The sequence below is a fragment of the Oceanobacillus sp. FSL W7-1309 genome, from assembly GCF_038002145.1.
GTDB lineage: Bacteria > Bacillota > Bacilli > Bacillales > Amphibacillaceae > Oceanobacillus > Oceanobacillus profundus.
Genome location: NZ_JBBOBX010000001.1, coordinates 346,029 through 403,201 on the forward strand (window position 1 = coordinate 346,029; position 57,173 = coordinate 403,201).

Annotated in this window: 67 protein-coding genes (2 of these 67 cut by a window edge); 31 read left to right on the forward strand and 36 right to left on the reverse strand. The window is 37.8% G+C overall.

Annotation, left to right across the window (positions count from 1 at the left end; genetic code table 11):
• The 3 genes from tcuA to NST46_RS01490 all read right to left on the reverse strand — a co-directional run.
• A protein-coding gene (tcuA, locus tag NST46_RS01480; RefSeq protein ID WP_341136634.1) for an FAD-dependent tricarballylate dehydrogenase TcuA crosses the window boundary here: on the reverse strand, positions 1-848 show its 5' portion. Its footprint begins 667 nt before the window's first position; 848 of the gene's 1,515 nt are visible here — the first part of the coding sequence; its start codon is at positions 846-848; its stop codon lies off the left edge, out of view.
• A gap of 106 nt (positions 849-954) precedes the next feature.
• Entirely contained in the window at positions 955-2,019 is a 1,065-nt protein-coding gene (locus NST46_RS01485; protein WP_341136635.1) for an isocitrate/isopropylmalate dehydrogenase family protein, read from the reverse strand.
• A 98-nt stretch (positions 2,020-2,117) separates the two neighbouring features.
• A complete protein-coding gene (locus NST46_RS01490; protein ID WP_095313242.1) occupies positions 2,118-2,984 on the reverse strand; it encodes a LysR family transcriptional regulator in 867 nt (288 codons plus the stop codon).
• 148 nt (positions 2,985-3,132) lie between these two features.
• On the opposite strand from NST46_RS01490, the gene NST46_RS01495 reads away from it, so the two are divergent.
• Genes NST46_RS01495 through NST46_RS01510 form a run of 4 tightly spaced genes read left to right on the forward strand, consistent with a single transcriptional unit; the run spans position 3,133 to position 7,386 of the window.
• On the forward strand, positions 3,133-4,257 hold the full coding sequence (locus NST46_RS01495) for a hypothetical protein (protein WP_445321717.1): 1,125 nt from the start codon (positions 3,133-3,135) through the stop codon (positions 4,255-4,257).
• A gap of 15 nt (positions 4,258-4,272) precedes the next feature.
• The gene (locus NST46_RS01500) at positions 4,273-5,757 is read left to right on the forward strand and encodes a tripartite tricarboxylate transporter permease (RefSeq protein WP_095313244.1); all 1,485 of its coding nucleotides are present in this window, start codon (positions 4,273-4,275) and stop codon (positions 5,755-5,757) included.
• Between the two features lies 1 nt (position 5,758).
• Positions 5,759-6,202, forward strand: a complete 444-nt coding sequence (locus tag NST46_RS01505; protein WP_341136637.1) for a hypothetical protein — start codon at positions 5,759-5,761, stop codon at positions 6,200-6,202.
• 17 nt (positions 6,203-6,219) lie between these two features.
• Positions 6,220-7,386, forward strand: coding sequence for a 2-methylaconitate cis-trans isomerase PrpF family protein (locus tag NST46_RS01510; protein WP_340002204.1), 1,167 nt, complete (start codon positions 6,220-6,222; stop codon positions 7,384-7,386).
• A gap of 140 nt (positions 7,387-7,526) precedes the next feature.
• Here the strand turns inward: NST46_RS01510 and NST46_RS01515 are convergent, their stop codons facing one another.
• The 9 genes from NST46_RS01515 to NST46_RS01550 form a co-directional block, all read right to left on the reverse strand.
• The gene (locus NST46_RS01515; RefSeq protein ID WP_341136638.1) at positions 7,527-7,946 is read right to left on the reverse strand and encodes a DUF3139 domain-containing protein; all 420 of its coding nucleotides are present in this window, start codon (positions 7,944-7,946) and stop codon (positions 7,527-7,529) included.
• 501 nt (positions 7,947-8,447) lie between these two features.
• Positions 8,448-8,531: a putative holin-like toxin gene (locus NST46_RS21840; RefSeq protein WP_222863057.1), complete on the reverse strand. Its 84-nt coding sequence runs from the start codon at positions 8,529-8,531 to the stop codon at positions 8,448-8,450.
• Positions 8,532-8,688: 157 nt separating this feature from the next.
• Positions 8,689-9,090 carry a GyrI-like domain-containing protein gene (locus NST46_RS01520; RefSeq protein ID WP_341136639.1) on the reverse strand — a complete coding sequence of 134 codons (402 nt, stop codon included), beginning with the start codon at positions 9,088-9,090 and terminating at the stop codon, positions 8,689-8,691.
• A gap of 87 nt (positions 9,091-9,177) precedes the next feature.
• The gene (locus NST46_RS01525; RefSeq protein ID WP_341136640.1) at positions 9,178-9,537 is read right to left on the reverse strand and encodes a VOC family protein; all 360 of its coding nucleotides are present in this window, start codon (positions 9,535-9,537) and stop codon (positions 9,178-9,180) included.
• 164 nt (positions 9,538-9,701) lie between these two features.
• Complete coding sequence (locus NST46_RS01530) at positions 9,702-10,082, reverse strand: DUF6262 family protein (protein WP_341136641.1); 381 nt, start codon at positions 10,080-10,082, stop codon at positions 9,702-9,704.
• Positions 10,079-12,211, reverse strand: coding sequence for a tyrosine-type recombinase/integrase (locus NST46_RS01535; protein WP_341136642.1), 2,133 nt, complete (start codon positions 12,209-12,211; stop codon positions 10,079-10,081). Before NST46_RS01535 ends, NST46_RS01530 begins: the two co-directional genes overlap by 4 nt.
• A 4-nt stretch (positions 12,212-12,215) precedes the next feature.
• Positions 12,216-13,346, reverse strand: coding sequence for a tyrosine-type recombinase/integrase (locus NST46_RS01540; protein ID WP_341136643.1), 1,131 nt, complete (start codon positions 13,344-13,346; stop codon positions 12,216-12,218).
• 302 nt (positions 13,347-13,648) lie between these two features.
• Complete coding sequence (locus tag NST46_RS01545; RefSeq protein WP_095313252.1) at positions 13,649-13,969, reverse strand: YolD-like family protein; 321 nt, start codon at positions 13,967-13,969, stop codon at positions 13,649-13,651.
• Positions 13,966-14,181 carry a hypothetical protein gene (locus NST46_RS01550; protein WP_341136644.1) on the reverse strand — a complete coding sequence of 72 codons (216 nt, stop codon included), beginning with the start codon at positions 14,179-14,181 and terminating at the stop codon, positions 13,966-13,968. Before NST46_RS01550 ends, NST46_RS01545 begins: the two co-directional genes overlap by 4 nt.
• A 137-nt stretch (positions 14,182-14,318) precedes the next feature.
• Here NST46_RS01550 and NST46_RS01555 point away from each other — a divergent pair, with 137 nt between their 5' ends.
• From NST46_RS01555 to NST46_RS01605, 11 genes are all read left to right on the forward strand, one after another.
• A complete protein-coding gene (locus tag NST46_RS01555) occupies positions 14,319-15,569 on the forward strand; it encodes a DNA polymerase IV (RefSeq protein WP_341136645.1) in 1,251 nt (416 codons plus the stop codon).
• A 123-nt stretch (positions 15,570-15,692) separates the two neighbouring features.
• A complete protein-coding gene (locus NST46_RS01560; protein WP_303447485.1) occupies positions 15,693-16,280 on the forward strand; it encodes a hypothetical protein in 588 nt (195 codons plus the stop codon).
• A gap of 198 nt (positions 16,281-16,478) precedes the next feature.
• Positions 16,479-16,664, forward strand: a complete 186-nt coding sequence (locus NST46_RS01565; protein ID WP_095313259.1) for a hypothetical protein — start codon at positions 16,479-16,481, stop codon at positions 16,662-16,664.
• 12 nt (positions 16,665-16,676) lie between these two features.
• Complete coding sequence (locus NST46_RS01570) at positions 16,677-16,931, forward strand: spore coat protein (RefSeq protein ID WP_095313261.1); 255 nt, start codon at positions 16,677-16,679, stop codon at positions 16,929-16,931.
• A 187-nt stretch (positions 16,932-17,118) separates the two neighbouring features.
• The gene (locus NST46_RS01575) at positions 17,119-18,003 is read left to right on the forward strand and encodes a LysR family transcriptional regulator (RefSeq protein ID WP_341136646.1); all 885 of its coding nucleotides are present in this window, start codon (positions 17,119-17,121) and stop codon (positions 18,001-18,003) included.
• Positions 18,004-18,258: 255 nt separating this feature from the next.
• A complete protein-coding gene (locus NST46_RS01580; protein WP_095313265.1) occupies positions 18,259-19,047 on the forward strand; it encodes an amino acid ABC transporter ATP-binding protein in 789 nt (262 codons plus the stop codon).
• 26 nt (positions 19,048-19,073) lie between these two features.
• The gene (locus NST46_RS01585; RefSeq protein WP_340002207.1) at positions 19,074-19,751 is read left to right on the forward strand and encodes an amino acid ABC transporter permease; all 678 of its coding nucleotides are present in this window, start codon (positions 19,074-19,076) and stop codon (positions 19,749-19,751) included.
• Between the two features lie 21 nt (positions 19,752-19,772).
• Positions 19,773-20,564 carry a transporter substrate-binding domain-containing protein gene (locus NST46_RS01590; RefSeq protein ID WP_341136647.1) on the forward strand — a complete coding sequence of 264 codons (792 nt, stop codon included), beginning with the start codon at positions 19,773-19,775 and terminating at the stop codon, positions 20,562-20,564.
• Positions 20,565-20,582: 18 nt separating this feature from the next.
• Positions 20,583-21,314 (forward strand): glucose 1-dehydrogenase, encoded by a 732-nt coding sequence (locus NST46_RS01595; RefSeq protein WP_095313271.1) that lies wholly within the window; start codon positions 20,583-20,585, stop codon positions 21,312-21,314.
• Positions 21,315-21,333: 19 nt separating this feature from the next.
• Positions 21,334-22,176, forward strand: a complete 843-nt coding sequence (locus tag NST46_RS01600) for an amidohydrolase family protein (RefSeq protein WP_341136648.1) — start codon at positions 21,334-21,336, stop codon at positions 22,174-22,176.
• A 31-nt stretch (positions 22,177-22,207) separates the two neighbouring features.
• Complete coding sequence (locus NST46_RS01605) at positions 22,208-22,468, forward strand: glutaredoxin family protein (RefSeq protein ID WP_095313275.1); 261 nt, start codon at positions 22,208-22,210, stop codon at positions 22,466-22,468.
• A 139-nt stretch (positions 22,469-22,607) separates the two neighbouring features.
• Here NST46_RS01605 and ssuE read toward each other — a convergent pair whose 3' ends face one another.
• The 14 genes from ssuE to NST46_RS01675 all read right to left on the reverse strand — a co-directional run bounded on the left by ssuE (position 22,608) and on the right by NST46_RS01675 (position 38,328).
• Positions 22,608-23,141, reverse strand: a complete 534-nt coding sequence (ssuE, locus tag NST46_RS01610; RefSeq protein WP_251659421.1) for an NADPH-dependent FMN reductase — start codon at positions 23,139-23,141, stop codon at positions 22,608-22,610.
• A gap of 62 nt (positions 23,142-23,203) precedes the next feature.
• A complete protein-coding gene (locus NST46_RS01615; RefSeq protein ID WP_095313277.1) occupies positions 23,204-23,461 on the reverse strand; it encodes a glutaredoxin family protein in 258 nt (85 codons plus the stop codon).
• A 10-nt stretch (positions 23,462-23,471) separates the two neighbouring features.
• Complete coding sequence (locus NST46_RS01620) at positions 23,472-24,803, reverse strand: LLM class flavin-dependent oxidoreductase (RefSeq protein ID WP_341136649.1); 1,332 nt, start codon at positions 24,801-24,803, stop codon at positions 23,472-23,474.
• 17 nt (positions 24,804-24,820) lie between these two features.
• Entirely contained in the window at positions 24,821-25,600 is a 780-nt protein-coding gene (locus NST46_RS01625; protein ID WP_251659375.1) for a transporter substrate-binding domain-containing protein, read from the reverse strand.
• Positions 25,601-25,751: 151 nt separating this feature from the next.
• Positions 25,752-26,756, reverse strand: coding sequence for an LLM class flavin-dependent oxidoreductase (locus NST46_RS01630; protein ID WP_118890333.1), 1,005 nt, complete (start codon positions 26,754-26,756; stop codon positions 25,752-25,754).
• 549 nt (positions 26,757-27,305) lie between these two features.
• Positions 27,306-28,367 (reverse strand): tartrate dehydrogenase, encoded by a 1,062-nt coding sequence (locus NST46_RS01635; protein WP_251659379.1) that lies wholly within the window; start codon positions 28,365-28,367, stop codon positions 27,306-27,308.
• Positions 28,368-28,537: 170 nt separating this feature from the next.
• The gene (locus NST46_RS01640; protein ID WP_341136650.1) at positions 28,538-29,158 is read right to left on the reverse strand and encodes a GntR family transcriptional regulator; all 621 of its coding nucleotides are present in this window, start codon (positions 29,156-29,158) and stop codon (positions 28,538-28,540) included.
• 400 nt (positions 29,159-29,558) lie between these two features.
• Complete coding sequence (locus tag NST46_RS01645) at positions 29,559-30,203, reverse strand: SDR family oxidoreductase (RefSeq protein WP_341136651.1); 645 nt, start codon at positions 30,201-30,203, stop codon at positions 29,559-29,561.
• Positions 30,204-30,430: 227 nt separating this feature from the next.
• Complete coding sequence (locus NST46_RS01650; protein ID WP_341136652.1) at positions 30,431-31,858, reverse strand: MDR family MFS transporter; 1,428 nt, start codon at positions 31,856-31,858, stop codon at positions 30,431-30,433.
• A gap of 213 nt (positions 31,859-32,071) precedes the next feature.
• Positions 32,072-32,950: a TetR/AcrR family transcriptional regulator gene (locus tag NST46_RS01655; RefSeq protein ID WP_341136653.1), complete on the reverse strand. Its 879-nt coding sequence runs from the start codon at positions 32,948-32,950 to the stop codon at positions 32,072-32,074.
• A gap of 444 nt (positions 32,951-33,394) precedes the next feature.
• A complete protein-coding gene (gene aldA, locus NST46_RS01660) occupies positions 33,395-34,846 on the reverse strand; it encodes an aldehyde dehydrogenase (protein WP_118890332.1) in 1,452 nt (483 codons plus the stop codon).
• A 397-nt stretch (positions 34,847-35,243) separates the two neighbouring features.
• Positions 35,244-35,510 carry a hypothetical protein gene (locus NST46_RS01665; RefSeq protein ID WP_341136654.1) on the reverse strand — a complete coding sequence of 89 codons (267 nt, stop codon included), beginning with the start codon at positions 35,508-35,510 and terminating at the stop codon, positions 35,244-35,246.
• A 285-nt stretch (positions 35,511-35,795) separates the two neighbouring features.
• Entirely contained in the window at positions 35,796-37,511 is a 1,716-nt protein-coding gene (locus NST46_RS01670) for a GMC family oxidoreductase (protein WP_118890322.1), read from the reverse strand.
• A 37-nt stretch (positions 37,512-37,548) separates the two neighbouring features.
• Entirely contained in the window at positions 37,549-38,328 is a 780-nt protein-coding gene (locus NST46_RS01675; protein WP_341136655.1) for a gluconate 2-dehydrogenase subunit 3 family protein, read from the reverse strand.
• 384 nt (positions 38,329-38,712) lie between these two features.
• On the opposite strand from NST46_RS01675, the gene NST46_RS01680 reads away from it, so the two are divergent.
• On the forward strand, positions 38,713-39,030 hold the full coding sequence (locus tag NST46_RS01680; protein WP_336623543.1) for a hypothetical protein: 318 nt from the start codon (positions 38,713-38,715) through the stop codon (positions 39,028-39,030).
• Between the two features lie 72 nt (positions 39,031-39,102).
• On the opposite strand, the gene NST46_RS01685 is transcribed toward NST46_RS01680, so the two are convergent.
• From NST46_RS01685 to NST46_RS01695, 3 genes are all read right to left on the reverse strand, one after another.
• Positions 39,103-39,819, reverse strand: a complete 717-nt coding sequence (locus tag NST46_RS01685; RefSeq protein WP_303447475.1) for an RluA family pseudouridine synthase — start codon at positions 39,817-39,819, stop codon at positions 39,103-39,105.
• A 278-nt stretch (positions 39,820-40,097) separates the two neighbouring features.
• Complete coding sequence (locus tag NST46_RS01690; protein ID WP_303447474.1) at positions 40,098-41,240, reverse strand: glycosyltransferase family 4 protein; 1,143 nt, start codon at positions 41,238-41,240, stop codon at positions 40,098-40,100.
• A 59-nt stretch (positions 41,241-41,299) separates the two neighbouring features.
• Complete coding sequence (locus NST46_RS01695; protein WP_095313306.1) at positions 41,300-41,842, reverse strand: phosphatase PAP2 family protein; 543 nt, start codon at positions 41,840-41,842, stop codon at positions 41,300-41,302.
• Positions 41,843-42,157: 315 nt separating this feature from the next.
• On the opposite strand from NST46_RS01695, the gene gvpQ reads away from it, so the two are divergent.
• The 11 genes from gvpQ (at position 42,158) to NST46_RS01750 (ending at position 47,715) form a co-directional block, all read left to right on the forward strand.
• Positions 42,158-42,727, forward strand: coding sequence for a gas vesicle protein GvpQ (gene gvpQ, locus NST46_RS01700; RefSeq protein WP_095313308.1), 570 nt, complete (start codon positions 42,158-42,160; stop codon positions 42,725-42,727).
• Positions 42,728-42,779: 52 nt separating this feature from the next.
• Positions 42,780-43,055: a gas vesicle structural protein GvpA gene (gene gvpA / locus NST46_RS01705; protein WP_095313309.1), complete on the forward strand. Its 276-nt coding sequence runs from the start codon at positions 42,780-42,782 to the stop codon at positions 43,053-43,055.
• A 77-nt stretch (positions 43,056-43,132) separates the two neighbouring features.
• On the forward strand, positions 43,133-43,408 hold the full coding sequence (gene gvpO, locus NST46_RS01710; RefSeq protein WP_095313311.1) for a gas vesicle protein GvpO: 276 nt from the start codon (positions 43,133-43,135) through the stop codon (positions 43,406-43,408).
• 19 nt (positions 43,409-43,427) lie between these two features.
• Positions 43,428-44,342: a gas vesicle protein GvpN gene (gene gvpN / locus NST46_RS01715; RefSeq protein WP_251659394.1), complete on the forward strand. Its 915-nt coding sequence runs from the start codon at positions 43,428-43,430 to the stop codon at positions 44,340-44,342.
• A 5-nt stretch (positions 44,343-44,347) separates the two neighbouring features.
• Entirely contained in the window at positions 44,348-45,115 is a 768-nt protein-coding gene (locus NST46_RS01720; RefSeq protein ID WP_095313314.1) for a GvpL/GvpF family gas vesicle protein, read from the forward strand.
• Complete coding sequence (locus NST46_RS01725; protein ID WP_095313316.1) at positions 45,112-45,369, forward strand: gas vesicle protein GvpG; 258 nt, start codon at positions 45,112-45,114, stop codon at positions 45,367-45,369. Before NST46_RS01720 ends, NST46_RS01725 begins: the two co-directional genes overlap by 4 nt.
• 9 nt (positions 45,370-45,378) lie before the next feature.
• Positions 45,379-46,182, forward strand: a complete 804-nt coding sequence (locus NST46_RS01730; protein ID WP_303447473.1) for a GvpL/GvpF family gas vesicle protein — start codon at positions 45,379-45,381, stop codon at positions 46,180-46,182.
• A gap of 14 nt (positions 46,183-46,196) precedes the next feature.
• Entirely contained in the window at positions 46,197-46,445 is a 249-nt protein-coding gene (locus NST46_RS01735) for a gas vesicle protein (RefSeq protein ID WP_095313319.1), read from the forward strand.
• Positions 46,435-46,755, forward strand: a complete 321-nt coding sequence (locus NST46_RS01740) for a gas vesicle protein K (RefSeq protein WP_240033863.1) — start codon at positions 46,435-46,437, stop codon at positions 46,753-46,755. The genes NST46_RS01735 and NST46_RS01740 overlap by 11 nt, the downstream gene beginning before the upstream one ends.
• 43 nt (positions 46,756-46,798) lie before the next feature.
• A complete protein-coding gene (gvpJ, locus tag NST46_RS01745) occupies positions 46,799-47,119 on the forward strand; it encodes a gas vesicle protein (protein ID WP_095313321.1) in 321 nt (106 codons plus the stop codon).
• Positions 47,120-47,151: 32 nt separating this feature from the next.
• On the forward strand, positions 47,152-47,715 hold the full coding sequence (locus NST46_RS01750) for a YtxH domain-containing protein (protein WP_095313323.1): 564 nt from the start codon (positions 47,152-47,154) through the stop codon (positions 47,713-47,715).
• Between the two features lie 205 nt (positions 47,716-47,920).
• On the opposite strand, the gene NST46_RS01755 is transcribed toward NST46_RS01750, so the two are convergent.
• Positions 47,921-48,154 (reverse strand): KGG domain-containing protein, encoded by a 234-nt coding sequence (locus NST46_RS01755; RefSeq protein WP_095313325.1) that lies wholly within the window; start codon positions 48,152-48,154, stop codon positions 47,921-47,923.
• A 586-nt stretch (positions 48,155-48,740) separates the two neighbouring features.
• Here NST46_RS01755 and NST46_RS01760 point away from each other — a divergent pair.
• From NST46_RS01760 to NST46_RS01770, 3 genes are read left to right on the forward strand one after another with little or no spacing between them, the layout of a single operon-like run.
• The gene (locus NST46_RS01760) at positions 48,741-49,736 is read left to right on the forward strand and encodes a TAXI family TRAP transporter solute-binding subunit (protein ID WP_251659398.1); all 996 of its coding nucleotides are present in this window, start codon (positions 48,741-48,743) and stop codon (positions 49,734-49,736) included.
• Between the two features lie 19 nt (positions 49,737-49,755).
• On the forward strand, positions 49,756-50,265 hold the full coding sequence (locus NST46_RS01765; protein WP_341136656.1) for a DUF1850 domain-containing protein: 510 nt from the start codon (positions 49,756-49,758) through the stop codon (positions 50,263-50,265).
• The gene (locus NST46_RS01770; protein ID WP_303447470.1) at positions 50,262-52,268 is read left to right on the forward strand and encodes a TRAP transporter permease; all 2,007 of its coding nucleotides are present in this window, start codon (positions 50,262-50,264) and stop codon (positions 52,266-52,268) included. The genes NST46_RS01765 and NST46_RS01770 overlap by 4 nt, the downstream gene beginning before the upstream one ends.
• A gap of 186 nt (positions 52,269-52,454) precedes the next feature.
• On the opposite strand, the gene NST46_RS01775 is transcribed toward NST46_RS01770, so the two are convergent.
• From NST46_RS01775 to NST46_RS01785, 3 genes are all read right to left on the reverse strand, one after another.
• Complete coding sequence (locus NST46_RS01775; RefSeq protein WP_095313330.1) at positions 52,455-52,796, reverse strand: KGG domain-containing protein; 342 nt, start codon at positions 52,794-52,796, stop codon at positions 52,455-52,457.
• A gap of 156 nt (positions 52,797-52,952) precedes the next feature.
• Positions 52,953-53,111, reverse strand: coding sequence for a hypothetical protein (locus NST46_RS01780; RefSeq protein ID WP_158586302.1), 159 nt, complete (start codon positions 53,109-53,111; stop codon positions 52,953-52,955).
• 20 nt (positions 53,112-53,131) lie between these two features.
• Entirely contained in the window at positions 53,132-54,394 is a 1,263-nt protein-coding gene (locus NST46_RS01785; RefSeq protein ID WP_095313331.1) for a hypothetical protein, read from the reverse strand.
• A 184-nt stretch (positions 54,395-54,578) separates the two neighbouring features.
• Here NST46_RS01785 and NST46_RS01790 point away from each other — a divergent pair, with 184 nt between their 5' ends.
• Positions 54,579-55,253 (forward strand): DUF421 domain-containing protein, encoded by a 675-nt coding sequence (locus tag NST46_RS01790; protein ID WP_340003290.1) that lies wholly within the window; start codon positions 54,579-54,581, stop codon positions 55,251-55,253.
• A gap of 79 nt (positions 55,254-55,332) precedes the next feature.
• Here the strand turns inward: NST46_RS01790 and NST46_RS01795 are convergent, their stop codons facing one another.
• The 3 genes in view from NST46_RS01795 to NST46_RS01805 are tightly spaced (at most 17 nt apart) and all read right to left on the reverse strand, a layout consistent with a single transcriptional unit that may run on beyond the window.
• Positions 55,333-56,625, reverse strand: coding sequence for a YhfT family protein (locus tag NST46_RS01795; RefSeq protein ID WP_095313334.1), 1,293 nt, complete (start codon positions 56,623-56,625; stop codon positions 55,333-55,335).
• A 17-nt stretch (positions 56,626-56,642) separates the two neighbouring features.
• A complete protein-coding gene (locus NST46_RS01800) occupies positions 56,643-57,002 on the reverse strand; it encodes a DUF2620 domain-containing protein (RefSeq protein WP_095313335.1) in 360 nt (119 codons plus the stop codon).
• A protein-coding gene (locus tag NST46_RS01805) for a PRD domain-containing protein (protein WP_095313337.1) crosses the window boundary here: on the reverse strand, positions 56,999-57,173 show its end. 209 nt of this gene lie beyond the right edge of the window; 175 of the gene's 384 nt are visible here — the last part of the coding sequence; the start codon falls outside the window, past its right edge; the stop codon is at positions 56,999-57,001. Before NST46_RS01805 ends, NST46_RS01800 begins: the two co-directional genes overlap by 4 nt.

The following is a 57,173-nucleotide window of genomic DNA, read 5'->3' on the forward strand; positions in this document are numbered from 1 at the left end:
CCTGGTTTACCATAATCCCCGACTTGTGGAGCTTGAAAATCGGTCGTATGCGCATGGCAGCCTGACCAGTCTCCATATGGCTGCGCTCCAGCTTCTATCGCCATATCTAAACCATCACCTGTGTTGTATTCGCTCCCTCTTACCTTAGCCTTCTCCCATTCTCCCCCTAAATATTTGGCCCGTTTTTCTTTGTTTGCTTCAAAGCCTCCACATGCCAGCACAACTGATTTTGCAGGAATTTGCTTTTCCTCACCATTTTCCACCACGATGATACCGCTTACCTTTTGGTTAGTTGTCTGTAACCCGATAGCTCTCGTATTATAGCGAATTTCTATACTTAAATCTTCAGCCTTATTAATAAGTGCTTCAATAAGCCCGATACCTTTGCGATTTGTTTTTACTGGGAGACCTCCCCAAAATTGCTGCACTCCATTATTGTTAAAGGATTGATTCTCGTTTAACTCAAATTGCACACCTTGGCTCTTCATCCACTGAATCGTATCGTACGACTTGTCAACAAGCTGTCGCGCTAAGTTAGGGTCGCTCTTTCCTTCCGTCACATTCATAATATCATTATAGTAATCTTCCGTATCATAATCTGGCATAACCGTATTTTGAAAGTCTTTGGGGGATAGTTGATTCAATATGGGCTCTAGTTCACCTTTGTTTTGATAGGCAAAACGAATAGCCCCATCTGTGAAAAAAGAATTTCCACCACGTTTTTCTTTTGGTCCACGTTCTAAAATAAGTACATTGGCACCATTCTCTTTTGCTGCGATTGCTGAGCAAAGTGCTGCATTTCCCGTTCCCACAACAATTACATCGTAAGCTTTGTTTTGGTTACTCATGCTTAATCCTCCCTAGTTAAATTTATCTTCTACGCTCAGTATAGGGCTGTTATTAACATAAATAAAATACTGTTTTTTTAGCGTATTCAATAAATTTATTTTATAACTAGAGAATCCTATTTAAAACCTCAGCAGTGAACCCTTGGGTACCTTTATCTCCACCTAAATCTTTCGTTTTAATTCCATCCAATAGTGTTCGGTGCAAGCTTTCTTCAATCTTATTACCTACTATCTCTAACCTGCTGTCCCCAAACCTTTCACTCATCCATTCGAATAATAGAGCCGTAGATAGCATCATCCCAATTGGATTAGCAAGGTCTTTTCCAGCAATATCTGGTGCTGATCCGTGAGCTGCTTGTGCCATAGCGATCTCTTGATTTGTATTTATCGAAGGTGCAAGTCCCAAACTGCCAATCAACTCTCCCGTTAAATCGGACAGTATATCTCCGAACATATTCTCTGTAACGATAACATCAAAATCCTGAATTCGTCGAACCACATGTGCACACATTGCATCCACATGGTAATCGTCAACCTCGACCTCTGGATACTCCCTTGAGATTTCTTTACAAATATCTAAAAACATGCCCGACCCTATCCGAATGACATTTGCTTTATGCACGATTGTTACTTTCTTCTTACGCTGCATAGCTTTTTGAAAGGCTGCATGGGCTATCCGTTCAATGGCCTGTCTTGAAAAAACACCTGTTGTAATTGCAACATCCTTTGTAATCTGAAATTCTCCGACACCACGGTACATATTGCGATCAACATAGAATCCTTCTGTATTTTCCCGATAGATTACGAGATCTGCTCCCTCTACAACACCCTTGATACTTGGAATGCTTTTAGCCGGACGAATATTCGCATATAAATCAAAGTGATGGCGCAGCTCACCACTCGGATTACGGATCGATTTAAATTCTTCAGGATAAGAAGCTGAATCATGCGGTCCAAGCAGCCAAGCATGACAATTCTCCAACGCTTTTTTCGTTTCCTCTGGCAATGGATGATTGGTTTCTGCTATGCCTTTCCAGCCAACTAAAAGTGGAACCCACTCCACTTTTACATCATGCTTTTCCATAATTGCTTCGACAAGCTTAATTGTTGCTTGGACAATCTCCGGTCCAATCCCGTCTCCTTCTAGTACCCCAAGCTTATATAATGCCATACTTTCTTCTCCCCTTTTACATCAGCAGTTGCCTATACCTTAATCAAAAATTACATTCGTGTCTAATACTTTTTTTCTCATCATTCCGATAAGAAAATCTAATCTTTCCCATTCCATTCTCTCAAATGATTGACAAACCGGTCCACTACGGTTAGATTTTCAAAGGATTGATTATACATCAGCCACGTTTCCCTTGTCACAGGGCTTCCATCTTTGAAACATATTTCCTGCTGGTACAAACCATCATCCTTCTTCAGGCAAATACCCGGTACAACTGCAAATCCGAAGTCATTTTTAACCATTTCCTTACACGTCTCTAGCCGATCAACCTCCATTTCTATATTTGCTGGTTCCGAAAATTGATCTGCCCACCAAGCGGTTATGCTATCCTTCAATGAACTGTCCGTACTGTAATTAATCAATCGATACTCCGGCAACAGGTCCATATTCAATTTCTTTTTGGATATGAGATAGAGCGGTTCTTTTCTTAACAACATCTTTTCCCCTTGCCATCCGCGATCGCTTCTTAAAATCCCTACATGCACACTTGAATTATTCAGAAGATCAATCACCTGTGTACTCCATCCAGTTTTTACATTGAATCGTACATTCGGGTAATTTTTAGAGAAGTTTTTTAGAACTTTCGGAAGTAAGTATTGTGCAAAATTACTAGATACTCCTATGCGTAATATACCTGATACCTCTTCCTCCATATTGCTCATTGTATCCTTCATCAATTGAAGCTGTTTTAACATTTCTTTGGAATACTGGACTAAATATTCACCTTCTGAAGTAAAGCCTATTCCTTGTTTCGTTTTAAAAAATAACGGCACCCCAAATTCCTCTTCTAAGTTTTTCAACCGATAGCTCAGAGAAGGCTGTGATACATATAATTTGGCAGCGGTACGTGTCATATTCCTTTGTTCGTAAAGCGTTTTCATTAAAATCCAATCTTTTTGATCCATGCTCTCCCTCCATTTGCTTTATGTTAATTCCATTATGGAAGAAGTCCCCTTTCGTTATCAAGTTTTTTTATGAAGATAAATAAAATATCATTATTTTACTTATACACTGAAAGCGTTTACTATATTGACTAAGATAATTCGGAAGGAGATGAATATTTTGAAGATACGTTCTATTATCGCACTAACGCTCATCATATGTTTTTTTCTTATGGGCTGCAATACACTGCAGGCAACAGGAAGTAATCAAGAAAATGGGGGTAACAATTCTTACCATGGACAGACCATTTCCTTTGTTGTACCTTTTCAAGCTGGTGGCGGTACCGATGTTTTCGCCAGGTTTATGACACCTTACTTTGCAAAGCACCTTGAAGGCAAACCTAGAGTTCAAGTTGAAAATATCCCTGGGGGAGCAAGCATTACCGGAACAAATGAATATGCTAATTCACGTATGCCAAATGGCTTAAACATTCTTACTTCAAGCGCTTCTTCCCATGTTCCATTTATGTTAGAGCAGTCTTCTGTAGACTATGATTTGAGTAATTTCACACCGTTAATCGGGGCACCATCTGGTGGTGTTGTTTACACAAAACCAGAACTGGCCAAGGGTGGAATGGAAGATTTAATGTCATTAGAAGACGAATTGTTTTATGCCGGTATTTCCCCAACAGGCTTAGATTTAGTAACACTGCTATCATTCGAAGTTCTAAAGATGGATGTAAAAGCTGTTCTTGGGTATGAAGGGCGTGGACCTTCCCGCGTTGCATTTGAGCAAGGAGAAAGTAACATCGATTACCAAACAACAACTGCCTATAAGAACAGTGTTGAAGCACTTGTAGAAGAAGACAGAGCAGTACCTTTGTATAGCTTAGGACAGATTGATGCTAATGGGGATCTCATCCGGGATCCACAATTCCCTGATCTTCCAACCATTGAAGAAATCTACGTAGACATCTATGGAGAGGAGCCAAGTGGAGATGTATGGGATGCGTACAAACAAACGGTAGGTGCTTCTTATACATTGAATAAAGTAATTTGGGTGCACAATGACGCGCCAGGTAACTACCAGGACTTACTGAAAAAAGGGATGGAAGCTCTAATTAATGACGAAGAATTTGCGACCCATTCTGAAGAAATCTTAGAGGGATATAACACGTATGTAGGTGAGGAATTGAACGCGCAGATTAAACAATCCTTCTCTATATCGCAAGAAACCAAGCAATGGATTATCGAGTATTTACGAACTAATTTTGACATTGATATTAAAAAGCTTTAGAGGGGAGGTAGTTTCATGATCGAAAGTGCAATTGAAGCGCTATTTATTGTATTAGATCCCTCAAGACTTGTCTATATGTTTATAGGTATCGGTATTGGGGTTGTTGTTGGATTACTGCCTGGTTTAAGCGGCACAGTAGGCATGTCTTTAATGCTTCCATTTGTTTTTGGTCTTGATCCATATGTAGGAATGGCTCTTTTAATTGGAATGATTGCTGTTATTCATACTGGTGACACCTTTCCATCAATTCTTTTAGGGATACCTGGAACATCTGGCTCACAGGCAACCATCATGGATGGATTTCCTTTAGCCAAAAGAGGAGAAGCTTCCAGGGCAATGGGGGCCGCCTTCTTTTGTTCCATGATAGGAGGAGTCATTGGTGGGATTGCGCTTTATTTAACAATCCCTTTTGCCAGACCATTAATTACGTCTTTTAGTTCACCTGAATTATTTATGCTAACCATGCTGGGGCTTAGCATGGCTGGTTTACTAGCTGGTAAATCGCCTTTGAAGGGTATCATTTCTGGAATCCTTGGCTTACTAATCGGCTCTGTCGGCAGTGCACCAGCTGTTCCTGAATATCGGTACACATTCGACACGTTATATTTGACGCAAGGCGTTTCTTTACCAGTAGTCGCAATGGCTATATTCGCCTTTCCTATCATCATCACCATGCTGACAAATAAAGGCAGTGTAGCAAATCATGCAACACTACAAAGCGGCATTTTAAAAGGCGTTATGGATGCATTAAAAAATAAATTCCTTGTTTTCCGAAGTGCTGTAATCGGAGTTTTAATTGGATTCATCCCTGGATTAGGCGGTAGTGTTGTTGATTGGATTGCCTATGGGGCTGGCCAAAAGACAGTGAAAAATAACCATTTTGGAAAAGGAGATATTCGTGGAGTTATCGCTCCAGAAAGTGCAAACAATGCAAAAGAAGGGGGTTCCTTAGTACCGACATTGCTTTTCGGGATACCTGGCAGTGGTACAACGGCGATTTTACTGGGTGGGCTAACGCTCATGGGATTAGAAGCTGGTCCGAAAATGCTCACTACTGATTTATCCGTAACTTTATCGATTGTGTGGACATTAGTTTTTGCTAATGTTTTTGGAGCACTGCTATGTATGATTTTAGTTCGGCCGATTTCGAAGATCAGTTTTGTACCTGGAGAAAAAATCGTTCCTTTCCTTCTCGTTTTACTTGTAATCGGTGCCTATCAAAGTACGATGTCTTGGGGAGACCTGATTATCTTTGTCATGATTGGTTTGCTTGGCTATGTTATGACCATCTTGGACTGGCCAAGGCCACCACTGCTGATCGGTTTTGTCCTTGCCCTGCCTGCTGAACGGTATTATTGGATTTCTATTGAAAGATATGGCTGGGAATGGATTACAAATCCAATCGTTATTTTCCTTGCTGTTATTATCGTCGTACTTCTTTCAGGAGGAGCAATAATGAAACGATTCAGTAAGGATTACGAACAAGGAGGAATCAATTAAGATGAACAAAGATTACCTTAATCTTATATTCAGTGGTTTTCTTTTTATCCTGTTTACGCTAGCAATTATAGAAGCCTTAACGTTTAGTAAATTAGCGCAGTTTTTCCCTTTATATATATCCATTGCAGGTTCTGCGTTGACATTAATCTATTTAATTACAGAGGTTTACAAGCTCTATAAACAAAAGGTTAAGGAAGGAGAACAAATTAAAATCTCTTTACTTGCACCACTTCGATATATAGGCTGGATTCTCGGCTATTTAGTACTCATTTATATTGGAGGATTAATGCTTGCAACTGCAATCTTCTTAATTCTGTTTTTAATACTTGAATCTAGGATGAATTTTATACACACCGGTATATCTATTATTGCTGTACTTATTGGTGTTTCATTATTGAGCTCGGCCCTCGATATATACTGGCCAACAAATTTACTTGGTCTTTAAGACAAGGAGGATGAAACATGCGAGATTATGAAAAAATCCGCTCTGCCATCATACGTGGCGGAACAAGCAAAGGAGTTTTCATATTAAAGAATGACTTGCCGTCAAATCCCATGACTAGGGACAAGGTAATTTTATCGATATATGGCGGGACAGATGAAAGACAGATTGACGGTCTCGGGGGAGCCGATTCCCTTACGAGCAAATTAGCGATTGTCAGCGTTTCCCCTCGACCTGACGCTGATATCGATTATACGTTTGGACAGGTTGGAGTAGGCACAGGAAAAGTAGATTATAACTCCAATTGCGGAAATATTTTAAGCGGTGTGGGCCCTTTTGCAATCGATGAAGGTTTAGTTGCTGCCCAGGAACCTTACACCACCGTTAGGATTTTTAATACGAACACGAATGGAATTATCGAAGCTAAAGTTCCTGTGGAGTCTGGCAAAGCTCGTTCAACTGGTGATTACACGATTGACGGTGTACCAGGAGTAGGGGCAAAAATCATGTTAAACTTCTTAAATGCATCTGGGGCTAAAACGGGCGAGCTTTTCCCTACAGGAAAGCGAAAAGAAATACTTTTAACAGAAGCAGGAGAAGTTGAAGTCAGCGTTGTTGACGTAACCGCACCTGTTGTATTCGTTCATGCAAATCAGTTAGGTTTAACTGGTACAGAACAGCCGACAGACCTTACGAAAGAACATTTAAGCATGCTGGAAAAAATACGCTCAACAGCTGCTGAAAAACTTGGATTCGTAAGCGATGCGCATGACGCAACAAAAGAAACGCCATCCAGTCCTAAAGTAATCATGGTTTCTCCTAGTCAAACCTATTCAACGGTACACGGCGAGTTCGTTAAACGAGATCATATTCATTTAACCGCTCGAGCAATGTCCATGCAAAAAATGCACAAAACATTTCCCGTTACTGGCGGACTATGTACTGCGGCAGCTGCTAAACTGAAGGGAACAGTCGTTTATGAGTGCTGCAATAATCCTGATGCTGATGAGATCATCATCGGTCACCCGTCTGGTTCCATGGATTTCCTTATTACATTTATAGATAATGGTCAATATGTTCAATTCGAAAAAACCGCTGTTGCAAGAACCTCTCGACGTTTAATGGAAGGATACGCATATGTTCCTAAGGAATTATTTTGGAATGAAACGGAGTCGATTCGTAAATAAGATACTTTACATGATAAAAAGCTTCTCTTATCCGAGAAGCTTTTCTCATCCTGGAATTATTTATTGTTACTTGAGCATGTAACAGACAAAACCTGAACTTTAACGAACTTGAAATACCTCTCTCCAGCAATTCATTCTATCTATCCCCTATTATCCAAGGAATGCTGACATTCTTTTTCACTATACTTCGTTTCTCCCTCAAAACTTTCGGTCACGCCATCAGCTGAAAGGATATCTTTATCACAAAATTGCTGAACCTGTTTTCCTTTTTTCGTTACTCCATAATAATACGTTATATTCGGTTCATCTTTAAATACAACCATGTAATGTCCTTGATAATAATCCGTATTCGTTAAGTGCTTCGGTTCTACATAATGTGCCTCCTCCATTTGATCCTCTGTATACCCCATCTCCTCCAGACGTGGTGGAACATGCTTATTCACAAGGTATTTCGTATATGGATTTCCATTGTTTAGCACATAAAGAAAGCCAGCTGGAACAGCAATGAAAAGTACAATAAAAAAGATGCCAACTATAATCAGTAGCTTTTTGGTACTCATCTGGCGTCGCTCCAATACATCGTAATTGTAATTAATCTATTTAACAGGCATACTCAGGACATTTACCATTTTCCGTTTTGCTTCGATTATAGCTTTATTAGAGCTTAGCAGCAATTAGTTATTCTACAACTTCCTAAAATTTCAATCAAAATCAAGTTTGCGTTTGATGTCATAGTGAGGTTGGGTGGTGCTATAAGTTTGCGTTTGGTGTCATAGTGAGGTCGGGTGGTGCTATATGGTTTGTTTTTAGTGTCATAGCGAGGTTGAGTGGTGCTATAACAATTGGATAATTTATTTTAAACGTGAAAAACCCCCTATTATTACCCTCTGATTTTTCATTTTCATCAATATCGGTTATAATAAAGTAAGAAATCTGCATACACTATAAAAAGGTCGCTAGTGCTGCTACACTAACGACCATACAATAGCCCTTCAAGGGGGCGACTCACATTAGAGCTATACCAATAACCACCCTAATTGCTCGTCAGGCTTATGGGGTGGCTATTTTTTTTGGTTTGACAGCACAGCCACAATTAAAGCTCCAAATGAAATCATTAGAACCAACGCCTCATATACCGTCATCATCCATCACCCCCTTTCGATTAAAAGGGGTGAGCCACCACTCATGGTTATCAAGACCTAAATTGTAAAAAGTCATAAAAAATAAGGGATAATACATATTATATATGACTAATATGTATTATCCCTTTTGTTACACAATCGCGCCCTTTTGTTGAGTAAGCTATTTTTCTTTAACAGCAATATAAATATCAATATTGCCATCTGGGTAATACTTTTCAAAATCATAAGTATATGCTCGTTTTAATTGACCTTCTTCTTCTTTTTTCCATATTTCATTCCATGTATTAAATATACCTTGTTCCTCATCCGTATTGACTTTGAATATTTCGTATTTTGTATCATTAGGAATAACTATTGAAGATTCATTTTTTCCTTCAATAGCAACACCTAACGTATAATCTCCTTGGTAATCAGACTCATATTCGTGATACAAACCATATGTATTTCCTTCGTGTTTTGATAACTCAATTGATGCACTTTTCCACATATCAGTGATCTTTTGCATGACACGCTCGTCATTAAAATTATTCGTCCTAATCTTATTAATAATTGTCAGATCCATAAATACCACCCTTTAAATTGTATTTTATATAAAGTTCCAGTTATTCCTGATTTGCGTCAGTTTGCTGAAGAAGTACGCTTGAATAAACTATAAAAGTGTTTCGTCTTGAACGAATCCTAATTCATTACCATCTATATCTAGGATAGTGAATTTTCTGCTGCCATATGGTGTAGAAAACAACTCTTCTATTACATCTACATTATCTTTTAATTTCTTCCAAAGTGTATCTACATCATCAACATAGAAGTTAAAACGTCCAGGTGAAGGATAATTTTCATGTTCCATTATAGCAAACATTGCGCCTCCTTCATGTTCAAAATGCACATAATTAGGCTTTTCTGGTGGCCATAAGCCTCCTACGGTAAAACCTAAAACATCTTTATACCACTTCAAAGCCCTTTCTAATTCTTTAACATTTGCCCGAACGTGTAAAAGTCTTGTTTTCATTTATGTTACCTCCTGCTACTCCTCGTTAATTGATAACTTAGTGATTCGATTCACTTGCTAATATTTCCTTCTCTTGTTCAAGAATCTGGCCCGATTGCTGAATTGTATAAGAATGTTTTGTTGGTTTCGTTACTTCAACCTATATAGTTTTAAAAAAAGTAGGACTAAAGTTTTTTATACACCTCCCCATAAGCTACTTTTAACTGCTCCCGTAGTTGTTTGTTATCATCTTCTAGCTTCTTGATTTTCCGTTTTAATGATTCTATAATGGCATTTTTATTGTTGTCGTTTATTTCTCGTTTTAGTTGTTTTGGTGTTGGGATTTGCGAGTTCTGCTGCCTTAATAACCCAATTCTTTCACGAATCTCAGTATTGTTGTACAATGTTGCCTTCGCTACACCTGCTTCTTCCGCAACACTATTGAAATTAATGTTTTCATTGGCTCGTATGAGTCTTTGAATCGCTTCATCAACTTTTTTACGTGTGTTCATTTTTCTTGTTTCATGTATTTTTTTCATATGTTCCTTACGATTATAATTAATCATGTTTTAGCACCACTCTTTCCTTTTCGTTCTATTTCTCTTTTTAAACGATCAAGACGTCCATAAATTACATTTCCTTTTTTAATTGTATCGTATATTTTTTGATATCTTTTCAAATTCTTTTGATTTGCTTCAATCATATCTTCTCGACCAAATTGCTTTGATGCTTCGATCATTTTTGATGTGGATTCTATGTGAAGTTCATATTTTTTAATATCCATATCAGAAATACCAACTGCTAAATCAAAGCAAGGCTTTCCATCATTAGCTGTAAGACAGGGAGGTTCAGCTGCCAATGGACAATTACCATTGACTCTTGCACGGCAAGATCCGTAGGGGTTTTCTAAGGCGTTAAGCTTTTCGTTTTGCCACAATATATCTAGGATGTTTTCCGGGACTTCTTGATTTTCTGGGATATGATGTATCTCTCCATTTAAATCGAAAGTAAAAACTCCCTGTTTAACTACTTTCTCAAACACTTTTCTTTTTGTGTTATCCAATAGCTTTGCGTAGCGCATTGTCATTTCGGGAGAGGCATGAGCTAATAATTCTTGAACTGTAATGATATCTGCTCCTCCATTTAACATTTTGACGGCATAGGTATGTCGAAATTGATGGAAGTTAAAATGGAACAAATCACCCTTCTCATCAATAATGTTCTTTTCCCTTGACAGTATATTTAACTGACTTTGTACCCACCCTTGAGCGAATGGCTTTCCTTTTCGAGAACCACGATATCGAATGAAGATAAATCCTTGGGGATTGTTTTCAATATTACTTTTATCATTTGATTTTCGAATAAGAACAGCTAAGATATTAGCCAAATCTTCATCAATAGGAATTCGGTGTCCTTTTACATATGTTTTCTCAATATCAGCTACAATCGAGTATTCGCCATTTATTTGTAACAGACAATTAGTTTTTAACCCTAATATATCCGAGATACGCAACCCTGTTTTGAAGGCAATCCATACGATTGGTATTACATCTTTATGTAAATCATTAATGTGATTAAATAGTTGATCTAATACAAAGTCAGGAATATATTTAACTTGATCTATTGACCTTTTTCGCGGCTTAGGAATATCCTGAGAAAATATTAATAAGCGAGTGTCTAATATTGGGGAAAGTTCATACTCATAGTGTTGAATGTCCGTAAGAAATTTATTTATTTTTTTTAATGACCTTGCTACATATTCGTTTGTATTTCCTTGTTTTATATTTTCTTTTGCGTATTTATGTAACCATCGAATATACTTTTCCATATCTACTCGTTTTAAATCCTTTAAGTTTGTCCAAGTAGGTTCTAATGAAAGGATGAACGTTAAAAAAGTTGATACACTTTTAATATACTCCCGTGCTGTACTCCATGAAAAATTGTTTTTACTTAGTAATCGTTGCTTGAAATACTTTTTTACCTGGTTCCGTATATTAACTTCGTTAATATTGGTAAAATTAACAATATAATTAGTAGAGCTCTTGATATAATCAATACCGTAGTCTTTATGTAAATTTCGTACATCCCACTTATCCTTTTCCCATTCGTCACGATTATCCGTTAGTCTATATAAATTTAAATATAGCATTCTTAATATCTTTGATATTTCCTTTTTATGTGTACGAATTCCATAGATTTTATTTTGAATATTTCTATGTGTTTTAATACCTTTCTTTTCTAACCAATAAATCCAATCCAACTCCGCCTTGTCAATATCTAAATTAAGTAACGAGTCAAGGTCAGCATAATACTGATCTATAAACAAAGCTAATTTGTTTAAATGGTTTGCTTTTTTTCCACCACCAAACAGAGTCGATAAAGACCATTCATCATTGAATATTTTATGATAAAAAACATACTTTACTTCTAATTTAATAATCGGACTTGTAAAATTAAAACAAACATTTTTATCTTTAACAGTATAATTATTTTTTTGTTCAAAGTTCTTAATACTACTTAAAAAACTATAGTTCCATATATCTTTTTTGAGAAAATAAGAGTTCTTGACATTCTTTATAGTCTTTAAACCGTCTTTTTGTACTATTTTTAATGGATACGTCGATAACTCTTGTCGCAGTTGTTCGTGTAAATCTTGGTCTCCTAAATAAGGATAATACTCAGTTTGCTTATTCATTCTCTTAATCTCCTTTTTTACTATTGTTCATTTTAAATACAGACTCAGTTTTTTCCCAATCCTCACGGATATCTTTCTCAGAAGGGTGAAGATATAAATTCATTGTTGTTTGAATTTGGGAATGTCCTAAACGTTCCTGTATCTGTTTAATATCTCTTGTATTTTGATAATACATGGTTGCGTGTGTATGGCGAAACAGGTGAGGGTGAACTCTTATCCCTGTCTTTTTTCTTAAACGCTTGAATAGAGATTCTACATCGCTATAATTCATCGGTTTTCCTATGTTTTTCCCGCGTATTTTGATAAAAACGAAGTTTGCAACCAAATTTAATTCGTCTGCGACTTCGTATAAATAATCATCATAAAGATCCATTAAGGTTTGTGATACAAAAATCTCACGCTCGCCTGTTTTTAGCTTTGCACCATTCTCTAATTCCCCTCGGTCTACCAAACTGATTCGGTGTCCATTTTTGTGATCAAATTTAAAGTCAACCATAAAAAGTGAAAGGACTTCTCCGATACGCAATCCCGTTTCAAATAATAGCTGAATTAGAAAGGTATCTCTTATATTGGTTGTTGCGTAAATTACTTGTTGTACCTGATCTTTTGTAAGTGTTTCCATTATTTTACGAGGTTCCTTTATTTTCAGTATATTTCGAGTGGACGGTTTATCTTTGTTTACATGATATAAGAAATCTTTGTAACGTGTCCTACTTCCGGTAAAGACCTGTTGCATTAGCTTTTTAAGCATGTCATTTTGTATCTCTTCATTTCTATACAAAAAATCATAAAAATTTGTAACAACAGTAATCGTCAAATTTATTGTCTTCTCTGTTCTTTTTGCCTTTACTGGATGAAGAGAAGAAACCTTTATACTTTCATATGGACTTCTTAACCAAGCAACAAATTCAACTAAGTCTTCTAACTTTATGTACTTATAATCCTTTTTTGTCGCCTCTAAGTATGTAAAATACTGCTTTAATGAGTAACAGTAAGTTTTTTGTGTATTACCACTTTTACCTGTTGTGTCTAAAAACTTTAAATATTTTATTACAGGAAGAACAGGTAAACCAGCATAATCTAAAAGTATGTACCGTTTTGTCTGGTTCTCTAATAATACCTCTTGAACCTTCACTTTTCATTCCCCCTTCTTAATATATTTGCAAATAATATCTTGTCTTATATTATACAATCAATACTAATTAGAAGTAGTACATAAAACGATTATAAAATAAAAAATAATAGTGGATAATCCATGTTATATTAAACATAGAACCCACTATTATTATAGTATAGTTAACCATGAAAACCTTCTTGTACAAGTTCTATTGTAGCAATAATACAGTATTTTTAACAGAACATATTTTCCCATTTTTCCATTTTCGTTTATAATGCTGCTATCGATCGCGAGACTTCACTTCGTTGCAAATGAGAAAACTAAACGACCAAAACATCCATAATATCACTAAATTTCACTCTCGTCCGTTCCTCATTATCAAATACAATGCAGTCATTCAAAGCAACGCTCAACAGCTTACCCTTTACTTTATGATAATCATGCATTTTATAATATTTAACCTCTATTGTCAGGTTATCATGGATTGCCAGCTGCAATTTTATCGCGTTTTCTTCCACCTGTTGTTCGTCTAATATCGGTTTTTCTTTATAATTATATTCAATCTGTAAAGCTTTTAACATTTCGATATGCTCTGGAAGCATGAGTGCTGTCCATTTCTTCGATCCGCGATCATGTATCATGCACTTGCCGCCTTCCTGTTTGCTTTCTGTACCGACAAAATATTTTCTATTTTGAACGTACGGACCCGCTTGCGATAAAAACAATATGCTAAAATATGATCTTCACGTATCTCTAATACACGCACAAATCGTTGCGAAACCTTACCATTACGTGCCATATAAATCATTTCCAGCTTTATCTTCTTATGAACAGCATGATTTAATAATTTCATCTTATCGCACTCCTTAAATAGAAACGTTTGTTCTATTATACCACAAAAACCGAACATATATACTGTTATTTATTAACATTGATAATTTACATTTTCTTGCATATACTAGGAACAAACGTTCTAAAGGAGTGAGTCAATTGGACTATTCTTCTTACCCCCGTCATGATGTGCTTTGTATTGATATGCGTTCTTTTTACGCAAGCGTCGAGGCAATGAAACTAAATGAGGATCCGATGAAGGTTATGCTTGCCGTCGTTGGAGATCCAAACAGATCTGGGAGTATTATACTAGCAGCATCCCCTGCCTTAAAGCAAAGATATGGGGTAAGTAATGTAAGTCGTTATTTCGAATTACCAGACGACCCGAACATTATCGTTGTGCCAGCCCATATGGCTGATTATTTAAACGTATCCGTTGAAATAACAAAATTACTGCATGATTACGCACCACCAGAAGCAATCCATCAATATTCGGTTGACGAAGTTTGGATTACCGTAAATGGCCTGCAAAAGCTTTTCGGAAGTCGTCAGGAGATTGCATACAAGATACAGCGTGACATATTGGACCGATTTGGAATTACTTCCTCTATTGGGATTGGGGATAATAAATTTCTCGCAAAGGTCGTCATGGATTTACACGCTAAAAAAACAGGGATTGCAGAATGCAAATACGAGGATGTACCAGAAAAACTCTGGCCAACTCCTGTTCAAAACATTTGGGGAATCGGACATCGAATGATGAAGAACTTACACCGCATGGGAATTGTCACACTTGGGCAAATCGCCAATTATAAACTAGAGCTTTTACAAAAACGCTTTGGCGTCATGGGAGAACAACTCTATTGGCATGCATGGGGAATTGATTTAAGCCCTGTTTTTGGCGACTTCACAAAACAAGAGCAAAAAGGATTCGGACATGGCATATCTTTGCTTCGGGACTACACGAGAGAAGAAGTTTCTTACTGCATTCTTGATCTTTGTGAGGAAGTATGCCGCAGGGCTCGCACAGCAGGAACGGCAGGAAGAACCATCCAGCTTAGCATTTCCTATTCAAAAGAAACAGCTGGTGGATTTTCACGTTCCCGATCGATTGATATCCCTACCAATGTGACCATGGATATGTATGGAGTTTGCATGCAATTATTTCAGGAATTTTATGATGGAAAAAGCATGATTAGACATGTATACGTCACCTTAACAAAGCTATTCGATCAGACCGATGTCCAGCTCGATTTATTTGAGGATCGCGCAAAGAAAAATGACATCGGCTATGTAATGGATGCGATTCGTGATAAATACGGATCCACTGCTATTCTCCGCGCTTCCAGTTATACAGATGCAGGGATTACGTTGGAGCGCAGTAAGAAGATTGGTGGGCATTTTGCTTAGGAATCTCAAGGGACAGCTTAGCTTGTCCCTCTTCCCCACTCTATTAGAAATTTACACTTTACTGAAACTTCCCGCCTTTCCTTTTCGTATTATAGATATAAGGAAAATAATGGAGGTGAGGACATGGAATTATTCGTGAAACTGATTTTTGCAGCAATTATTTTCGTATACAGTTATCGGTTTATTATCACGCTAATCAAAATGAAGCAAGAAATAGTATTTCCTGCTTCGATCGAGGAATTTAATACCATTCGAAAACACCCGGAAAAACCTGTATATCCTCCTACCTACTCAAAGCAAAAAACTGGGATTATGATTTACGCTTTAACACTTATTTATTTAACCGCGATGCTCATTGCAAGCTATTTTTTTGATTTATTTTGGTCTATATACCTACTACTCATCCTTCCAATTTTCCATCTGTCTAACCTTTTCAATATGTTTGTGTTCGTACAGGATGGAGTCTTATGTGGCGCGCGCTTTGTCCCATGGAGGAAGATTAAATCATTTGAGTTTGTACGTATCGATGTGAATCACCGATATTATGGATTTTCCAAGGATGTGAATGATCAATATGAATTGAAAATTAAGACACGTTTTGCCATCTTAAGTTGTGTTGTCACTTCCAACGAAATGAAGGAGCGATTAAGGTATTTATTAGAGGAACAAAGAATCAACGAATTGAGCTTGGGAAAAGATATAATTTACTGATATAACGCGATATTGGGTAGACAGGAATCCCAATACCGCGTTTTTTCCTTCCATTGACCGCTAATCAATCTCTACTCAAATAAACTTACCTAAGACGAACTTACCCCTATCAAACGAAAAACAGCTATTCCGGATAGAAGAATATCCAAACTTTTACTGGTTAAACTAACGATGAATCCACTCGAAAGGAGCTTTTGCATGAATCAATTAACACAAACCGAACTAGAAAATTTACGAAAAATGATTGGTGAACATGGAATGATTGCGAACAAATTAGAATCCTACGCGGCATCTGCAACAGACCCAGAACTAAAAACGATTTTACAACGAGACGCACAATCTGCAAGGCAGGCACAACAACAGCTGTTACCATTTCTACAATAGGAGGAAAGAAGCATGCTACAAGATAAAGATATTGTGAACGATTATTTAAATGGATTAAATGCAAGTCTAAAAAGCTATGCAGGCTATATAAGTGAAGCAAATAATTCGCAACTCAGACAAACACTTGTGAGTTTACGTAATGGAGACGAATCCCGCCAACGGACCGTATATAGCTATGCACTGCAGAATGGTCATTATAAACCAGCACAACCCGCGACACCTGAAGAGATTCAGCAAGTAAAAACGGAACTAAGCTCAGGTCAATAACTATTTATACATGGAAAAGCATTTATTTTCTTGAATCGCAGAATATCCTTTTCACCATAAAAATCGGCAAATAACATATTTGCCGATTTTTTTATTTTCCTTCTCCGTTCTATCTTACCAGTGACATTCCCCTCCCCTATATATATAATGTTGATAAGATTACTAAGAATTAAAGGAGACTTAAATCATGAATATCGAAAACATCGAAGCCTTTGTGTTAGTGAATCACTTTGGCAGTATCAACAAAGCCTCCAAAGCCCTGTTCTTATCACAGCCATCCGTGACAGCACGAATCCAAACGTTAGAGCGGGAGTTAGATACGAAGCTTTTCGATCGGGTTGGCAGGCAGCTCGTGATCACAGAGCAAGCAAAGGAATTCCTTCCTTATGCTGAGCAAATTATTCAATACTATAAAACTGGCAAGAAACAATTAAAAGTGAAAGAATTATCCGATCAGTTAATAATTGGATGCACAGAACTCGTATCCAATTACTTAATTCCAAAAGTCATACCCGCTTTTACAAAGAAACATCCGGACGTGCAACTAAAGCTGGTTACAGGGTCAAGTGATGCCATTCAAAATAAAGTATTGAATCGTGAAGTTGATATTGGTTTTGTCAGGAATAGTTCTCATCCGCTTATTACATCTGAAAAAGTATTGGAAAGTCCAATCAACCTGTTTGTACAGCCTGACCATCCTTTTGCAAGCTTTGATTCAATTAACATCGAAGCATTAGCACAAGAACCGATTATCTTTTTTGAATGTGGATCATTAGATTGGTCCATGATACGGAATCTATTTCAAAACCTAAGTGTCAAACCTATTATCCAATATGAAGTAGATAATATGGAAGCTGCAAAAGGCTTGATGGTAAGTGGAACGGGCATTGGTTTTCTCCCAGAAATCAGTGTACGTAATGAACTGGCCCGTCAAGAACTAGTTCATGTGAATTTACCTTTTGTATCAAATCTGTCGCTGAAAACAAACATGATTTTTTACACAGAAGAAACACCAAACTATTATACGGAATTACTAGAAATCGCTAAATTAGAAGGAAGCAAGAGAAACTGAAGCAGAGAAATGCACATTCCAGATCTAAATTGAACCAAAAGAACAGTTTAGGCATATATGATAAAAGCTGAGTTATCAATTCACACCACTATCCGCCTAACTATATAGAACCTTTCTATAAGGGAGACCTTATTTTTCTATAAGGAGAGTTATTGTTAGATTAAGTTACGCGTGATATACTAATCGATAATCTCAAAACCAACTAAAACCCTAGGAATAATCAAAGTTATTCATAAAGTGGAGGGATGAAATACGATGATAAAGATCTCAAATATAAAGAAAAGCTTTAAAAATAATATTGTTTTAAAGGATATTAGCTTTCAAGTGACTGAGGGTGAAGTGGTAGCCATTATTGGTCCATCCGGCTCTGGAAAGTCGACATTGCTCCGCTGTATCAATTTCCTAGAAAAACCTGATTCTGGAAAGATTGAAATCGGTGATGTAACAGTGGATACAACGAAGGCAACCAAATCAGAAATACAGAAATTGCGCATGCAAACATCGATGGTGTTTCAACACTACAACCTTTTTAAAAATAAAACAGCTCTAGAAAATGTAACCCATTCATTAAGAGTCACAAAGAAATTAAACAAAAAACAAGCGGACGAAATCGGACGTCATTTATTGAATCAAGTTGGACTTTTAAGCAAAGCAGATAGCTACCCGATCTCCCTATCTGGAGGACAGCAGCAGCGAGTTGGCATTGCGCGGGCATTAGCAGTAGGTCCCAACGCCATTCTATTCGACGAACCTACTTCTTCGCTGGATCCAGAATGGGTTGGTGAAGTACTGCGTGTCATATCCAGTATCGCCAATAAGGAGAAAACAATGATTATCGTAACCCACGAAATGAAGTTTGCCAGGGAAGTCGCAGATAAAGTCATTTTCATGGATGATGGTTTAATTGTAGAGCAAGGCACACCTGAAGAAATTTTTGATAACCCTCAAAATGAGAGAACAAAGAAATTTTTACAGAACTATCAAAAGCACTCCTCCGTGGAGTTAGATAAGGATATAGAAAATGGCAAATTTGCTCTTCTATAACTACAAGAAAGATGGCGGTGTCTTATATGAATTTTGATTTTGGGTATATGATTGAAATTATTCCTGAGCTATTAAAATATGTACCAGTTACCCTATATATATCAATCGTTTCCATGCTGTTTGCTATTATAATCGGAATCTTCCTTTCTTTAATTCTAGTGAATCGAATTCCAATTTTACAGCAATTATCCAAGGTGTACATTTCCTTCTTTCGAGGGACTCCACCACTCGTGCAGCTTTTAATGATTTATTTTGGCTTGCCACAATTAGTCCCCGCGCTTAATTCAATTAGTGCTACAACAGCTGCAATTATTGCATTTAGCTTAAATGTTTCAGCATACCTTGCAGAAATCTTTCGGGCTGGGCTGGAGTCTGTAGATAAAGGGCAAGCAGAAGCTGCATTAACGGTAGGTATGACGTACCCCCAAGCATTACGAGGAATTATCTTGCCACAAGCCGCACGAAATGCGATTCCTGCAACAGGAAATACATTTCTCGGTTTATTAAAAAATTCCTCACTCGCATTTACCATTGGTGTAACAGAATTACTCGCCCAAGGAAAGCTACTTGCGACAGCTACGCTTAATTTCTTTGAAGCTTATATGGCAGTTGCACTTATTTATTGGGGACTAACCGTTGTATATAGCGGCTTACAATCCTGGTATGAAAACCGTATTAGTAAACCTTACGTAAGAGAAACTTAAGTTGTTGGAGGATACATGAACATGAAAAAACGAATGATTTTAATTTCCGTCCTAATATTACTCTTTTTAAGCGCATGTGGACAAAACACAGATAACGGGTCAGCAGGAGATGATACTGTAATCAAGGTGGGCGCAACACCCGATGGCTATCCACAATATTTCTATGAAAATGAAAAATTAGAGGGCTTTAGCGTTGATATGATAGAAGCTATTTTCACTGAAATCGGGTATGAGGTTGAATGGGTCGTTACGGACTGGACTGGTGTGCTCGCTTCCTTAGAAACCGGGAAAATTGATACGGTTGCGAACTTTGCACAAACACCAGAAAGAGAAGAAAAGTATTCCTTTACAGAACCCTACTACTATTCCAGAGCTGCTCTTGGAGTAGCACAAGATAACGACACGATACAGTCCCTAGAGGATGTTAAAGGTAAGCAAGTTGGAAATGTAACGGGATCCAATTATCAAAATGTATTAAAAGAGCAGGATCCAAATGATGAAATAGAAATTATCAATTATGAAACACCAGATGTTATTCATCAGGATGTTGCATCAGGAAAAGTGGATGCATTTGTAACTGGAAGAGAAATCCTGTTAGCACAAATAAAAGATAAAGGAATCCCATTGCAGGTGGTTGGGGAAGCATTTGGAGAGAAACTAGTCTCCCTTCCATTTGCCAAGACAGATGAAAATGAAGCGCTTATTGCTGAAATTAATGAAGCAGTAGAAACATTAAAAGCTGATGGTACATTTCGAGATTTATCGATGGAATGGTTTGGTGAGGATGTAACGATCAGTCAAGACGAACAATAATTACTTGGGGGATTTTGCATGGGGAGAGTAAGCGGTAAGGTAGCAATAGTAACAGGCGGGGCATCCGGCATGGGTGCCTCCCATGTCAGAAAGCTCATGACAGAAGGTGCGAAAGTAGTTTTCACCGATGTCGCCACTGGGGAAGGAAAAGCATTACAAGCTGAGCTTGGAGAGGGGGTATTGTTTTTACAGCACGATGTAACAGATGCTGCACGTTGGGAGCAGGTCGTTGCAAAGACAGAGAAAACATTTGGCCCAGTGAATATTCTAGTAAACAATGCCGGAATTAATTATAGCGAACATCTAGAAAACTTCCCTGAAGAAGCCTATCGAAAGGTTATTGATGTTAACCAAACAGCTGTTTTCTTAGGAATGAAAGCTGTCGTCCCTTCAATGAAAAAAGCAAAGCATGGTTCCATTATAAATATTTCCTCCATTGGTGGCTTAAGAGGAAGAACAGCAGGCATTGCTTATGGAGCTTCTAAATTCGCTGTGACTGGAATGACAAAGGTAGCAGCATTGGAGCTGGGACAGTATCAGATTCGTGTGAATTCCATTCATCCCAGCCTAGTAAATACAGGCATGTTTTCCGAACAAGCCGGTGGAGACGCAGTGGCAACTGACCGTCCGTTGAACAGGGTGCTAACAAAAGAAGAGGTATCCAATCTCGTTCTTTATCTCGCCTCTGATGAATCCAGTTATACAACTGGGGCTGAATGCGTCATTGATGGTGGTTTGACCGCAAGATAAGAAAGGAGGATACAAGCCTATGGTGATTGATTTTAAAATGAAAGCACCGATTCCAAAGTGGGAAGCAATGTTTGAAAACGGCAAGACAGCATTACACGGCGTTTTTCATCAATTGGAAAACCTTGCACCAACAAAGTCTTCTACTGTTACAGATGTACTAAATGAGATGGATGAGCAGGGAATTAGTTATTCGGTAATTCTCGGTAGAAATAATGAACAAGGAAGCTCAAATGAAGAATTGCAAGCTTTCTTAACAAGCCCTCAAGGGGAACGATTCTTCGGCTTTATTGGGATTGAAGATATGACAGTCGATGAAGCTGTAGCTACCATTCACCGATATGGGAAAACTGGTGTTTTTCATGGGGTTGCAGCAATTCCATCAAAAATCAAACCATTAACCCCGATAGGCGATGAAAGCTTAGATCCCATTTTTGAAGCTTGTTTAGAATACGACTTCCCTTATTGTATAACATTAAGCTTGCTCATCTCGCTGACAAGTGAAGCACCTGATTATGATTATATCCATCCAAAGCAGCTTATTCGTGTAGCAAAGAAATATCCAGACTTAAAAATTATTATCTCGCATGCAGCATGGCCATTTGTTCAAGAATCTATCGCAGTTGCGACACATTTTCCAAACATTTACTTATGTCCCGACTTTTACCTCACCTTCCCTGGAGGCAATCAATACATAGAAGCTGCAAAGTCAGGATTGGAAAATCAACTTTTATTTGCAAGCCGTTATCCAAATGTTCCTTATGCTTATGCGATAAAGCATTATCAAAGCTATGAATTAGCACCTGAACTTTCAGCAAAGATTTTCTATGAAAATGCAAAACGTTTGTTAAAAATTGATATATGAAAAAATTCAATAAAAGAAAGGAAGAATTAAAATGGCAATTAAAGATTTGAACGTAGTCGTTTGGTCCAAACAAGGTTGCAGTTACTGTGCGGAGGTAAAGCAATATTTAAATGAAAAAGGCATTACATACAAAGACATTGATGTAACCGATCATGATGACAGACGTGACATTCTAGAAGTAAAATACGGTGTTCGACACGTACCTGTCGTGGAAATTGGTCAAGAAAACCAGTATGAAGCGATTACGGAAATAGGTGTGCAATATATTGAGGAAGCGTTGAAAAATAGATAACAAACCGTTCTCCTGCTTGTCATTCGGGCAGGGGAACTTTTTTATGTCTTTGTGAAATTGCAAGATGCTTTTTTTATCCTGCTTTTACTCTTTCCCTCTCCAACAAAAAAAGATCTACTAAAAAGTAGACCTCCTCTAACTAAGCATGTTCCTTCCGCTTCACTTTCCCAAAAAAATAATCAAGCTGTTTTTTCGTTCGATTCAACATATCCACATCTAAAATCGGATTATCACTTGTTTTATCTATCTCACTGTCTTGAAAGTAAAGGCCCTTTAAATTATGACCTTTCACAGTGGCCAGCAACGGTTTCAAAGCATACTCCAGGGCCAATAAATGGGATAGGCTCCCCCCGGTCATCACAGGTAGTACATGGGTATCCTGTAAAATATCCTGTGGCAGCATATCGAACAATGCTTTTAATACGCCAGAGTATGAAGCTTTGTATACCGGGGATCCAACAATTACACCGTCTGCATTTTCCAAATCATTGGCGATTTCCTTGATTTTAGTGCTGTTGAAGTTTGCAAAAAGTAAGTCCTCCGCATCGACATCCTTTACAGAAATATGTTTAACGGAAAAACCTTCTTGCTCGGCAAGCTCGCCTAGATAGTAAAGAATTCGCTCTGATCTCGACAGCGATGAAGGACTTCCCGAAACAATTACAATATTCATATTACGCACAACCATCCCCCTCTCTTAAACAGTAACCCTATCAACAAATATGGGTACTTCGTTTAATTACTCGCTAATGTCTTCTCTAAATGTTCAATACCAACTTCTGTCACTGCTTCATATGCATTTCCTTGGCCGATTTCCACAACTGGAACATGGCGTATCCCATATTTTGCTTCTAAAATATCTCTTCGATCATCATTTTCTGTGACATCGATCGTTTGATAAGGTAACCCTTTTTCCTCTAAATAAGTTTTTACCTCATTACAATAACTACAACCCTGTTTAGACCAGACTACGATAGATTGATTGTTTGGCATGCTTTATCCCTCACTTCGTTTTGATATGTTCTTTTTTATAGCGATTTTCAATAAAAGGCAGCCCTAAATTTCCTCGTAATGTATCACTTTCATAACCGCGATTATAGTAACCTTTTTCCACTAAAATTGGAACAACATGCTCGAGAAAATCTTCATACTGCTTTCCAAGTACATACATGCTCAATACAAAGCCATCTGCCGCATCCTGATCAACCCATTCGATCATTTTGTTCGCTACTTGTTCATACGTACCGAAAAATTCATTTTTAGGAGTTGCTACACGTAATGCTACCTCTCTTAACGTTAAGTTCTCATCTTTTGCCATTTTTTTAATCTCATCTGTTGTCGATTGAAAACTGTTTTTCCCGACCTCACCAATGTCCGGGAATGCCTCATCAAGTGGAAACTGACTGAAATTAAAATGATCAAAGAAACGCCCTAAATAATGCAAAGCTTCCTCAATACCAATTAAATGCTTAATCGCATTGTATTGCTCTTCTGCTTCTTCTTCCGTTGCACCAATGATTGGAGACAATTGTGGTAAAACAGCAATCGCTTCTCGCTTTCTACCATATTCTGCCGCCTGGTTTTTTAATGTACGATAATATTCCTGCGCACTTTCCAATGTCGATTTATTCGTAAAAATAGCTTCCCCATGTTTGGCAGCAAATGCAATTCCAGTCTTTGATGATCCTGCTTGGAAAATAACTGGCTGCCCTTGTTTAGAACGTTCAATATTTAATGGACCTTGTGCCGTAAAAAATTCACCATTATGATTCAAACGGTGCATCTTATCCTTGTCAAAAAATTGCCCTGTTTCACGATTTCTTACAAATGCAGCATCTTCCCAAGAATCCCATAATCCTTTCGTAACTTCTAAATACTCATCTGCCATTTGATATCGTAGCCGATGTTCTGGGTGGTTCCCTTTATTAAAATTCGATGCAGTTCCTTCCAAGGGTGATGTAACAACATTCCAACCAGCACGCCCGCCTGAAATTATATCTAAGGAAGCAAATTGACGTGCAACATTAAATGGCTCACTATACGTTGTCGAAATCGTCCCAACTAATCCAATATGTTTTGTGACCGCTGCAAGTGTCGATAACAATGTCAACGGCTCAAATCGATTTAGAAAATGAGGAATCGATTTTTCATTAATGTGTAGTCCATCCGCAATAAATACAAAGTCAAATCCAGCTTGCTCTGCTTTATGCGTCACTGCTATATAATGATTTAAATTAATACTTCCATCTGCCGGCACATCCTCAGATTTCCAAGAATTCATATGGCCACCGGGACCTTGTATTAATATTCCAAGTTTCATATTTTTGCTAGCCATCTTTCCACTTCCTTTTCTTATTCTTCTAGTAAATCGATATCAAACCATTTTAAAGATATCTCGGAAAATGTTCCATTCTCTTTTAGTTTCTCGATTGTTTGGTTAATCTCTGAAATTAAAGCATCATTTTCCTCAGTTTTTTGAAATGGTAAAGCAACGGGTTGGTCCCCAAATGGTTCATCTACAATTTGTAATGGAATGTCTCTTTCACTAATTTGTGCCATCAATTGCTCCCTGCCGTATATAAATCCATCTACTTTTCCTGTAGCTACATCTGTATAAACCACATCAACTGATTCATAAATGACCAGTTCATAATTTTCTTCTGGGTAATTTTCTTTTAATACATTTTCAAAGTTAGTTCCCATAATACTAGCTAGTTTTTTCCCTTCTAAATCATCTAATGACTGAATGTTAGCCCCATCTTTCGCTGTAGCAATTACTGCTTTCGAACTGTAATAAGGATCTGTGAAATTATATGTTTTTGCTCTCTCTTCTGTTGCTGCAAAATTAATAGCTGTATCGACTTTTCCAGATTGTAAATTTGCCAGTACCCCATTCCAATCCGTTATAACCCATTCCACTTCATAACCCATATCTTTAAAAATAGCGTTGAACACATCGACAACAAAGCCTTTAAATTCTTCATCTTCCTTAAAAGTATGTGGGTAACCATCAGGTACAGCTCCAACTGTAATGACTTTATCTTCAGTTGAACCTTCACTACTGGAACTTTCTCCACACCCCGCAGCAAAAAATAGGAACACAGCTGACAAGAATATCACTAATTTTTTCATTTATTCTTCTCCCCTTGATCATGAATAACTTAAAACTTGGTACAGTTACACTGTTATACCAGCCTTGTAATTGAACTACTTCCTACATCCAATTACAGCATAATTTAAAACACTAGCCCTGCCCCTTATTTATACAAATACCAAATTACGTTTAGTTTTTATTCAATAGCGGAACCGCCAACTGACTTAATAATTCAAATGATTTCAAGCGCTTTTGTTCATGCTGAATGGGTGTATGCAGAATAAACTCATCAATCGCATAAGCAGCTGCTAATTGATCTAACTCCCCTTTTACAAATGCAGGACTTCCTGCAATCATATCCACTTCTTGCTCTTTAACTTCAAAGGATTCCCTCGTTTGTTCCCGGAATAATTCCACTTGCTCAAGCGACTGAACCGATAGTGAGCGACCACTTTCAAGATGGATTTTATAAATTTTATAATGTCGTGCCTCTTCCTCTGCTTCTTCTTGCGTTACCGCAGCGAAAGATGCAATTGCAACAATAAACTTTCCTTCTGGATAAATATTCCTGTACTCCTGTACAGCTTCCCGAAGAATGTCATCATTCCCATTTAAAAAACGCGCAAATACAAAATTTGCACCCTGCTCTGCAGCAAGTCTAGCACTGTTTGAACTTGCTCCTAAAAGGAAAACAGGCACCTTCCTCTTTGGCTTTGGCAAAGCCTTTGCACCATATAATGCATGATCTTCGGGCAATGCATCATGAATGAATTGATTAAGTATGGTAAAACGTTCATCAAAATCGATATCACTACCCGCTGCCCCGTAACGCAAAGCCTTCGTTGATAAAGAAAAACCACCCGGTGCTTTTCCTACCCCTAGCTCCACTCTTCCTGGAGTAAGTGATGATAAAAGCTGGAAGTTTTCTACTACTTTATAAGGGCTATAATGCTGCAACATCACACCACCTGAGCCAATTTTGATCGTAGTCGTTTTTGCTAATAAATGAGAAATAAGTACTTCAGGTGATGTACCCGCAAGGTCAAGTGTCTGATGATGTTCAGAAACCCAAAAGCGTTCATATCCCCATTCTTCTGCCTTTTGCACGAATTGAATCGTGCTTTCTAATGCATCTTCAGCCGACTTCCCTGAAAAAATTGGACTTTGATCAAGTATCCCTAATTTATATGACATTACTTTCTCCCCCATATTTTAGCTTCCTATTGCAGAACTATTCTCATCACGCTGCTGGAAACATGTCTCCTTATTCATGCCAGTATTTCTATGAAAATTCTTGAATAACTTTTTTGTCCTTTCCTTCGTTGGGTCATCAAAAGTTACCTCTGGTGCTCTTTACTATGCATCCACCAACCTGCCATGAATAATACTTTATTCGCTGTTCCTTTTTTCGTTCTAAGTATATATCAGTATACCAATTAACTTACCCGGATTAATAAATTGAATTAAGTATAGCATCTTATTATAATTGCTACAATAGACGGGGTTATAAGTATTTCTTTGTTTACTTATAGGGAAGTTCTATATGGATTTGTCCAGATAAAATAAGGTTAAAAAGGGAAACTCATTCCACAAATGCTTTTCTTACTCCATAACGAAAATTAGCATGATGTTTTCTAATATCCGCTTCTGTTCCACCTTATAGAGAACATTTACACATAATTAGAAATAGGAACCTATCTTTATCATTCAATAGATTCCTAAACTAATGTGTTCTTCAAGATATTAAGCTCTAGCTTTTAACCGACTAATAATTTCCTCCGTAACTTCTGTGGTCGTATGTTTTCCACCGATATCCGGTGTGACGATTCCGTCATTCGTAACACTTTCAACCACATCTAAGAGAACGGTTCCAATCTCCTCCTCACCCATGTGGTCGAGCATCATTTTAGCTGTCCAGATTTGCCCAATTGGATTGGCGATGCCTTTTCCAATAATATCTGGAGCTGACCCATGAACTGGTTCAAACATGGATGGGTATTTTCCATTCACATTGATATTTGCAGCAGGTGCAATTCCGACACTCCCCATGATCGCTGCACCAATATCAGTCAAAATATCGCCAAATAAATTACTGGCAACAATAACATCAAATTTATTTGGACGCGTAACAAAGAAAGCTGCCAAAGCATCGATGTGCTGAGAGTCCGTTTGGATATCTGCATAATCTGTAGCAACATCGTTAAACACTTCATCCCAGAACGGCATCGTATGGACAATCCCATTTGATTTTGTCGCACTCGTCACATGTTTATTCCTTTTTGACGCCAAATCAAATGCATAGCGCATTGCACGTTCGGTTCCTTTTCGGGAAAAAATATTGTTCTGGATGGAGATTTCATCTTCTCCACGAAGAATTCTCCCACCAACCTCACTGTACTCTCCCTCACTATTTTCTCGGACAACAATTAAATCAAAGTCCTTAGGGTTAACGAGTGGAGATTTGATACCACGCAGAACCTTTGCTGGTCTAATGTTAATTTGTTGCTCAAACTCGCGGCGAATCTTGATCAAAAGCCCCCACAATGAAGTATGATCTGACACGAGCTTACTATTACCGACAGCCCCTAAGAAAATGGAATCAAAGTCTTTTAATCTTTCTAATCCATCTTCAGGCATCATCACGCCATGCTCCAAATAATACTCACAGCTATATGGAAACTCCGTGAACTCGAATGATAATCCACCATGAATATCTGATACCGTTTTCAAAACAGCTGTAGCAGCAGGAACAACTTCTGTACCAATTCCATCTCCTGGAATCGATGCAATCTTAAATTTCTTCATTTTCGCAGCCTCCTACATTTAATTTCTCAAAAGTCGTCGGTCGACTCTTTTAATTTATTTTAACTATATAATAAAGTCTGTCTTTTAGCAATCATGGATTATATTCACCAAAATAAAAACCGTACCCTATTAGGGCACAGCTTCATTGGCTTATATAAGTTAAATTCTACTCATAGTTTTCTAGTTGAATCCATCATAATTTGAAGTAAATGTTTCAAATCACGTTCTAAATGGTTGACCATCTCGGCAGAGGCTTTCGTTTCATCTCTTTCTTTCATATAATAGAAGATTCGACGATGTTGTTCCAAGATTTCCACGGCCCGCTCATTACCCTGGAAGTTTAATATCCGATAATAATTAATTAACCCCTTTAAATCATATACTTGTTTTTGCAAGCGGTTGTTTTTCGTATAGGTAAGAATTAATTGATGAAATTGTTCATTAAGGAAGATAATCGAATTGGCTTCAATCTTTTTATTAATAGCAGCTTCGGTTTCAGCTAATATGGCTTCTATTTTTGAAAGCTCGTCATCTGTCGCAAGTTTCGTTGTCAGATTAACAGCGAAGGATTCTAGCGCCATACGGCAATAATAAATTTCCTCCACATCTGTAATGGTTGGCTTATAAACGAGCATTTTAGATTTATCAGCAACTAGCAGTCCTTCTTTTTCAAGAATCCGTACTGCTTCCCTAATAGGACTCTTACTGACATTGTACTCTTTTGCTAACTGGGTTTCGTTGATGTGTTCCCCTGGTTGAAATTTCCCATCAAAAATCATTTGTCTGATCATACGATAAAACTGAATATAATAGGGTTCCTTTTTCTCTATAAACAATTTGATCATTCCCGTCATCTGCATGAATTGTTTGTGGAACTAGATTCGTGTATTTAAGGAAAGTAATATTCATTACCTTCCTTTCTACTATATCCAGATAAGACCAAGTATTCAACTTATGAATCCCGTATCCCTTTTAAAATATGAAGGAATAGTTATATTGTATTTACAAGCAGACTCTCATAATTAAAATACTGCCAGTTTTACCAACTGGCAGCTTTTATAATTCTAGTATACTATAGTACAAAATAACAGATCGGGGAGATTTCAAAAAGCCCATTGTGAAAAACCACATCGAAAAGAGCTTCGACTAACTGTTAACACGGATCTTTTTCAGTTCTACTTGAACTACCGCTTATACAGTCTCTAATACTTCTCCGACCTCTTTCTCACCTTCTATTACCTCAAATGTTTTCCTGTACGTGTTGTTGCGATCAAGCACATCGACAAGAATATGTGCTACATCAGCTCTTGGAATGGAGCCATCACCAATGTCGGGGAATTCATGTGAAATCTTAATTTCCCCTTTTGCTTCATCGTTAGATAAAGGACCAGGACGAACAATTGTATAATCAAGATTCGTTTGCTGGAGATGGCGATCCGCAACTCCCTTGGCAACCATATAATGTTTGATTTTATCTTCTTGTTCATCTGGATTGGCAGAGCCAACTGAACTTAACTGAACAAAGCGCTTGACTCCTTTATCCATAGCATAATCTACTGCTTTTATCGAACCATATAAATCAACAGTCATTGTTTTATCTGCACCAGTTGAACCGCCGGAACCTGCTGCAAAGATCACTGCATCCACATCGTCAAATGCAGAATTGAAGTCTTCTTCAAGGTTGGCAAGCACGACATTGTCTGCTCCGATTTCTTTTAATTTATCTACCTGTTCTTCTTTGCGTACCATTGCCGTAGCCTTATGATTTGAATCAGCCAGTTCTTTCACAATCTTCCTGCCAACTTGTCCATTCGCTCCAATAACGAGTACGTTCATATTATAACCTCTCCTTTATAATGATATCTGTTTAAAATGTTCCCTCTCACCAGTTTGCAAAACATAGCGAGGAAGGTTTCCCTATTTGTTCTGCTTTTAAAATAAATAAGACGCATGAAATCTGATTTAAAATCCTGATTTCATGCGTCTTTTATTTTCATGGTTGAATCGAAAACCAGTTATTTTTTCTTACCTCTCAGTGTTTTTGGATGGCAATAGATTATTTTTTATCTCGGCCTAATATCATCAGGATTCTCTGGACGTGAGTTTTTAATAAAGAATGCCATGATTAATGCAATAACAGCAAAAATTGCTGCAACGATAAAGGAGATATTAACACCATGCAACATTCCAGCAACCCCCTGATCTGGAATGCTATTACTTGTCATTACCGTTACAAGAAGGGCGGTACCAACAGATCCTGCAACCTGTCGCATGGTATTGTTCATTGCTGTTCCATGCGGAATTAACTTGGTTGGAAGCTGGTTCAATCCAGCCGTCGTCACCGGCATCATAACCATAGAAATACCAAACATCCTTATCGCGTTAACAGCTGCGATATACGTGAATGTTGTCTCTTCTGTAAAAATCGCAAACATAAATGTTGTAATGACGAGAATGGTCACCCCTATAATGGATAGCCACCTTGCTCCAAATTTATCAAATAAACGTCCCGTAATAGGGCTCATAATCCCCATTAACAGAGCGCCCGGCAACAATGCTAATCCAGACTCTAACGCAGAAAAACCGAGCATATTTTGCATCATTAACGGCAATATAACAGCAGCACCGATCATGGCAATAAATAGCACCATACCAAGGACTGTCGTTATTGTAAATACACTATATTTAAATACCCGGAATTCCAGAATTGGTTGTTCTAACTTCAACTGTCTGAAAATAAACCACACGAGAGCAAGTGCACCAATGAGAAGCGATAAGACTACCTGCATACTTGTCCACCCACTATTACCAGCGGCGCTAAATCCATATAACAAACCACCAAACCCTAAAGTTGATAAAATAATGGATAAGATATCAAGCTTAGGGAATGTCCTATTGGTAACATTTTTAAGCAAAAGATAAGCAAAAATGATATCTAAAATGACAATCGGAAGAATTACATAGAATAAACTTCTCCACGGGAAATGATCGACAATCAAACCGGATAAAGTTGGGCCAATCGCTGGGGCAAATGCAATAACCAGGCCGAACATGCCCATTGCTGATCCACGTTTTTCAATTGGAAAAATCATGAACATGATTGTTTGCATTAATGGCATTATAATTCCTGCACCAGCAGCCTGGAGAACGCGCCCGGCCATTAAAATAGAGAAAACCGGAGCAATAGCACACATTAATGTACCTAAACCAAAGATAGTCATTGCAGTGAGGAATAATGCTCGGGTTGTAAAACGCTCAATTAAAAACGCTGTAATTGGGATCATAATTCCGTTTACAAGCATAAAAACAGATTGCAGCCACTGAGCGGTATTCGCATCCAGCTGTAAATCCGCCATAATATGGGGTAAAGCTGTAGCTAAAAGTGTCTGATTCAGAATCGCAACAAAAGCTCCAGAAAGCAATACAGCAATAAGTGGAGCTTTATTGAATGCAGGTTCATCCGGTTGTGCGCCGGACTGATTTTTAACCATAGTATTAAAACCTTCTTTCTTATTTAAACGAATATTTAATTTACAAAAAATGGGATAGGGTACGAAATTTATAGAACAACCGCTTCAACATGTAACGGCGAATAGGAACTAACGTATAGTTTATGAATATCACTCATTTTTAAGCACCATGAATTCATAAAGATAAAAGGTCGGATTCTTTTAAACTATAGAATCCAACCATTTTTGTTTATTCTATAAACTGTCTAGTACATGCCATGCCATTTTAACGATTTGACTTATTTCAAGCTCATAACTTGAGCCTTCAAAAACATGCTTCAGTGATAATAATACACTTTCCAGCAAAAAAAGACGCGGATTTTCTGACTGGAACTCCTTAAGCAAAAACTGAACATACTCATTATTTTTCGCTTTTTCTTCCTTTTCCAGCTTCTTAGTAAGGTTACTTAATCTAATAATTAATTGTTGCTTCATCTCCATATAATCCGTTGATAAACTGTCAATCGTTAAATCCAGCCAATTTTTTTGAAAAAAGGCTTTTTTATTTCCCTCACGAATGACAGGTTTCAATTGATCAAGCGCAAACTGAACAACCGTTTCAGTGGCCATTTCTGTATTCGCACCCAAATTCCAAACACGTATGATCTGATGAATGCAGCCAGTTAACATGACAGCATGATCTACCGCGTGGCGCGCCTCTTCTTCACCAAAAACATCAACCAGTCTTTTAGCAATCCAGTTCAATTCCTTTGTTTGGTTCTTTTTAAAGAATGCTTTTAAGTCATTATCATCTGAACATGCAACTGAACCAAAAATAGCCAGCAAATTGTGGTAACGGTTCATATCTAACCGAACAGCAATTTGTGATACGAGAACATTTTCGTCTGCTTTATTTTCGCCTTGCGCAAGTTCAATCCGTCTTCGCTCTGCTTTTTCGTTAACTGTTTCTAATATGGCAATCAGACATTCATTTTTTGAAGCAAAATAATTGTAAAACGTCCCTTTCGCAATTTGCGCTTCATCCAGAATGTCCTGGATCGATGTTTGGGCAAATCCATTTTCGGAAAACAATCGATGTGCTGCATCGGTTATTTGTTTTTTTCGCGGATTCATTATATCACCTTCTGTACCACTCGTCTATTTTATTTTACAACTAAAACCCTTTAATATCAACCACTTTTATTTAAAACGTTTAGACCAGATTATTTTTTTAGACTTGAAGTATAAAAAATAATCCAGGAAATTGAAGTAATATGGTAACAGAATGATATTCTAATATATTGTTGTCACATCTATTTTTGTTAACTAAACAACCTCGTTAACTGCTGTATTAGGAGACATTTAACGACGCTTTTAACACCTCAATTTGATAGATATTTTATTGAACAATAACGATTAACATATGTAAAACCTTTTAAAAATTTTGATGTCTAAGCAACCCTGAAAGTCAATTTAACATTGATATAACAACGAAAATGGCATACGTCATTTCGTATGCCATTGCCATTTATTCATTATGCATCCTCAAAACAGAATAAAATTGTCCCAAGTGTATTCCTACTGTTTATCCTTGTTATATTGCATGTAAACTACATGGGTGACAAGAAAATCTTCAATACCATGTTTTCCGTCTGTTCCGCCCAGGCCGGATTTTCTCATTCCTGCATGATACCCCTGTACCGCCTCAAAGTTTTCACGATTGACATATGTTTCACCGAATTTCAGCTCATTAATTACACGCATGGCTTCATTCATATCTTCTGTATAGACAGAAGAAGAAAGACCATAAACCGTATCATTACCTTTTTCGATTGCTTCATCAAGTGTTTGAAAGGTATCAATTGGGATAACAGGTCCAAAAATTTCCTCCTGCATAATATCGGATTCATGTGTCACATTCGTTAAGATTGTCGGCTTATAAAAATAGCCATTGTCCTGATTTGCACGTTCACCGCCAATAACTACTTCAGCACCGTTCTCTTTCGCTTTTTGCACCATATCATCCACTGTTTTAAGCCGGTCACCGCTAATTAGCGGACCAATATCTGCTTCCTTGTTTTGCCGTGGATTATCAATTGTCTGACTTTCAAACCTTTCCTTCAATTTATTTATAAAGGTGTCCGCAATATCTTCCTGAACATAGATGCGTTCCGCGTTTGTACAGGCTTGGCCATTGTTGGCAAGGCGGGATGTCGTAATATTTTCAGCAGCTACGTCCAGATCTGCATGTTTCGTGACAATAGCAGGTGCTTTGCCACCTAATTCTAGATTTACTTTCGTAATATTGGATGCAGCTGCTTCCATTACCTTTGTCCCCGCTGCAATGCTGCCGGTCATGGATATCATCGCAACTTTTTCATGGCTTGCCAATGCATTCCCAACCTCTGAACCAGTACCAGTCACAACATTGTACACACCTTTAGGGATTTCCTTCATTTTATCAACTATCTTCGTAAATTCCATTGTTGTATTTGGTGTTTTCTGACTTGGCTTTAGAACAAGCGTACAGCCAGTGACAAGTGCTGATGCCACTTTTCTGGCAAGAATGAATACCGGGAAATTCCATGGTACAATACCAGCTACAACACCAATCGGCTTCTTATAAATATAGATATTTTCATTTGGACGATCGCTCGGAACAATGTCACCCTCTATCCGACGTGCCCATTCCGACATATAATGAAAATAGTCAATCGCCAGATCTACTTCACCTTGCGCAAGGTCGTAATTTTTACCTTGTTCCTCCTGAAGCAAATCAATAAAGGTATCACGTTTCTCCTGAATCGCGTCACCTAATTTACGAACGATTTTCCCGCGTTCAATGTTTGGTTTTAATTCCCAGGATTTTTGGGCATCAAAAGCTGCTTGGACAGCTCTATCCACATCTTTATCTGTACCTCTGGGAGCTTGAGAGATTACCTCTTCTGTAGCCGGATTGATAATATCCAGCCATTCGTTCCCTGTAGAGTCTGTATACTTACCTTCAATATAAAGTTGATGTTTTTTCATCATAACGAGCCTCCTTGCAATTTAATGGTGACTACCTATTAATGGATATTCCACTTATTTTTTGCAGTTAAACTAGTACAGTTTTTTTAGATTTAAATATTGTTAAAATATAAAATTGAACCCTTTTAAAAGAAATAGATATTCTATATAACTACTACCGAAGGAGAGGAAAAAAGGCTTTACCTGTGCAGATCAAAAAAATACTGAAATTGAGCTAAATAGACGAAATTCGCACTGAATTAAATGAAACAAATGAAAACCCACAATTCCCCCCTAAAATAAACGCTACCTTCACATTTCCACAGATTTCTAAAATGAATGGAATTGTGAAGGTATATTGAATAAAACCTATCAGCTGTTTCCCCTACAAAATAACCTTTTATCTACTCCCAAAGCTTTACTCTGCACCTCTGTCACTGTCGAATTCTAGATCCTCTCCCTTTTGTAACTCTTGATCTGTTTGATCAGGATCTTCATCATGGATAAAGGATTTGTTTTCTTGATTCTCTTTATCCTCCAGGTTCGCATCATTTTCATAATGGGTTGGGTTATTCTTTATATCATTCTGCTGCTCATTCGAATCGTTATTATCAACGGTACAAGCTGATAATAAACTTAACGAAACCAAACTAGAAAAGATTAAAACTTTCCAATTGACTCTCATTATATGTACCACCTTACTTTTCATTTTTTAGAGGTTGTTCAAAAAGTCCTTTTAGTTAACATTAATATGTCCCTAAAATGACAATCATAGTCTTGAAACATTCATCCATTTATTTGGTGATATTGTTGTTTTAAAGGAAAATACCTGCTCCACAATAGAAGGCAGGTATTTTAATCTCTTTATATAATGGAGAGGAATACTCCTACCTAAATATGAGAGCTTACTTAGGTGAGGTCAACTAACAAATAATCAATAGCAATGAAAGAAACAACGGATTAAAAACACTTAAACAAGAGAGCCGCCTTGCTTAAGGTACGTTTCAATTCCTTCTGCAGCTCTATAAGATAAAGCACCTAATGTACCAGTCGGATTGAAACAACTATTATGAGGAAATGCTGAAGCCCCGACGACAAATACATTTTCAGCATCCCACATCTGTTGATAAGAGTTAATTGCTGACGTTTCAGGTTCAGCCCCCATAATGACGCCCCCAGTATTATGGGTGTTCGTATCGACGTTTACGTTGAAGGGTGCTTGTTCACCAACTGTATCTATATGATCTGGCCCCATCTCTTCAGCGATCGATCTTGTAACTTTCGCCATGTACTTCACTAACGCTTTGTCTTGTTCTGTATAATCATACGTTATGCGCAATAACGGCATGCCGTATGCATCTTTATAAGTAGGATCCAAATCAATATAATTTTGCCGGTGAGGCATACTGGCACCTTGTGATTTGACCTGGAGGATGCTATTTGTGTACTTAATCGATTGTTCCTTAAATTCTTTTCCCCACGAAGGCGTTCCAATTGGCACGTTATTATTGGCAATTGGCCGGTTCCCGTATTGTGTAGAACGGATTCCTGCTCCGTGAATAAAGTTCTCATTCGCATGGTCGAAATTATCACCTGTGAATTCGGGAATTTCAATCCCCAATGCCCCAGCACCAGCATATAGATTAAATTCTCTATCATTATAAAATAAAGTAGAGTACCCGGAACTTACTTGGTAACAATAGTTTTTGCCAATAACACCTGTCCCGTCTGCTGGATTATACGGTTTACCGAGTCCAGAATTAAGCAGAAGTCTTGCATTATTAAATACATAGCTTGCGACGACCACTACTTCTGCAGGCTGTTCAAATTCCTCCCCGGTAAGTGCATCCACATAAATAACACCAGTAGCTTTCGTCCCATCATTTAAAATTCGCGTTACATTAGCATGTGTACGCAGGTCAAGGTTACCCGTTTCTTGTGCAACAGGCAGAACAGTTACAACCGGGTCCGCTTTTGCGCCATACTCACAACCAAAGTTTTCGCAGTACGCACAGTATTGACAAGCTGCACGTGCAATTCCATCTGGGTTTTCGTAATTCTCGGATAAATTCGCAGAAGGCATCATATAAGGTTTGTAACCAAGTTTTTTGGCTGCCTTTTCAAATTCCTCTAGTACGGGTGTTTTTAGCATTGGTTTGGTTGGATAAGGATTTGAACGGTGACCATATAATTCAACCGTCTCACCTGAAATACCGGACATTTTTTCAAAGGTATCGTAATATGGTTCTAACTCGTCATATGTAATGCCCCAATCCTGAAGTGGATAATCAGCTTTGATTTTGTTTTTCCCGTATCTTTCTTCCGTCATCGTTTTAATCTCAAAATCATATGGAAGAAAACGGTATGTTTGTCCATTCCAATGACTACCTGCGCCTCCAAGGCCATCCCCAACAATAAACGTACCATATTGGCGCATTGGGAGTGCTCTCATCTTGCTGTTATTACGATGTGTAACGGTTTCTTTGGATAAGTCTTGCATTAATTCTTCTCGATGCTGGAAGCGGAGTTCGTCATGGACCATAAGATAATCACTCATCTTCCTCTCTTTCCCTCGCTCGAGTCCGACGACTTTGATTCCAGCCTTTGTTAGTTCAGAGGCAATAATCCCCCCTGCCCAACCCATTCCAATGACAACAACAGGTTCTTTTGGTAATTTTGTAGCCATGTTTCTCAACCCTTTCTATTTTTGAACAACCTATTTCTTATGAATGTCCCATATGACTCTGGAGGCTGTTTGGTTCCAGTTCAATAAAATCCTTTTTTTGGATTTCATTGATATAACCCATTCTCGTACCAGGATACTTTCGCATTTCCCACCCCAGCATCTCTTTATTGCCACCATACATCGGATCTGCATAAACACCCTCCAGCGTTAACTGTCTGAGCAATTTGAAAAACTCAGTTGTAGAAACACCAGAAATCGAACCTGCTTTGCCTTCCTCAAAAGCAGCTAAAACGTCGTCTTGCTCTCCTGCCTCTAAGTCTAGAAACTGCCTTTCATAATTTTCGTTGCTGTAATTATCCAGTCTTTTTAAACCTAAGCGGAATAAATCTTGGCGTAATAGTTTGATTTGTTCACCTTGTGTTGGTTCAGGTTTATAAAATGGACCCAGCCGATAATCCTTTGCATTTACTCCCCATTGACTAGCAAGTTGATGATCAATATATATCGCAGCATTCAATTCCATAGCACCAGGGCCATTCTCACCCTCTGGAAAAATACGTTCCACCGCTGCATTTGTTGTTTGATATTCATCTGGGGTAAAAAACATTAAGGCAACATTTGGGTTAGCAACTTCAGCGACCGGCGGCGGAGTTTGTTCTGTTTGCACCTCCCCACCCCTTAAATTGCCAAGTAAGCCACCAAATGTCGCACCAATTGCAATCCCACCAACTGTTAATCCTGAATTTTTTAAAAAGGCACGTCTTGTACTATTTGTATTTGCTTGTTTTGTTATTTGATTGTTCTCCTTTTCCGTCACCATAACCCCTCCTAATATATAAAGAATAAGTAAATCCAACATATTTAGAGCTACACCATATTCTTATCTCAGATTGATAGTCTTTACGGCAAGTTCCCTTCATGATATAGATTAAGAAAGTTTCTTTCTTATCTGCACACAACGTCAATGTGGATGTGTTTTATACTTTTTTCCATAATTATGTCCAAAACTCGAGGTGAATAAACTTAATGCTATACCGGTAAATGTTTTTTTGCAGGTATGTATATATTCATAACACTTCCTAATTTAGGTATAAAATGCATTGCCACTAATTTAAGATATGGTATCTAATTTCCCAAAGGTATAATATGAATTTAGATATCATGCACGATTTCCGTGCTGAAAAAAAGAAGATATAGATAGTTGAGGCGAACGAGTTTTATTGCTAAGGAAGAGCTCAAGGGAATTTATCAAATTATCGAAATTTTAGATGGTCTCGCTATCGAAATAGCAACAAAAAATGCCAAGGAAGAGGAAGTGATTCCGAAGGAGAGTATTCGGGTATTGGCGGCAGAAACTTCTCAGGCAGAGAAGGAAGTAATGACGTCGCCATTCAAACTGCACTCTTTACTAAAAAAGGATGCGAGCGAATCATTCGATTTGCATTTGACCTTGCCAGGACTCATAATACGGCTGAAATTATTAAGAATTGAAGTAAGAGTAAGATTGAGGTGTGAATAAAAGTCTAACTTTTTTGTGCAAAATAAGTATTTTATCATGCGCTGGAATCTATTCCAGCGCGATTATTGTGTTTTAGTAGATTGCTAAATTCAAATTACCCTTTCCTTTATGAATATCTTTCCAAACACTCCACGGATAACGCTCTTCTGGCGGAGGGCAATGAACCTCTATCATTTCTTTTTTTACCGGATGCTCGAATCGTAATAAATTTGCCCATAGCGCGATTTGCTGTCCAGGTCGGTTAACCTTTTGTCCATATTTTTGATCACCAAATATTGGGGTTCCATTAGCAGATAGCTGAACACGTATTTGATGCGGCCTTCCCGTATGGAGCTGAACGGACAACAAACTTAAATCTTCTGTCTTTGCGATCATTTTATAATCAAGCACCGCTTTCTTAGCCTTTTGGTGATTGGCTGCTACCGTATAAACTTTGTTTTTACGAGTGTTTTTGAAGAGATAATGCTCCAATTTTGTCTCTGCTTGTATCGGCACCCCTCTTACAACAGCCATATATTTTCGTTCGATTGCTTGTCTCCGAACTAAATCCGACATTCGTGAAGCTGCTTTGGAGGTTTTAGCGAAAACCATCGTTCCACCAACTGGGCGATCCAAACGATGCACTAATCCAAGAAAAACATTTCCTGGTTTTTGATATCTATTTTTTAGGTCCTGTTTCAGCATCGACAAGAAGTCATTATCCCCTGTTCGATCTGCTTGCACCGGGATATTTACTGGCTTTTCTACAAGCAACAGATGATTATCCTCATATAAAACTGAAATTTCCACACATACCAATACTCCTTAACCCATGATGTTTCACATTCTAATTTTCATTTATCAAGAGACGACGAATTGATCACCCCAATTAAAACAATTAACCTACTACTCTAGTATGGTTCAATTCGAATGTCAAGGGTGGCAGTTTAAATTGGTTCTGAACAACTGTCAGCTTCTGAGCGTTTATCTCTTGAAAAGAAAAAAGAGGCTAAACTCATCATGTATGAATTCAGCCTCTGATCCAGTATTTCGTTTTAATACGAAAACTGGGCATATTACCTATACTATTAAGCAAGCACTCTATAACCAGCTTCCTGTACCACTTGTTCATACTCTTCTAAAAGCCCATCAAAAATCGCATCCCAAGCTTGCGTTTTCGCATATTTTTTTACCTCTAATCGCATTGTTTCTCTCTCCACCCGATTGGAAAGCATACGAATGATCGCTTCCGTAAAAGCATCATTATCCTTCTCTTCACATAAAATTCCTGTTACGCCATCCTTAATAATGGTTCGAACGCCACCAGCATTAACACCAATTACGGGTGTTCCGCATGCCATCGATTCTAGTACAACATTGCCGAAGGTTTCTGTGGCAGAAGGAAAAACAAATAAATTCGCCGCTGCATAAATTTCTGCTAAATCCTCTCCAGTTATATAGCCTGCAAACGTCATGTTAGTCGAGGCAGTCTGTTCCATTTCATCTTTTAATGGTCCGTCACCCACTATTAGCCAGTGAACATTATCGATTCCTTTTTGAAGCAGCTTTTTATTAATGTCTGGCAGTAAGTTAACATCTTTTTCTGGTGAAATTCTTCCAACATATAGCAGAATGTATTTTTCTTTAATCTGATATGCATCTCTAACACGCTGCTCATTATAGTTACTATGATACGTTGATATATCTACACCGCGAGACCAAATCGATAAATTTGTAAATCCACGCTTTTGTAATTGTTCTTTTGTATCTGTTGAAGGAACAAAAATTTTCTTTAACGGGCGATGAAACCAGTGCATATATTTCCAAAGTACCCTTGATAAAAATTGCATATCATAATAGGCCAAGTATTTATCAAAATTGGTATGGTAGGATCCTACAACCGGGATGTTTAACTTTTTCGCGTAATGCAGTCCACAAAGCCCCATATTAAATGGAGTAGCAACATGAATAATATCAGGCTGAAATAGCTGTAATTCCTCTCTTACATTTGACATTTTCGGCAATGCTAATCGACATTCTTGATATAGAAAAAAAGGTAAACTAAGAAAACGATGAACATTACTTGAATATAAGTCTTCATTCGAACTTTTAGGTGCAAACACGCGGTATTCAATTCCTTGTTCATCTAGATATTCCGTAAAGCGTTTTAACGTTTTAGCGACCCCATTCACTTCTGGTGCAAAGGTATCTGTAAAAATAGCAATTTTCAAGCCCATCCACCCCACATTAAGTTTTTAAAAATTAACATGTAAATAGGTATAAACGACTTTTATGACAAGATAAGCATACGAATAAAAGAAAGTGATAACATGCCTACTGTTGTCCCAAATAAACACCCTACAAGTACATCTGTAGGATAATGAAGCCCTAAATAAATCCGCGATAATCCAACAGCAATGCCCAATGGCAGTAAAACGGTGGTCATTATAGGATAATAAAATATAAATGGAATTATGATTGCAAATATTGCTGTTGTATGTCCTGAAGGAAAGGAGTGATCCTGTAATGGATTTTCCATAACATGTATTTTTTCTAAGCTTACATATGGTCTTTTGCGAGGAAACAGCTTTTTTAGAAGTGCAACTGGAAGATGACTAAGTGTTAAAGCTACTGCACTAGCAATCGCAAGTAATTGAATCGTTCCAGAGGTGAAAAGCATTAGAATTAGTACGGTGGCTATCGTAAACCTTGCACCACCAAAATGCGTAACCGTTCGAAAAAAGGTGTTCACATACTTTCTTTCAAAGTATTGGTTTAACAAACGAAACAAGTGAATTTCAGTTGTATAAAACCAATTTAAGAACTTGACCATTCTGTTTATCCCTCCATTAATTTATTCGTACCCTCATATCCATTTTAATGAATGAATATTTAGTCAATAATAATTTAATGTAAATTTATTTATATTTATAGGACAGATTTGCAGGACTTCATAATTTTAATACAAATGTAATTTTTGTAATTCTAGCTCCCATATAAAGCAGTATGCTTCAATTCTTTCATACCTCTATTGTTACAATCCTCCCATTTTCCGATACCAAGTTAAAATTACCGAGTTTCTTATACGTATGGAAGGGTATTTAATTGCAAAGCCAATACAATTTGGCCCCTGCTAAGGAGGTTTTCTATGGAAACACCGAAGAAAATAATCGAAAAACCCGGTGTACAAGCTTCATTTATTGCTGGTGGGATTACTTTTTTAGCTACTACTGCACCTTTTTTACTCCCTAAAGTAAGAAAAGGGATTCGCATTGCAATGCCAAAAGTAAAAAACATAATCAAACGAGCAGACGATCCGACGGAAATCAAGCAAGCAGTAAAATCAGAAATGAAAGACGAAATGGCTGAACAATTCCGTAATAAGCTAACAGAAGGCATTCAATCCAAAGCGCATGAAGCTGCAGAAAAGCTGAAGAAAAAGAAAGATGAAAATGCAAAAAAGATTCATGCTAATGCAGAAAAAGCAGAAAACAAAATGCAGCATGCGCTCTTACAGGTGAAGGAAAAAGTAGCTGGTGCCAAAGAAACTGGACAGAAATTCCAGAGCAAATTAAGAAAAAGGACAGGATCAGACTCAAGTATTCGTGGTGTGAATCACATCAAGGGTGTAAGTCATATAAAAAGTGCTGCATCTATTAAAAGCTCTACGAAAATTAAAGGTCCAAGAAGTATTAAACATTATGCAGACGTTAAATAATGCAAAGCTTAATCGTAAGTAAATTCAACATCCAGAAAGGAGCATGTTATAAATGGCTATTCAAAAGTCAACCGATAGTTCAAGTTTAGCAGAGGTAATTGACCGCATATTAGATAAAGGGATTGTAATTGATGCTTTCGCAAGGGTTTCCGTAGTAGGGATTGAATTAATTACCATTGAGGCACGAGTTGTTATTGCGAGTGTCGATACATGGTTACGATATGCAGAGGCCGTTGGTTTATTGCAAGATGACTTTGAAGAAGATGGTCTCTCAGATCGTTTATCTGCACGCGGAGATAGTTTGGAGTATCAAGAGGAAGAAGCATAACGTTTAACTTACAAACTGGAATTAGAATATCGTACATGTTCTAATTCCAGTCATACTTACAACAACAATATAAGGAAGTGAAACATATGAAAATAATGGAGGAAGTAAAGCAGTTTTTTAACGATAATATCGCCCCTCCACATAAAATAATTTCTGTGAAAAAACAAGAAGAAAATGGCGAGAGCAGCTGGCGGGCATTAGTAGAAGTCATCGAGGAAAAAGAATATATGAAAAAATATGCCAATGACCAAATGATTGGATTATACGAAGTTTTTCTCGATACGGAATCCGAGGTTACCGGATTTTCAAGAATCAGTCTTCGGTTCCGAAGTGATTTAGAGGAACAGGCTTAGGTGAACGGGAGGATTAAACATGACCGATGACACAGAGACAAGCCAAACTAGCTTATATGAACATTCAGCTTACTACAAAGGGATTATTAAACGGTCATTACGATATCTGGATACCGGCTATCCCCTCCATTTCACTGGTCCTTCGGGAATTGGCAAAACAACACTCGCTCTTCATATAGCGAAACAGAGAAAACGTCCCGTCATGTTGATCAATGGAAATAAAGATCTCTCAACAGAAGATTTTATTGGTGCTTTTACAGGTTATAAACGCAGAAAATTAAAGGATAATTATGTTCGAAGCGTTCATAAAATCGAAGAAAATGTTACCGAATCCTGGTCAGACGGTCGGTTACTGGAAGCAGTGAAAAAAGGTTACACACTTGTATATGATGAATTTACACGTTCCAAGCCAGAGATTAATAATATATTTTTACCTATTCTGGAAGAGAAGATTTTACCTCTCTATGGAACCAAGCAAAAAAGATCCTTTATAAAAGTTCACCCGGATTTCTCCGTTATCTTTACTAGTAATCCTGTAGAATATGCTGGTGTCTATAAAACCCAGGATGCTCTGCTGGACCGGATGGTAACACTGACACTTGGTTCGTTGGAAAAAGAAGCTGAAATTACAGCCGTAATCAATAAAACAGAGATTGAGCGGGAAAAAGCACAAGCAATCGTTGAATTTATGATGAAAATCAGGAAACTTTGTCATACGAGTCAAGATTTTCAAGGGCCTTCATTAAGAGCATCCATCATGATAGCTGAATTAGCAAAACGGTATGACATACCAATTAACGGTTCAAATGAAGAGTTTAATCAGTTGTGTTTTGACATTACATGGTTCCCTCTTCAGGCATGTATGGAAGACAAGCATAAACAACGGGCGAAAAGGCAACTCGTACATGAATGCAAAAAAATTACGTTAGGGTGAATGAAATGAGTGAAGAGCAAGGAATATATGTTTTTTGTGGTATTCAGACAAATAATGAAACAACGTTTGGAACCATTCATTTTGAAGGACAAGAAAGAGAGATTTACACCGTTCATTATAAAGACGCAGCAATGGTTGTCACACGAGCTCCTATGAAAATCTATCATCCTAGTAAAGAAAATCTAATGATGCATCAAGAAGTGCTTTCAAGGGTAATGGAAACAATGGACACAGTCGTACCAATTAGTTTTGGAAATTTATTTCAAACCGAAGAAGATGTCATCGCCTTAGCTGAAAGCCTCTATCCTCAGTTGTTGAAGATTTTCCCTCAAATTAAAGGGAAAATCGAGGTTGGTTTAAAGGTTGTCGGCAAGAAAGATTGGCTAGAGAAAAACATCATGCAAAATGATGATGTTATGAAGAAAAAACAGGTAGTTCGTTCCAAATCTGAGGCTGCCGGATACTTTGATCGGATTCAACTTGGGGAGATGGCGAAGAACTTCTTTCAATCGCTGCAGAATGAAATCAAATCAGAAATACATGATTCATTAGTACCTCTTGCTGAAGCGAATGAAATCAATGATCCAATCGGTGAAAAAATGCTTCTTAATGCAGCATACCTGATAGACCGTGATAAAGAGGCAGAATTCGATGAACATGTAAATAAACTTCATGATAGATGGCAGGATAAAGTGGAATTTAAATATACAGGACCATGGCCAGCGTATAACTTTATCAATATTAAATTGAAAATAGAGGAACCCTCGACATGATTCAAAAAATCTTCACTTCGCCGATAAACTTAATTGTAAAAATTGGGGAAAAGGTTCAAGAAGAAGTGGAAAAAGAGCTATACGATCTGGAACATATCCAAAAGAAATTGATTCACCTGCAGATGATGTATGAGCTTGAAGAAATTGATGAGGATTCTTACAAGCAATCAGAGAAAGAACTGTTAATACGTTATGAGATTGCTAAAAAACGAGAAATGGAACAAATAAATGAGTTAACAAAACGAAAAAAGTGAGGATGGAATATGGAGAAATTAATCTATCTATATGGAATTATACCAGCTGGCGGAATAGATGCGGCTCCCCTTCCCTCTCTTAAAGGGTTAGATGAGAAGTCGCAGATTTATAGACTTCCATTCGAAAATGTCGAAGCAATTGTCTGTGAGCTAGATCCAGTGGAATACAGTGAAAAGGAGCTCGAAAAAAAAACAAATGATGTAAACTGGCTCCATCAGAAAGCATTTCATCATCACGAAACATTGATGAAACTGTATGAGCGATATCCCATCATACCGATGAAATTCTGTACCCTCTATTCTGGTCTGGAAAGTCTAAAAAACACAATCAATACCCATCAAAAGCGTATGCTTCAATTACTTGATAACATCGCTGATAAAGAAGAATGGATATTAAAACTCTATTGTGAGCGAGATAAAATAAAAGAAATAGTGGCGTGTAATAATGAAACAATAGAAGCTAAAAAAGAAAAAATTGCTGCCATGTCACCAGGTCGACAATACTTGGAAAAAAGAAGGCTTGATCAACTAATTGATCAAGAGACAGAGAAAGAAACACATGTCTTTTCAGAAACGATTCATGAGAAACTAGCAGCATTAAGCGTCGACCACGAAGTGAAAAGAAATTGGAATAAGGATGTAACTGGCCGTCAAGAGGAAATGTGCTGGAATAGTGTCTATATGGTGGATAAATCCGAAATAACCAACTTTAAATCTAGCATTAAAGAGCTACAGGAAAAATGGGCAGAATCAGGCTGGTACTTCGAGGTTACAGGACCATGGCCATCCTACCATTTTGCCAGAATTAGCTAGTTTGGAGGATACACATGGAATTGGAAAATAAAGAGGTTGGTCTTATTGATATACTCGATGTAGTTCTGGATAAAGGTGTAGCAATTAAAGGAGACCTCATCCTCTCTATCGCTGGAATCGATTTAGTCTATCTTGATTTGCGCGTATTGATTTCATCGGTTGAAACACTAATTGAGTCGAATAAGGAAACTGCTGAAAAATTATCATCGAAACAATTTGATTATGAAAAGGAGGAGTTGGATCGTGTCATCCATCAATCTTAATAATCAACCAGCATCTCTAGCAGGTCTTGACCATCGACCAGAAAAAAGCGGACGTATTGAACTTGACCCAGAAGGTGCTGAAGAAGGTCTTGCCCAGCTCGTCCTTACCGTCATCGAGCTATTACGTCAACTTGTGGAAAGACAAGCAATTCGCCGCGTGGACGGAGGGAATCTGACGGAAGAGGAAATTGAAAAACTCGGTGTAGCGTTAATGAATTTAGATATGAAAATGGAAGAATTAAAAGAAATTTTTAATTTTACAGATGAAGATTTGAACATTGATTTGGGTCCATTAGGAAATTTACTATAGGTTGAATGAAAATTGAAACAGGATTTCACAGGGAGGGTAAGACATGGCTAATGGAAACTCCCCACAAACAACTGGTGGTTCCAGTAATTTGGTTGACGTTCTCGAAACGGTATTGGATAAAGGGGTTGTCATTGCGGGAGATATACGGGTAGGAATTGCAGATGTGGAACTGCTTTCCATCAAAATCAGATTAATTGTCGCATCCGTTGATAAAGCAAAAGAGATTGGAATGGACTGGTGGGAAACAGACCCATACCTAAACTCGCAAGCAGCGTTGCAGGAACAGGATAAATTAAAAGAGGAAAATCAAAAGTTACTAGAGCGATTGGAAAAATTGGAAGGTAAACTGTCTAGCGAAAGCTAGCAAACCAAAAATTTTACTAGGAGGAATAAATCATGACTGAACAAAACAAACAGGATACGCAAAAGAATAGCAAGGAATCTGATAAAGTTTATACAAAAAAAGATGTTATAAGAGGTGGTATTATCGGTTGGGGAATCGGTGTTGCTACCACCCTATTACTCGCTCCGAAGTCCGGAAAAGAGCTGCGCGGAGATATTACCTATCAAGTAGGCTCTGCTAAAGATAAGGCAGTAGATAAATCACGTGAAATCAGTGATTCAGCAATGGATAAATATGCTGCTATCAAAGAAAATGCCACCAATAAAACAATAGAGCTAAAGGATAAGCTTAATCCTGCAAAGAACACGTCGTCCAATGAAGCTAAATTGGATGAAGAAGATCCAAAAAACAATTCTGAGTCACAATCTAATAGAACAAAAGAGAAACAAAATCCAAAGGATGAGCAGAAGGACAAACAAAACCCGTCTGCAAGTTCAAATAAGAAAACAGAAGCTAATTCAAAAGCCGGTTCTTCCAGCGCTAGAAGAACAGCTGCAAAAAGAAGTTCAGGCACTACTCCAAAAACACGTGCCAAAACAGCTTCAGCTTCAAAATAATAAAGGTCACTAAAACGTAAAGAGTAAGAAAAGGCAGCCAACTATTGCGGTTCCCTTATAGATCAGAGACTCATAAAGCCCGGTACAGTCATTCGACCTCCACTTTGTGAGTCTCTGTTTTGCTATGCGAGCTTACATCGTAAATAGACAAAAAGGAAAGGGTAGATCCCCTCTCCTTCTTTACCATACATATTAAAGTTTTTAGTTATGAATTGTTGCTGTTGTTATTGTTGTTATTGTTCCGTTGACGCGCACGTGCATTGCCGCCCTTTTCACCAATTTCTTCAAAAAATTCCTGGTCATGATTCTTAGCGGTTGCTTCGCCGCCTTTTTGACCTATTTCTTCATAGAATTCCTGGTCATGATTTCTTGCGGTTGCTTTACCGCCTTTTTTGCCGGCTTGTTCACGAGACATCTTACCATTATTGTTCTTAGCCATGTTAATAGCTCCTTTCAATAGTTGATATTTTTGCTCGTACAGTAATTGTATTCCACGTAGTCTATTACCTAAACATGAATAACAGTTTTTAATGGGCTTGTATTCCAATTGTAATGTTCTTATTACATCTGTTCATTTCTATACCTGCATTCGAATGATTTACAGTAGCTAACTCTTATTCTTGTCATTTCCTATTTTCAAAAATGATTTAAACACTGGATGTCTCCCCGTCAAGCTCTCCATCCATAATCATGATGTTCTAATATTGAAAGAAAAACATAACATATAATTATCAACAAAATATATAATACAAGCTGCCTAATCTGTCAGTTCTTCTTTCCGAAGTCTTCCCACAGATAAGATCCAGTTCAAAGACTTTTTATAGTCTTCTTTGAACTGGACTTTTTATTTAGAGTAAAAAAATTATTGTTTAAATTCATACATGATTTGAAAGTTTTTCAAATGAAAGCATAGAGTCTAAACATAGGAGGTGTATAACTATTTCCAGTATCCATATTTTACTAGACACATTGTTGTACGATGATTGTTTCTTAAGTAAAGCTACTTAACCATTGGAGGTATTTTAATGAAAAAAATTTTATCCATCTTCGTGTTCGTATCCATATTTATGATAATTTCCGCGTGTAATAATAATAGTAATTCTGATCCTGCTGGCGAAAGCGGAAATGCTGAAGATGTATTAGACGGTGAGTTTATTACGATTCTTACAGGTGGTTCATCTGGTGTGTACTACCCGCTAGGAGGAACATTAGCGAATATCTTCCAAGATTTAGGTGCTAATGCGAACAGCCAATCTACAGCAGCGTCTACAGCAAACGCAACAACCCTTAACCAAGGAAATGCAGAAATCGGATTTTCGATGGGAGATGCAGCTCAGGATGCTTATGAAGGAGTTGCTAGCGCTACAGAAATAGGTGCTCAGGAAAACATCCGTACACTCGCCTCCCTCTATCCGAATTATTTACAAATTGTAGCGACTGAAAGCTCTGGCATTAAAACAGTTGAAGATTTAGCTGGAAAAAGAGTTGCTGTTGGTGCGCCTGCATCTGGAACAGAAATCAGTGCGCAACGTGTGCTGGAGGCATACGGAATGACATACGATGACATCAACGCCGATTTTCTTTCCTTTTCTGAAGGAGTCGAAGGGATTCAAAATGGAAATATCGATGCAGTCGTTATTTCTTCTGGATTGCCAAATGCCGGTGTGCTCGAGCTTCAGACAACACAGGATGTTGTAATTGTAGAAATTGCTGAAGATATCATTCTCGGAATGCAAAAAGACTATCCTTCCTTTTTTCCAACGACTGTACCAAAGGATATATATGATATGGAGGAAGATGTATCAACCATAGGTGTTAACAATGTTTTGTTGACACATAGTGAAGTTTCAGATGATATGGCCTACGCAATGGCTAAAGCTATATTTGATAACCTTGATCAATTACAGAACACACATAATGCGGCTAACGATATCACATTAGAGAATGCATTACAAAACCTGCCAGCACCACTCCATCCTGGTGCAGCTAAATATTTTGAAGAACAAGGGATAACAGAATAAAAGCGGAAGTTTTGGCTAAATGATTAAAAAAATAACGCTGATACTTGCTATTCTGCTGGTTGGATTCGGGATCAGCGTGATTCCCGTCCAATCAGGTATTTTATTAACGGATGGAGAAGAAAATCCATTACTTTTTCTGCCTTGGGATTCGGATAAATTAACAATCGGGTGGAGACATTCTGTTGAATTGACACCTTGGAAGGAAACATATCGAATAATCGAAAATGGAAATCTAAGTCTTGAGTCTACATTGTACAAGTCTTATGGGGCAGGGACTCCAGATACAGATGGTAAAGTAGAATTTCTTCCGAATGGATTTATCCAAGTTACTGGAATAGATCGGGTTATACCCCATTATTCCCTGTTCTATGTCGCGATTTCAAACTATTATCTCGCAAACAATGAACAAAGGTATCCGTTATCCGACTACGTTCCGGAAGACATAAATATCCAAATCCACTATGAACAAATACAAGTCTATAAATGGCTACTGTTAAGGATATTCAATAAGGAGGTATCCCTCAGGTGAGTAATTCCATTAAAAAAAATGAAAAGTCACTAGAAGAGCTTGCGGAAAAGGACGTGCAAGGAATCATTCGTGAAGAATTATCAGAAGAAGAAAAACAAAAGATTGTTGAAAAATACGATTCAGAAGCCAGGTTCCGAAAATTGAATATACCTTGGATGGCCAGGCTTGTTATGATTATCTCAGTTTCCTTGGCCCTATTCCACTTGATTACTTCATTTACAGGACCCTTAGTTACACTACAACACCGCGCATTACATACGGGAGTAGTAATGGCTCTTGTATTTTTACTGTATCCCTCACGTAAAAATGCACCACAGACTCGTGCAACAATCATTGACTTTTTGCTTGCTATCCTATCGATTGCAACCATCGTTTATATTTTCACCGATTATATGGGGATTGTAAATCGAGCTGGATTGCCAAGCCAAAACGATATTATCTTCAGTTTACTAATGGTTCTGCTTGTCCTTGAAGGTGGACGGCGAGTAGTTGGGAATGGACTGACCGTTCTTTGCACCTTGTTCCTCTTGTATGCCTATTTCGGTCCATATCTCCCTAGAGTAGTTGCCCATCGCGGATACCAAATAGACGACATTGCTTCTTACTTGTATTTAACAACAGAAGGTATATTCGGGACTGCAATAGGTGTTTCTGCTACCTATATTTTCTTATTTATCTTGTTTGGAGCATTTTTAAATCGCACCGGAATGGGACAATTATTTAATGATTCCGCAATGGCTATTTCTGGACATACTGCCGGAGGTCCCGCGAAGGTTGCCGTTGTTTCAAGTGGTTTTCTTGGTTCTATTAATGGTTCTGCCATTGCGAATGTCGTAACGACAGGTTCGTTTACGATCCCACTAATGAAGAAAACCGGATATTCCAAAAATTTTGCAGGAGCTGTGGAGGCAGCAGCCTCTGTTGGTGGTCAGATACTTCCACCGGTAATGGGAGCGACTGCCTTTATTATGGCAGAAACGTTAGGGATGCCATACGCGCAAATTGCTATCGCAGCCATTATCCCTGGGATCTTATATTACATGGGCGTTCTTACAGTTGTTCATTTACGCGCCAAAAAACTTGGCTTAAAAGGATTATCCCGAAAAGAGCTTCCGAGAATGAAAGATGTTTTAAAAGAACGAGGACATTTGCTAATTCCACTTATTATTCTCATTTATATGTTATTTGGTGGGTTTACACCCATTTACGCTGCAGCATGGGCAATCATTTCGACTGTAGTCATTTCTTTACTAAGAGCAACAACGCGAATGAATCTGAAAGGCCTTTTTCAAGCGCTGGAAGATGGAACACGCAGTGCACTTGGTGTTGCGATGGCCTGTGCGATGGTCGGAATTATTGTAGGTGTAGCCTCTTTAACAGGATTTGGCTTAAAAATGACCTCGGCAATTCTTATTCTTGGTAACGACACACTTATTTTGACATTATTCTTTACGATGATTGCGTCCATCATTCTGGGAATGGGGCTACCTTCTATACCTACGTACATTATTACGTCCTCCATGGCAGCACCAGCGTTGGTACAGTTCGGTGTCGAGCCTTTTGTATCACATATGTTTGTTTTTTATTTCGGTATTTTGGCAAACTTAACCCCTCCTGTAGCCCTAGCAGCATTTGCCGGCGCAGGACTGGCAGGTGGAGAACCAAATAAAACTGGATTCATATCACTGAAACTCGCAGCTGCTGGGATTCTCGTACCCTATGTATTCGTTTATTCGCCTGAGATGCTGATGCAAGATGCTGACGCTTTAAGTATCCTATTGATTGCGATTACAGCAATTATTGGGGTTATGGCATTAGCTATCGCACTAGAAGGATACTTGCTGGAAAATTTAAATTGGGTATTAAGGGTGATTTCAGCAATAGCTGCTGTCGTATTGGTAATACCGGGGATGTTGTCTGATGCTATCGGTATCGTTTTATTCGCAATTGTCATTGCCACTCAAATTATCAAAAGAAAAAGGATGACACAAGCAGAAGCTTAGTTTGCCCAGAATGATGATGAGGTCAAATTATTTTACGAAAGGTCGTCATCCATGATGGTTAACGGTAACAAGCAAAATAATCGAATTTCTAAACGGCATAGATATTATCCTCAACAAAAAGCTGAGTGAGCAAGAACCTTATGCATACTTGCTCACTCAGCTTCTATATTTTTCTATTAATTTTTATTATGAGTTGTTGCTGTTATTTCTCCGTTGGCGTGCACGGGCATTACCGCCTTTTTCACCAATTTCTTCATAAAACTCTTGGTCATGGCTTTTTGAAGTTGCTTCTCCACCTTTTTGACCAATCTCTTCATAAAACTCTTGATCATGATTTTTGGCGGTTGCTTCTCCACCTTTTTGACCGATTTCCTCATAAAAGTCCTGGTCATGATTTTGAGCAGTGGCCTTTCCGCCTTTTTGGCCGATTTCCTCATAAAACTCTTGGTCATGATTTCTTGAGGTTACGTTTCCACCTTTTTTTCCTGCTTGTTCACGAGACATCTTACCATTATTGTTTCTAGCCATTTTCTAACAGCTCCTTTCAATAGTTGATAGTCTTGCTCGTACATTAATTGTGTTCCACGATAGAAATTACGTAAACATGAAACATAGTTTTTAATAGGTTTGTATTCCGATTGTAATATATTTCATGCGCTCCCTCTTAGTGGTGAAGTGTAAAATCTACTTCTTTTTATTTTTCCCATTCAATTTATCAAATACTTTTTCTGTTGCTGTTTCTTTTTCCTCTTTTTCTTTATCTTCCAATTCAAAGTCGAGGCGATCCTCTGTCGGCAAACTAAAAAACGAATCCTTTGATGACTTCTTTTCTTTGGAAACCATAAGCTCATTCCTTTCTGATTTTAAAATCGAGCATTAATTTCAGAATTCACATAGTTTTTCCGTTTCATCCATACAAACCCATCACCTTTTGTAATGACAGCTACATCAATTGGTGGACCAACAGACTCTGTTGCTCTTGTCACTCGTCTTTTAAAGGAAGTAAGACTAATAAGCATTTCTGCCATATCGGCCAGCTCTTCTTTTGGCAAGGATCGCACAACACCAAGTAATGGCTCAACATAATTTGTTTGCTGGTATTCCTTTACTGCATCTTCTATCGACTCATACACTTCTTTACCCAAGCTTTGCAGTTCTGTAACTTGTTCCTCGGTAAAATCTATCGATACATGCTTTTGAATTTGCTCTGGATAGTCTTTTAACACGTTAGCAATAATGTCAAAGATAACATCTTCCATATTCGGTTCCATTCCGCCTATGAATGAATCGACCATTTCTCGTTGCGCAAAAGCGGTAACAGCAGCTGTTCCATCCATTTTATCTGTCGTATAGCTAATTCTTTTTTCCTTTAGCTTTTTGTATTTCAATTGGTCAAATACAAAGCCTTCTAATCGGTAGTTTAATAATTGCGGAAAAATTTCTTCTTCGCCATATCCAGCAATTACAAATCCAGTACTTCCTACACTGAAATAATCTTTCTTTGCTGCTTCAAAAGCAAGCTCGTAAAATGTTTCCGTCAGTTCACTGGGGATTTCATACGTAATCAGCTCATCTTTAATCTCATCAATAACAGAGCCAAATTTTTCTTTAAATGCACCATAATTGATCTCCAAAAAGGTTTTTCTCTCCTTTTGGTACGATTGTATATTCTCATTTATACAGTCAACTAACCATTCCGTTACTTTTTCAGCGGAAATGCCCCCATCTTTATTCCTTTCATGCCTGATTATGTCCTCCACTTCTTTTACAATACGCTTTAGATTGTCAGAAAAAATGCGGTAAATGACTATTTCTTCTACATTTTCATTTTTAAATCGCTCATCTTGTCGTAAAAAATTAAAAAAGTCCTCCACATAGTTGGTCAGATTAGCGAATTTCCGTTCACCAAGATTATCGCGATACGATTTAATAATGACATCCCAAGGCACCTCCATAAACGATGCAGCACCATAAACCATTATTCCGATTGGATGTTCACTTGATAAGGAGAATAATTTGTTTGCTGTATTATAAACCTTTTGTACACCGTCTCTGCCACTTGTGATTGCACTATCAGCAGCCAACGAAATACCTTGTTTATTCATTATTGCTACCTCTGCTGTCATATGTTTGCCTCCTTTTTCTTACTATGTATCACGAATCAATGGATATGAAACGAAATCGATTATGCTTCTATCATGAAAAGCAGCTAATAGGCTTCAGGATTAAGAAACAGAAGAAAGGGTAATACAACATTAAACTAACTAAGCATTTCAAAAGGCGGGATGAATCATAGAAACTTCCATAAGCATAAAAGTAATTTGCGGACTTTTAGCTTTGCTGCTTGTTGTCCGTCTCTTAGGAAAAAAAGAACTCTCACAAATAACACCATTTGACCTTGTCTATCTATTAGTTCTTGGTGGCCTGCTCGAGGAATCTATTTATGATGATCTGGTAACTGTATGGCAAGTACTGTATGCGATAGGATTATGGGCGGCTTTAATTTATATAATAGAACTGATTGTACGAAGATTTGACAGAATGCGAACGGTTATTAAAGGGGAACCTTCTATTATCATAAAAGATGGAGAACTGGATGTAAAAACACTGAAAAAGAACAAACTAGAATCCGAGCAGCTCCGAACAATGCTACGTCAACAAGGTATATTTTCTTTACAAGAAGTAAAATACGCAGTTCTGGAGCCGAGCGGACAATTAAGTGTCTTGAAAAATGAATTATCATCCCCAGTAACTGCCGAAATGCTATCAATTAAACCCAAAAAGGCTACTTTAACTCATCTACTTGTCGATGAGGGAAGGATCGAAAAGAAAGCATTGAAAAATATCCAAAAAGACGAAAGATGGTTACGAGCTCAATTGGCTGAAAAGGGTTATAAGGATTTAAGCAAGATTTATTATGCTGAATGGTCTAGCGTGAATGGGATTGTTGTTAGAGGGGTAAAAAGGGATGACGCAGCTTTATAGCACAAAGAGAGTTAGCATAAGATTTCCATAATGAATAAAACAAGACAAGGCGTATTGCACCTTGTCTCGCTTCCCTACCTTATTGAGGTATATTCATAACTCCAAGCAATACTAAAATATTAACAATAATCCCTACTGCTATTGCCCCTACTGGCCCTACTGCTATTCGAACGATTGGACGCCCAGCAGCTTCATTCAACAGATAGAATCCAGCAATAAAGAAGAAACCAAATCCTGGTGCAATCATATTTGCAGCATTCGCACCACCAATTAGTAACGCAACTTCAAGTAATTTGGTCATGGCACTGCGAATGTTCTCTCCAGAGTTACGGACACCCGGATATTTATCTAAGAATTTAGCAATATAACTCAATAGCATTACTTCCGCAAAAATTACGACGGCACCAATAATAACTGCTAACCACACATTTGGTGCAAATAAACCAACGACGAAAATCAAGGTAAATCCAACTGGACTATAAACACCAGTTGCTATTGCCGTACTTGCAACTAATGGAATAAATCCAATTGCTCTTGCTGCTGCAGCAATTCCAGCATCCGTTTGTTTGCCTTCTGCAAGTAAGTTAAGTGAAATCGGATCACCAGCCATCAATAATAGATTGGTAGCTCCAGCAATTAAAGCACCGATAATCATAAAGTACACAACATTTTTCTTAATACGTAATACTTTTTCACTAAAAACAGAGGCTAAATCCACAGAAGACCCTTCTTCTGCTTTTTCTCTCATTGCGTAAGCAAATAAGAATATCATACCGACAATTAAAGCCATACCTTCTTGGTTTAATGTAATCACATTATCACCAATTGTCAGCAGTCCTTGTTCATTTACAAATACGGCAAGCTGTCTTACAATTGCTGCTACCGCAAAAGTCAAAATACCCTTTTTAATACTGAATTGCAACGCAACTGCCAGTGCTGGGAAAGCCATAAATGTGACAACAACAGGTGTACCTACTTCCCCAAGTGGCTCAAGGAAATTAACCGGAAGATATTCAAATAATTTCACAAATCCTTCCAGACCAGTTAGTAGTCCCCAGCCATACAAACCACCGACAATTGCTGCGATCGGCGTACCCCACTTGTTCTTAGGTGTTATTAACCCAATAATATCAGTTCCCAATAAAATACTGTGAATTAAAATAATACTTGCTGATAATGTAAATGGTATCCCAAACCCAATTACCAAACCAAAACTCATAGCAAATGCAGTTAACCCAAGTTCTCTACGTTTTAAGCTTCCATCAATATGTTCTGAAACAATTGGCCGTAAACCATCATTAAAAACCGCAATATTTTGATTTGCTAAAATAGCAGCTACTGCACCTATTAATACGACAAACAATGTTTCCATTTATTTGTCCCCCTATTCTATGAATTTGCTTTAATCGCATTTAATATCATTGGAACTGCTGTCTCAACATGATCACCTGTAAATCCAAAAGCCTTTTTTCCGTTCTTGACTGCTTCTATAACATTTTCTTCTTTAGGCTTTTTCCCTGGCATTGATACGGTTTCACACTGATTTCTTCCAAGCATTGCAATCGCCATGGCTAATGCACCGCCACCACCTGTATGACAAGCACCAAAGTAGTAATCTGCTTTACCTGTTTTCATTTGCATTGCCGCTTCTAAGTCAGATTTGACAACGGTTTCAATTGTAGGTTCTAACTCCTTTATTAATCTTTCAATCTCTTTTTTCTCCACTTGCCCACCAATAACAATTTTCATCGTAACTCCTCCTTGTATAAATTCGTATTTAATACTGTTACATAATGCATATAAAGAAATTTCTTTTCTCCCTGTGGTAAAGGTTGACTCCACTTATCCTCAATCATTGCGACTTGCTCTTTGGCTAATCCAAAATGCTCTGATTGTTCCACTTCACGCATTATTTCCCCT

What these genes read in the sequence shown, in the direction of transcription:
- NST46_RS01485 (WP_341136635.1), bottom strand. Translation starts at nt 2,019, where the DNA reads ATGGCATTATATAAGCTTGGGGTACTAGAAGGAGACGGGATTGGACCG.
- NST46_RS01490 (WP_095313242.1), bottom strand. Translation starts at nt 2,984, where the DNA reads ATGGATCAAAAAGATTGGATTTTAATGAAAACGCTTTACGAACAAAGG.
- NST46_RS01495 (WP_445321717.1), top strand. Translation starts at nt 3,133, where the DNA reads ATGAATATTTTGAAGATACGTTCTATTATCGCACTAACGCTCATCATA.
- NST46_RS01500 (WP_095313244.1), top strand. Translation starts at nt 4,273, where the DNA reads ATGATCGAAAGTGCAATTGAAGCGCTATTTATTGTATTAGATCCCTCA.
- NST46_RS01505 (WP_341136637.1), top strand. Translation starts at nt 5,759, where the DNA reads ATGAACAAAGATTACCTTAATCTTATATTCAGTGGTTTTCTTTTTATC.
- NST46_RS01510 (WP_340002204.1), top strand. Translation starts at nt 6,220, where the DNA reads ATGCGAGATTATGAAAAAATCCGCTCTGCCATCATACGTGGCGGAACA.
- NST46_RS01515 (WP_341136638.1), bottom strand. Translation starts at nt 7,946, where the DNA reads ATGAGTACCAAAAAGCTACTGATTATAGTTGGCATCTTTTTTATTGTA.
- NST46_RS21840 (WP_222863057.1), bottom strand. Translation starts at nt 8,531, where the DNA reads ATGATGACGGTATATGAGGCGTTGGTTCTAATGATTTCATTTGGAGCT.
- NST46_RS01520 (WP_341136639.1), bottom strand. Translation starts at nt 9,090, where the DNA reads ATGGATCTGACAATTATTAATAAGATTAGGACGAATAATTTTAATGAC.
- NST46_RS01525 (WP_341136640.1), bottom strand. Translation starts at nt 9,537, where the DNA reads ATGAAAACAAGACTTTTACACGTTCGGGCAAATGTTAAAGAATTAGAA.
- NST46_RS01530 (WP_341136641.1), bottom strand. Translation starts at nt 10,082, where the DNA reads ATGATTAATTATAATCGTAAGGAACATATGAAAAAAATACATGAAACA.
- NST46_RS01535 (WP_341136642.1), bottom strand. Translation starts at nt 12,211, where the DNA reads ATGAATAAGCAAACTGAGTATTATCCTTATTTAGGAGACCAAGATTTA.
- NST46_RS01545 (WP_095313252.1), bottom strand. Translation starts at nt 13,969, where the DNA reads ATGATACATGATCGCGGATCGAAGAAATGGACAGCACTCATGCTTCCA.
- NST46_RS01550 (WP_341136644.1), bottom strand. Translation starts at nt 14,181, where the DNA reads ATGAAATTATTAAATCATGCTGTTCATAAGAAGATAAAGCTGGAAATG.
- NST46_RS01560 (WP_303447485.1), top strand. Translation starts at nt 15,693, where the DNA reads ATGGAATTATTCGTGAAACTGATTTTTGCAGCAATTATTTTCGTATAC.
- NST46_RS01565 (WP_095313259.1), top strand. Translation starts at nt 16,479, where the DNA reads ATGAATCAATTAACACAAACCGAACTAGAAAATTTACGAAAAATGATT.
- NST46_RS01570 (WP_095313261.1), top strand. Translation starts at nt 16,677, where the DNA reads ATGCTACAAGATAAAGATATTGTGAACGATTATTTAAATGGATTAAAT.
- NST46_RS01575 (WP_341136646.1), top strand. Translation starts at nt 17,119, where the DNA reads ATGAATATCGAAAACATCGAAGCCTTTGTGTTAGTGAATCACTTTGGC.
- NST46_RS01580 (WP_095313265.1), top strand. Translation starts at nt 18,259, where the DNA reads ATGATAAAGATCTCAAATATAAAGAAAAGCTTTAAAAATAATATTGTT.
- NST46_RS01585 (WP_340002207.1), top strand. Translation starts at nt 19,074, where the DNA reads ATGAATTTTGATTTTGGGTATATGATTGAAATTATTCCTGAGCTATTA.
- NST46_RS01590 (WP_341136647.1), top strand. Translation starts at nt 19,773, where the DNA reads ATGAAAAAACGAATGATTTTAATTTCCGTCCTAATATTACTCTTTTTA.
- NST46_RS01595 (WP_095313271.1), top strand. Translation starts at nt 20,583, where the DNA reads ATGGGGAGAGTAAGCGGTAAGGTAGCAATAGTAACAGGCGGGGCATCC.
- NST46_RS01600 (WP_341136648.1), top strand. Translation starts at nt 21,334, where the DNA reads ATGGTGATTGATTTTAAAATGAAAGCACCGATTCCAAAGTGGGAAGCA.
- NST46_RS01605 (WP_095313275.1), top strand. Translation starts at nt 22,208, where the DNA reads ATGGCAATTAAAGATTTGAACGTAGTCGTTTGGTCCAAACAAGGTTGC.
- ssuE (WP_251659421.1), bottom strand. Translation starts at nt 23,141, where the DNA reads ATGAATATTGTAATTGTTTCGGGAAGTCCTTCATCGCTGTCGAGATCA.
- NST46_RS01615 (WP_095313277.1), bottom strand. Translation starts at nt 23,461, where the DNA reads ATGCCAAACAATCAATCTATCGTAGTCTGGTCTAAACAGGGTTGTAGT.
- NST46_RS01620 (WP_341136649.1), bottom strand. Translation starts at nt 24,803, where the DNA reads ATGGCTAGCAAAAATATGAAACTTGGAATATTAATACAAGGTCCCGGT.
- NST46_RS01625 (WP_251659375.1), bottom strand. Translation starts at nt 25,600, where the DNA reads ATGAAAAAATTAGTGATATTCTTGTCAGCTGTGTTCCTATTTTTTGCT.
- NST46_RS01630 (WP_118890333.1), bottom strand. Translation starts at nt 26,756, where the DNA reads ATGTCATATAAATTAGGGATACTTGATCAAAGTCCAATTTTTTCAGGG.
- NST46_RS01635 (WP_251659379.1), bottom strand. Translation starts at nt 28,367, where the DNA reads ATGAAGAAATTTAAGATTGCATCGATTCCAGGAGATGGAATTGGTACA.
- NST46_RS01640 (WP_341136650.1), bottom strand. Translation starts at nt 29,158, where the DNA reads ATGATCAGACAAATGATTTTTGATGGGAAATTTCAACCAGGGGAACAC.
- NST46_RS01645 (WP_341136651.1), bottom strand. Translation starts at nt 30,203, where the DNA reads ATGAACGTACTCGTTATTGGAGCGAATGGACAAGTTGGCAGGAAGATT.
- NST46_RS01650 (WP_341136652.1), bottom strand. Translation starts at nt 31,858, where the DNA reads ATGGTTAAAAATCAGTCCGGCGCACAACCGGATGAACCTGCATTCAAT.
- NST46_RS01655 (WP_341136653.1), bottom strand. Translation starts at nt 32,950, where the DNA reads ATGAATCCGCGAAAAAAACAAATAACCGATGCAGCACATCGATTGTTT.
- aldA (WP_118890332.1), bottom strand. Translation starts at nt 34,846, where the DNA reads ATGAAAAAACATCAACTTTATATTGAAGGTAAGTATACAGACTCTACA.
- NST46_RS01665 (WP_341136654.1), bottom strand. Translation starts at nt 35,510, where the DNA reads ATGAGAGTCAATTGGAAAGTTTTAATCTTTTCTAGTTTGGTTTCGTTA.
- NST46_RS01670 (WP_118890322.1), bottom strand. Translation starts at nt 37,511, where the DNA reads ATGGCTACAAAATTACCAAAAGAACCTGTTGTTGTCATTGGAATGGGT.
- NST46_RS01695 (WP_095313306.1), bottom strand. Translation starts at nt 41,842, where the DNA reads ATGGTCAAGTTCTTAAATTGGTTTTATACAACTGAAATTCACTTGTTT.
- gvpQ (WP_095313308.1), top strand. Translation starts at nt 42,158, where the DNA reads ATGGAAACACCGAAGAAAATAATCGAAAAACCCGGTGTACAAGCTTCA.
- gvpA (WP_095313309.1), top strand. Translation starts at nt 42,780, where the DNA reads ATGGCTATTCAAAAGTCAACCGATAGTTCAAGTTTAGCAGAGGTAATT.
- gvpN (WP_251659394.1), top strand. Translation starts at nt 43,428, where the DNA reads ATGACCGATGACACAGAGACAAGCCAAACTAGCTTATATGAACATTCA.
- NST46_RS01720 (WP_095313314.1), top strand. Translation starts at nt 44,348, where the DNA reads ATGAGTGAAGAGCAAGGAATATATGTTTTTTGTGGTATTCAGACAAAT.
- NST46_RS01725 (WP_095313316.1), top strand. Translation starts at nt 45,112, where the DNA reads ATGATTCAAAAAATCTTCACTTCGCCGATAAACTTAATTGTAAAAATT.
- NST46_RS01730 (WP_303447473.1), top strand. Translation starts at nt 45,379, where the DNA reads ATGGAGAAATTAATCTATCTATATGGAATTATACCAGCTGGCGGAATA.
- NST46_RS01735 (WP_095313319.1), top strand. Translation starts at nt 46,197, where the DNA reads ATGGAATTGGAAAATAAAGAGGTTGGTCTTATTGATATACTCGATGTA.
- gvpJ (WP_095313321.1), top strand. Translation starts at nt 46,799, where the DNA reads ATGGCTAATGGAAACTCCCCACAAACAACTGGTGGTTCCAGTAATTTG.
- NST46_RS01750 (WP_095313323.1), top strand. Translation starts at nt 47,152, where the DNA reads ATGACTGAACAAAACAAACAGGATACGCAAAAGAATAGCAAGGAATCT.
- NST46_RS01755 (WP_095313325.1), bottom strand. Translation starts at nt 48,154, where the DNA reads ATGGCTAAGAACAATAATGGTAAGATGTCTCGTGAACAAGCCGGCAAA.
- NST46_RS01760 (WP_251659398.1), top strand. Translation starts at nt 48,741, where the DNA reads ATGAAAAAAATTTTATCCATCTTCGTGTTCGTATCCATATTTATGATA.
- NST46_RS01765 (WP_341136656.1), top strand. Translation starts at nt 49,756, where the DNA reads ATGATTAAAAAAATAACGCTGATACTTGCTATTCTGCTGGTTGGATTC.
- NST46_RS01775 (WP_095313330.1), bottom strand. Translation starts at nt 52,796, where the DNA reads ATGGCTAGAAACAATAATGGTAAGATGTCTCGTGAACAAGCAGGAAAA.
- NST46_RS01780 (WP_158586302.1), bottom strand. Translation starts at nt 53,111, where the DNA reads ATGGTTTCCAAAGAAAAGAAGTCATCAAAGGATTCGTTTTTTAGTTTG.
- NST46_RS01785 (WP_095313331.1), bottom strand. Translation starts at nt 54,394, where the DNA reads ATGACAGCAGAGGTAGCAATAATGAATAAACAAGGTATTTCGTTGGCT.
- NST46_RS01795 (WP_095313334.1), bottom strand. Translation starts at nt 56,625, where the DNA reads ATGGAAACATTGTTTGTCGTATTAATAGGTGCAGTAGCTGCTATTTTA.
- NST46_RS01800 (WP_095313335.1), bottom strand. Translation starts at nt 57,002, where the DNA reads ATGAAAATTGTTATTGGTGGGCAAGTGGAGAAAAAAGAGATTGAAAGA.